Raw genomic sequence first — 57,671 nt, forward strand, 5'->3', positions numbered from 1 at the left:
ATATTAGCTTTAACATTCCATGGTTTTTCTCCTGCAAAGAATTGTACGCCATATTTATCAGCATAATCTTTAATTCTTGCACCTTTATTTATATTTAACATTTCTACTAGGTAATCTATTTTTTCTCCGGTTACTCCTTCTGGATCATAGATATATCCGTCTGGTCCTGAAAGTGTTACAACTCTTCCGCCTAAATCACTAATTTTTTTACATGCTCCCCAAGCAACGTTACCGAAGCCTGATACTGCAACTGTCTTTCCTTTGAAGTCTAAGCCTTCATGTTTAAGCATTTCCTGGCAGTAGTAAGTTACACCGTATCCAGTTGCTTCTGGTCTTATTAAGCTTCCACCGTAAGTTAATCCTTTTCCAGTTAAAACTCCGTTTTGGAAAGCTCCTTTTATTCTTCTATATTGTCCGTAAAGGTATCCTATTTCTCTTCCGCCAACTCCGATATCTCCTGCTGGAACATCAACATCTGGTCCTATGTGTCTGTTTAATTCTGTCATAAAGCTTTGGCAGAATCTCATTATTTCATTGTCTGACTTTCCTCTTGGATCGAAGTCTGAACCGCCTTTACCTCCGCCTATTGGAAGTCCGGTTAATGAATTCTTTAATATTTGTTCAAAGCCCAAGAATTTTATAATTCCTATGTAGACTGATGGATGGAATCTAAGTCCTCCCTTGTAAGGTCCTATAGCTCCATTGAATTGTACTCTGTATCCACGATTAACTTGTAAATTTCCATTGTCATCTACCCATGGAACTCTGAACATAATTTGTCTTTCTGGTTCACAGAATCTTTCTAGTAAGTTTTCATCCATGTATTCAGGATGTTTTTCAAATACTGGTCCTAAAGAGCTTAAAACCTCTTCAACTGTTTGTAAGAATTCTGGTTCATTTCCGTTTCTCTTTTTAACGTTTTCAATTACTCCATTAATGTAAGCTTGTACGTTAGACATTTTCTTTCCTCCCTTTCCACTTTCATGGATTTTATTTCTAAAAATATACAAAATATTATTTAAAAATCACATTTGAATCTATCATTAAATTCCTTTATTAATGACTCTCTAAAATCTGGATGTGCAATATTTATTAAAGCTTTTGCTCTTTCTTTTAAGGTTTTCCCTTTAAGTGATGCAATACCATATTCTGTAACAACATAGTCCACATCGTTTCTTGAAGTTGTAACAGCGGAACCTTCATCTAATAATGGTACTATTCTAGAAACTTTTCCTTTAGCCGCAGTTGATGGTATAGCTATTATGGATTTTCCATCCCTACACATACTTGCACCCCTGACAAAGTCAACTTGTCCTCCAACACCACTGATTTGTTTCATACCTATACTTTCAGAACAAACCTGTCCCATCAAATCTACTTGAACACAAGAATTTATTGAAATCATTTTTGAATTTTTCATAACAACAGTAGGATCATTTACATAATCCACTGGATAAGTTTCAACCATAGGATTATCATTTACGAAATCATATAACCTCTTTGTTCCCATCAAAAAGGTTACGACTATTTTTCCTGGATGTAAAGTCTTCTTACTATTAGTGATAACACCTGCTTCTACTAATTCTACAACTCCATCTGATATCATTTCTGAATGTATACCTAAATCCTTCTTATCCTTTAAAAATAAAAGTACTGCATCTGGAATAGCTCCTATTCCCAACTGAAGAGTTGATCCGTCTTCTATTAATGAAGCACAATTCTTTCCTATTGACTTTTCTACTTCACCGATTTTAGGAGGTTTTAATTCAATTATTGGATGTGATGTTTTAACAATGTAATCAATGTCAGATACATGTATGAAAGAATCTCCCATAGTTCTTGGCATGTTTTCATTTACTTCTGCAATTACAAGCTTAGCACATTCTGCAGCAGGCTTAGTATAATCATTAGATACGCCAAAGCTGCAATACCCATGCTTATCTGGTTTACTTACTTGAATAAGCGCTACATCCACAGGCATGTAGCCGTCTTTAAACAATCTAGGCACCTCATAAAAGAAGCAGGTTGTAAAATCTCCTCTTCCTGCTGCAATTGCTTCTCTTGTACTGGCTCCCACAAAAATTGAATTTACATGAAAATATTTTTCCATGCCTTCCTTTGCATATTCACTTTTGCCCATAGCAACCATATGGACAAGTTCTACATTTTTATAGCTTTCTTTATTTTCCACCATAGCATCTATAAGTTCTGAAGGCTCTCCAACTGCGTGTCCAACTACAACTCTATCATTAGATTTTATTTTAGACACAGCTTCTTCTGCACTTACTAATTTGCTTTTATAGGTGTCTTCCCAATCCATAAAAACCATCCTTTCTATATATTGGAATATTTATTTAACATCTCCACAATCTTAATGTAGTCCTCCTCGGATCTTATTAAAATTTTTTCATATTTAAATTTTAAATTATAATGCTCTGCACAAGCACTTGTACATCCACATAAAACTATAATTATGTCATAAACCTTATCCTCTATAGCAGTTTCAAATGTACACATAAACTTTTCTTCTAATTTCTGTTTAAATTTTCTTCTATCGTATTTTGGATTGCATCCTCCACAATATTTAATCCCTATACTTAACATAAATCACCTATATAAACACAACTCAAAATCAAATTGGATTTTTATTTAATATTTTTCTAGCCATATCTAAAGTCTCTTCACTTATAAAACTAATAAGTTCAACTTTTTTGACTTCTGGTACTTCTTGCTTTAAGGATGCCTCAACTATATTTTCTACAGTATATTTAGCAGAAATACATCCACTGCACTGCCCTAAAAGCTTTATTTTCACAACACCATTTTCCACTCCTAAAAATTCAATATCTCCATTATGCTCTCCTAGATAAGGCTTCACTTTTTCATCAATTACTCTCTGTATTTCTTTCTCAACCATTACCTCCACCCCATTCTTTTCAGGGTGGAGTACCACCCCTTTTTTAAACCAATCTCTCATATAAACTTTATATTAAAAACTCTAAAATTACTCTATTCTAGCAATATCCTTTGCTAGCTGCTTCTTCTGAGCAAGATTTCCCTGTCTAGATATCATTATTCTCTGTGCTTGTGGAGAACCAGCTCCATGCATTGATTCAGTTCTATAGCCTACTGCTGCTGTACCTAAACATAAATTTTCTATTAATCTTAATACTTTCATCCTATCCATTGTAGATACAGCTGCTACACCTTTTAAGTATTTATTTAATAAGCTTCCAGTTTCAGGATTCTTAAAATCTTTTTCTGATGGCATAGTAACCATTAAACCACCAGCTATATCTTCTGCTAATCTTACTATTTCATATGGGAATCTTGTTACATTTTGCTTACATACATTAGCTAATAATAGATCTATTTGATAGTTTCCAGCTTCTGTTGGATAACCTTCAGCTGAACAAGCAATTCCACAAGCATACAAAGTTTCATTTAGATGTGTCATCTCTATTAGCTTGTCTTTTAAATGTGATGCTTTTGCAGCTCCATTATACTCAGCAGCTAATGCCGCAGCACCTATTAAGACATCACCTACTCCAACTTTACATCCGCCATAGCTTTGTCTATGATAGCCTGCAAATCTTTCAACTAGCATTCCTGCAAATTCAGTTTCGCCATTTAAGAAAATTCTATCGTTTGGTACGAATACATCATCAAAAACTACTAAAGCTTCTACTCCACCAAATTCCTTGTTACCAACATCTAAGTCAGCATCTTTTTCAAGTTTTCTTGTATCGCAGGATTGTCTTCCGATTATCATTGTTATACCTTTTGTGTCTGTTGGAATAGCAAAAGCTATTGCATAATCCTTATCTTCTGGTCTCATAGCTATAGTTGGCATTACTAAAACTTCATGTGAATTACATATACCTGTTTGATGTGCTTTTGCTCCTCTTACAACGACTCCATCTGGTCTTCTTTCTACAACTCTTAAATATAAATCCGGATCAGCTTGTTTACTTGGAGATAATCCTCTATCGCCTTTTGGATCTGTCATAGCTCCATCTACAGTTAAATCATTTTCTTCTGAATATTTCGCAAAATTTTTGAAATTTTCATGATACTTTGTGTTGTAATGTTTATCGATTTCATATGTCGTACTAAAGGTTGCATTAAAAGCATCCATACCAACACATCTTTGGAAACATGCAGCAGTTTTTTGTCCTAATAGTCTTTGCATTTTAACCTTTTTTACTAAATCCTCTGAACTCTGATGTAGATGTAAAAATCTATTTATTTTTTGTCCTGATAAACTTGATTTTACTGTCATTAAATCTTCATATTCTGGTATTTGTGCTAAATCATAAGTCATTTTTACTGAATTAAGTGATGGACGGAGTATAGGATTATCTACTGGATTGTCAATCTTTTCTCCTAACATATAAATATTCAATTTTAGTTTACGTAAGCTTTCTACATATTGTTCTCCTGTCATTAAAGCCATTTTCAACCATTCCTTTCATTATATATAATTGTTTGTTTTTTATGTATTAATTATCAGCAATTTCCATGCCAATATAAAAAGGATAGCTTTAATTTCTTTTAACAGGAGTTAAAAATTGAACACGTACTATAAATGAACCTTACACTTAACTTATTATGTTTTCCTTAATCCAATCTATATTTAAAATTCAATATAGTTGCATTCTTGCAACTGAAATTATTTTAATTATTCCAAAGTTATAAGTTATTCAACCGCGTGAAACCTATATAATTATCTTTTGCATTTTTGCAACAAGTTTTATTTTTGCAACATATTTTTATCTTTATATCTCTTTCTCTTCCTTACAAAAGTTGATGCATCTATTCCTAATTCCTTCGCAGCAGCTCTAACATTTCCATGTTTCTTAAAAGCATTTTCTATCAATACAACTTCTAAATTTTCAATAGCTTCTTTTAAAGTTACTTTCTTACTATTAACCTCAAATTCAGTTTTTTCCTCGCTCCATACACTTTTAATTGGCAAATCGCTTCTAAATATTTTGTTATCTGCACTCATAATTACAATTCTCTCAATTATGTTTTTTAATTCTCTAACATTACCTGGCCATTCATATTCTTTTAGAGACTCCATAGCTCCTGAAGAAATATCTTTATTAAAATTATATTTTTTATTAAACATCTGTAAAAAATGCATTATTAATGGCTCAATGTCATCTTTTCTCTCTCTAAGAGGTAAAATTCTAATTGGTATTACATTTAAACGATAATATAAATCTTCTCTGAATGTTTTTTGGCTTACCATATTCTTTAAGTTCCTATTTGTAGCTGCGATAAACCTTACATCTATATTGATTGTCTTTATTCCCCCGACTCTTTTAATTTCACCTTCCTGAAGCACTCTAAGTAGTTTTACTTGCATATCTAATGGAAGCTCTCCTACTTCATCTAAGAAAACAGTTCCTCCATCAGCTAATTCAAAAAGACCTATTTTTCCTTCTCTACTAGCACCAGTAAATGCTCCTTTTTCATATCCAAAAAGTTCAGATTCTATAAGATTTTCAGGTATAGCTCCACAATTTATTTTTATAAAGCTTCTATCACTACGTTTACTATTTCTATGAATGTATTTAGCAATTTCTTCTTTACCTACACCTGTTTCTCCAAGCAAAAGTACTGTGGTATCTACGTCGGCCACTTTTTTTGCTATTTCTAAAATCGTCAGCATTTTTTCGTCTTCAGCAATAATGTCAGAAAAATTTAAAAGCTGCTTTCTCATTGCTTCTACCTGTGAGTAATATTTTTTAGCAAGCTCTTCATTTTTTTCTAATTTTTCTTTTAACTCATATAGTTCCGTAACATCTCTAACATTAGTAACCACCATACTTATCTTACCTTGTTCATCAAAAATAGGACTACTTGATACTAAAACTTTTTTTCCTGTCTTAAATCCCTGATCGATAGTTACGGTTTTCCCATATCTTAATACTGCTAATGTAGCAGATTTGGAAATATATCCTTCTCTTTCGATGGAAGCCATGTTTTTTCCAAGCATCTCTTCCTTTTTCATACCTGTAATTTTTTCATAAGCTTTATTTAAAAATATGGTGTTAGCTTGCCCATCCGTTATGTATATTCCATCATATGAACTTTCAATTACATCATATAGTTGATTTAGTGTACACTTACAAGCTTTATTTTCACTTTGCAAATCACACCCTCCCTTCTTTAAAAACATATATATTGTTAAATTTGTTAATAATTAAGGGTAATTTTTATATCTTATTTACTTAGCATAAAAATACTCTAAGTGTAACAAAAGCTAATTTGTTACATAATATATCCTCTTTTTAACACCTTTTGTAAAATAATTCAACAAAACTTCATTTATTCCTGCTCCTTTTATTTTATTTTTTTAATAATATTATGTTGCACACATGAATATCTTCAAAATATTTGTTAAAAATTATTCACAAATGAATATCTCTAATCATTTGTGAATAACTATAAATCATCTCAATAGCACTCTGCCATACTATATATAATAAAAAACCTGTTCTATTAAAAACTGAATTATGATATAATTTTTACCTTTTAACTAAGCCAAATTCTTATTGGCCCAAATTTTGCTATTATATATAAATATCACAGTTATAAAAAACCTTTAATATCTTATAGCTATGATAAAGTTCTTCCTATAAGGCTCTAGCATATTGATTAAATTTCTATTATTAAAATTAGTCGTATTTTTTAGTAATATGTTAATAAATATGCTAGAGTATTTGCAACTATTTTTAAAGCATATTAAGTTATCTTTTGATAATATACATTAAAAAGTATATTTAATAAAACTAACTTTTGTATTTTTGGTATGAATATTGCTTTAAATTGTATTGATAAAAAGATATAATAAATAAAAGGAGTGTTAAATAATGAAATTACTTGAATTAAAAACCAAAATACATCAATTTAATTCCTGCAGGGATTTTGCAGACTTCTTCAACATAGGTGAAGGAGATTTCATCTTAAGCAATAGTTATATATACACACCGTTCATGGGTTCCTTTAATCTAAAAGCAGACGTTGTATTTCAAGAAAATTATGGGTCTGGTGAGCCATCAGATGAGATGATAAATAACATAATTAAAGATATGAATGATAAAAGCTACAAAAGAATTATCGCCATCGGTGGTGGCACTGTTATAGACATATGTAAATTACTTGCCTTAAAGCAATCAAAAACTGTAGTTGATTTATTTGAAAAAAGAGTTCCTATAATAAAAGAGAAAGAGCTTATAATTGTTCCTACAACTTGTGGAACAGGTTCTGAAGTTACAAATGTATCTATAGCAGAAATAAAGGAAAAACATACTAAGATGGGACTTGCAGTTGATGAATTATATGCTGACTATGCAGTTTTCATTCCAGACCTTGTAAAAGGCCTACCATATAAGTTCTTCGTAACAAGTTCAATAGATGCATTGATTCATGCAATAGAATCTTATGTTTCACCAAAAGCTAATCCTTATACTGAATTATTCAGTCTTAAAGCAATAGAGTTAATTCTAAAAGGCTACATGACAATACTAGATACAAATGAAAATTATCGAACTGAAATAATTGACGACTTTATAATTGGAAGCAATTATGCTGGAATAGCTTTTGGAAATGCTGGAGTTGGAGCTGTACATGCTCTTTCTTATCCATTGGGAGGAACTTATCATGTACCTCACGGTGAGGCAAATTATCAAATGTTTGTTGAAGTCTTTAAAACATATTTTAAAAAGAATCCTAAGGGCAAAATTGAAAAAATTAATAAAGTTTTATCTGACATATTAGGGTGTGATACATCTAATGTTTATGAAAATTTGGCAAATGTTTTAGACAAACTATTGATCAGAAAGCCTTTAAGAGAATACGGAATGAAAAAAGAAGAAATTGAAACCTTTACTGACAGTGTAATAACAGGACAACAGAGATTGTTAGTGAATAACTATGTTCCTCTTTCAAGAGATGAAATACTAGAAATATATAAAAATTTATATTAATATTCTCATTCTAATGCCCATAAATTTTATATCGCTTTATAAAAATTTGAAATGTTACACACTAAAATACCCTTTAAATATAAATCTCAAAATATTACCTTTTCTTTAATTTAGAATGGACTGTTGCACTTAAGTAACAGTCCTTTTTTATATTGCTTTATTTTATTAAGATAAAAAACAGGAAGGGATTGCGGAAACACCTCGCAATCCCTTCCTGTTTTTTAATTATGCTATTTTATATTTAAATTTTTTACAAGAGCTTTTTCAAATATTTCAAGTCCTGCTTCTGTTTGTTCGTCAGTCATGCAAAGTGGTGCTAACAATCTAATTACGTTTCCATAATTACCTGCATTCTCCATTATTAATCCCATTTGAGCTGCATCCTGAATTATTGCTTTAACTATTGCTGGATTTGGAGTCTTAGATTCTTGATCAGTTACGAATTCTATACCAAGCATTGAACCGATACCTCTTACGTCACCAACTACTTTATATTCTTTTTTCCATTCGTTGTATCTTTCTGATATTTTAGCACCGATATGACGTGCTTTCGCTGGGTAATCTTCTCTTTCCATGATTTCAATAACTTTTAATGCTGCTGCACAAGCAAGTGCGTTTCCACCGTAAGTACCACCTATTGTACCCGCTGGTACTTTATCAAATATTTCTTTTCTAGCTGTAACAGCACTCATTGGAACACCTTGTGCTATAGATTTAGCCATTGTTACGATATCAGCTGGACATCCTGCTTCTTTCCAATATTCTGTAGTGAACATTTTTCCTGATCTAGCGAAACCACTTTGAACTTCATCTGCTATAAGTAATATGCCATATTTATCACATATTTGTCTAACTGCTTTAACATACTCAATAGGAGCTGGAACAAATCCGCCTTCACCTTGTACTGGCTCAAAAAGTATAGCAGCACAATGTTCAGCTGGAGTAGATTCCATAAATACATTTTCTAGCTTAGCTATGTAGTAATCGATAGCCTCCCCCTCTGTCATTCCCTTTGGAGCTCTATATAAATATGGAAATTCACATCTGTATATACCATCTGGAAAAGGTCCCATTCCAATAGAATAAGCCTTTTTAGCTGTCATAGCCATTGTAAGATTTGTTCTTCCATGGAAAGCACCTGAGAAAACAATTATATTTGGTCTTCCTGTATAAGCTCTAGCAATTTTTACAGCATTTTCATCGGCCTCTGATCCACTGCAAACAAACATAGTATTTCTAACATCGCCTTTTACTGGAACGATTTTATTTAATTTTTCTGCAAGTTCGACATAACCTTCATGGGAATATATATTGAACATTGCATGACAAAACTTTGCCGACTGATCTTGTATTGCCTTAACGACTTCAGGATTGCTATATCCAAGGTTAGTTACACCTACACCGCCAACCCAATCAAGGAATACGTTTCCATCTGGATCTTCAAACATTGCACCTTCTGCTCTAGACATAACAGATGGATATCCACATCCAATCGCTTTTGCACAAGCAGCTGCTCTTCTATCTACGATGGATTGTCCTTTAGGACCTGGGACAGTTCCAGTAATAATTTTTGGTAATTGATTTCCTAGTGTCATTTTTATATCCTCCTTAAACTTATATATAACTTAATAGATTTTTAAAATCTTGTGAATGCACTCACCATATATATAAGCAAGAAAGATGCCAAAAATAGAAATCCTGCTTTCTAGCTTAGTTCTTTATATAGATGTTCTCGATGGAAAGCTAACTTACACGCAGGGATATGTTACCAATCTGAAGGTACATATCTCTGCATATAAATTAGTTTTCTAGTTCCTTTCTATAAGAAAACAAATGTTTTAATTTAATTCTATTCAATTATGAATAAAATTTTTTCATACTTTCTGGACTAAGAATAAAGTTTAATCTATAGAAAAGTATTCATTTATAAAAACAAATATTCATTTGTGAATACTTGTCTTTCAAATGCACTAGTTATATTTTATATACTTAGCTCTTTAACATACCTTACTCTACAGGTGCCATAAGTATTCTGCCAGTTCCACGATATACATTAACTAACCCTTCACCAGAAACCGCGGAACCAATCAGGCTTTTACTGGACTTTTCAACTCTAAAATCTAGTGATTCAGACCAAGCTATAGCATAATTTCCATCAATTCTAACTTCATCATTTTCAAGTACAAATTCTATAAGTTCATCTCTTGGTACGGGACTCTCAAGTATAGCAATTCCTTCACCTTTAAGACATAAGTTGAATAATCCTTCTTTTCCCAGCATTGCTGAAGAAAGATTAGTTCTAGCTACCACCTTCTGTTGAACTTTTGATTCACAAGCAAGAAAAAGTCCGTCATCTAGTACTATTCCCCCCCATTCTGAAACTTCTTCGAGTAAAATATGTTTATATGTAGGTTCCAGCATTAACAAGCCATTTCCTTGATATTTAGGCTTAATTGCAGATTCTTTTGTCACCTTGGAAGACAAAGCTTTACCAAATAAGTCACCAAGTCCTTTAACATCTGCGGCCATACTAACAGCTCCCGAAGTCCACTGCATTGATCCTGCACTAATTGTATAAGCATTACCCTTAAGCTCGATCAAGACCTGTCTCTTTCTAATATTCATTTCTGAAGCAAAATATGCAGCCATGGCATTGGAAGCATTTACACTTAAATCTTTTTTATACTCAAGAACTTTTACATCTCCTCTTGCTTCTATCACTTCTATATTTCTATTTTCATAAAGATTTTTGCATTTTATCATTTTATTCCCCCCCTAACTCGTATAATATTATTTTCATATAAATTTGACCATAAATCAATTAATATTTTGAACTCACGTTAACTTAATTGATTATATATATTTTTTTAATATATAGTAAGTATAATTTATCGTAATTAGCTTATCAAACTCTAAATTACTTTTGCATAAAAAGAAAATAGCATTAAAAAGCAGGGGCTGTTGCACTATAAAGAAATACACCAGAAAGTTAACTTTCAGCGGTTATTTTCTATAGTTCGACAGTCCCTACTTTTGCTCAAATTTCTCTATGTGAAGTCTACTTACTTATCCATAGCCCTAATTTCACTTACTATCTCAGGCAAAATTTTTCTATAATCTCCAACTAATGCAAGATCAGCCACTTTCATTATTGGTGCGTCTGCATCCTTATTTACAGCTATAATATAATCACTGTCCTGCATTCCAGCTAAATGCTGTATAGCTCCTGAGATACCACAAGCTATATATAAATTTGGTCTAACAGTCTTGCCAGTTTGTCCAACTTGATATGCTTTATCTAGCCAACCATTATCTATAGCTGCTCTTGATCCAGCTATAGTCCCGCCTAATATATCCGCAGCTTCCTTTAAAAGTTCAAAGCCTTCTTTACTTCCTAAGCCTCTTCCACCAGAGACAATAACTTTAGCTTCTCCTATATCCATACAATCTTTACAAGCCTTAACTACGTCTATTGTCCTAGTTCTGATATCTTCGGCCGTTATCTTTGCAGCTATCTTTTGAATTGTTCCAGTTCTTGATTCATCCTTAACTAATTTTTCAAATACCCCAGGCCTTACTGTAGACATCTGTGGTCTGTGATCTCCGCAAACTATTGTTGCCATTAGGTTTCCACCAAAAGCTGGCCTTGTCATAAGTAGGTTTTTGTTTTCTGAATCTATATCAAGAGAAGTGCAGTCTGCTGTAAGTCCTGTTGCAAGTCTTGCTGCTACCCTTGGTCCTAAATCTCTTCCTATGAATGTAGCTCCAACTAACATTGCCTCTGGTTTTACTTCATTTATTAAGTCACATATTACTTTTGTATAACCATCCGTTGTAAAATGCTTTAATAATGGACTTTCAGCATATATTACTTTGTCTGCTCCATAAGCTAACAATTCTTTTGCTATATTATCTATATCATTTCCAAGTAAAAGAGCTGTTAATTCTACTCCTAACTTATCTGCTAAATCTCTGCCTTTTCCGAGTAACTCTAAGGATACCTTTTGAAGATTTCCGTCTCTTTGTTCAGCAAATACCCATACACCTTTATATTCTGATATATTCATCGTAATCCCCTCCTAGATAAAGTGTTTCTCTTTTAATTTTTGAACTGCATGTGCTGCTGCTTCCTTTGCTGGTAAGCATACTAATTCACCTTGACCTTTAGCTTCCTTAGTCATTGACTTCTTAACCTTTGTTGGTGATCCTGAAAGTCCAAGAAGAGACCTATCTACATCTATATCAGCTGCACTCCATATTTTTATTTCTTTTTTATAGGCATCAAAAATATTTGCCATATGCATATATCTTGGTTCATTTAATTCTTTTATAGCCGTTAAAAGTACTGGAGTTTTAACCTCTATCACTTCATATCCATCTTCCCATGCCCTCTGAACTTTCAATAATTCTCCATTAGCTTCTACCTTTTCTACATAAGTAACCTGTGGAATTCCTAAATGCTCAGCTATTTCTGGACCAACTTGAGCTGTATCTCCGTCTATAGCTTGTCTTCCTGCGAAAATTATATCATAATCTAATTTCTTTAATGCTCCTGCTAAAGTATGTGATGTAGCTAATGTATCTGCTCCCCCAAAGGCTCTATCTGAAATTAATATTGCTTCATCGGCTCCCATAGCTATAGCTTCTCTTAAGGCTTTTTCGGCTTGTGGTGGACCCATACTTATTATAGTAACCTTGCCATCAGTTTTTTCCCTTAGCACCAACGCTTCTTCTAAAGCATTCTTATCATCTGGATTTATTATTGATGGAACACCATCCCTTATAAGGGTTCCTGTCTTTGGGTCTATTCTAACTTCTGTTGTATCTGGAACCTGTTTTAAACAAACTACTATATTCATTTCTGTTATCCTCCTTAACTCTTTATCTAAAAATATTGCCAGAGATAACCATCTTTTGAACCTGTGATGTTCCTTCATAGATTTCAGTTATCTTAGCATCTCTCATCATTCTTTCAACTGGATAATCCTTTGTATATCCATAACCCCCAAACAATTGAACTGCTTTTGTTGTTACTTCCATTGCTACATCTGCTGCAAATAATTTAGCTCTAGCTGCTTCTACAGTATATGGAAGTCCTGAATCCTTTTTAAAAGCTGCCTTATACACTAAGTGTCTTGCTGCTTCTATTTTTGTATCCATTTCAGCTACTGCCCATGCGAGTCCCTGGAACTTATCTAAAGATCTTCCAAATTGTTTTCTTTCTTTCATGTAAGTTATGGCCTCATCAAAAGCACCTTCTGCTATTCCTAAGGCTTGAGCTGCTATACCAATTCTTCCTCCATCAAGAGTTCCCATTGCAACTCCAAAGCCTTTTCCTTCTTTACTTAACAAATTTTCCTTTGGCACTATGCAGTCTTCAAATATAAGCTCAGTAGTTGAAGATGCTCTGATACCCATTTTATTTTCTAATTTACCTATTGAAAAACCTTTAAAGCCTTTTTCAACTATAAAAGCTGATATGCCTCTTGTTCCCTTACTTCTATCTGTCATAGCAAATACTATGAAGAGATCCGCTGCTCCACCATTTGTTATAAATATTTTTTGTCCGTTTAATATGTAGTTATCTCCTTCAAGAACAGCTGTGGTTTGTTGTCCTGCTGCATCTGTTCCTGCATTTGGCTCAGTTAATCCAAAGGCTCCTAATTTCTCTCCCTTTGCAAGAGGCACTAGATATTTTCTCTTATGATCTTCAGTACCATACTTATCAATTACTGATGCGCATAGTGATGTATGAGCAGAAAGAATAACTCCTGTACTACCGCAAACTTTTGACAATTCTTCAACTGCTAATACATATGAAAGAGTGTCTCCCCCTGCTCCACCATATTCTTTGGAGAATGGGATTCCCATCATTCCGTACTTAGCCATTTTTTTCACTGTTTCCATAGGAAATCTTTCTGTTTCATCAATTTCTGCAGCTAAAGGTTTAACTTCATTTTCCGCAAACTCTCTTACCATTTGCTTTACTAATTCTTGTTCCTCTGTTAATGTAAAGTTCATAATTTATCCTCCTCTTAGTTTTCAACTGATGTGTTTGTTAATAAACAAACTTTATATAATTTAAACTAAAGTATTTTAGGTCCCCGCCCATTATAGATAACCGGTGCACAGCCTAAAATACTTTTAGTTTTTAAGCAAATAATTTTCCTTTATCTTTCTACTATTATAGCTGTCCTCATTCCACCAGCAACTACTACATCTGCATCCTTCGCTAAATTTATATCTGTTGTAGGCATGATTCTAGCCAAAATATTATTTTAGGCTATGTTAACAGAGCACCATCTTATAAGTTCACTTATTATGAAACATCCATCCCAAGGGAAATCATAGATATTCATCAATCCCAGATTAACTATTCTGTCTACACCTAAAGAGGTTACAATATCTGCAAACTTCAAAATTTTATCTCTATCTTTACTAGCTATACCTATTGTCTGTGTTCTTTTTGTAATTAAATCTTTAACCTCAAATATGCTGTCTATTTCCTTTAAAAATAGGCACCTTCCACCTATAGGTTCTTCTAGAACTATTTCATTATTTACTAATATTGTATAACTAAGCCCTTTACTGCAATACAGGTCTTTATCTATACTAAGAGCATATATACCTCTTCTATTTATAATTTCTGAAGCAGTGCTTTCGTCTAAAATATTTAAATATCTCCTGCCCAATTTTTCGAAAGATGATGCTAATTTTTCTGCAACTTTCTTTAAAGGTACATTACTTCTTTCTATAAATAATAATTGAGGCGATGAACATGCCTTTTGCCCAAACATGGATATATCCATTACCAGTTTATCCATATAACTTTCACATTCATCACTTTCTATAATGTTTTTATCAAAGACTGCAAAGGAATATTTAGGCCCAAAAACAATATCTTTACAGGTAGTTTTTTTAGGCAAAAGATTGATAGCTTTTACTGCTTCTTCTCCACCCCATATAACTCTCGCATCTGCTAATATTGACATAGATTCATTCATTAATTTATCATTACTATCAAAGTATATTAAAGTAATATTTTTCAACATATTCTTTGAAGAATAAACATTAGATTCATAGCTTATCTCTATGTCTTCCATGAGTTTTAGCAGTTCTAATACCAATTCAATACTTTGCTTTGGAACCCTTACAATATTTGAATTTTGGGCTATTAGAGCCTGAAAAATTGAGTACACCGCTAAAGTAGGTATATTACCTGCCACCCAATGACAGGTTATTCCTCTACCTTGGGCCTTGATAAGTTTTCCATTTCCTATTTCAATAAATTCATTTAAAAATTTTTTATCCTTTAAACTGGTTTCTATAAGCTTCTCAATATTGCCCTTTTTTAGAAAAAAGGAGAGAAAAGGAACGCCTTCAATTTTTAGAAGACCTTTGTTTAAAGATAATCTTCTCCCATATTCACTTAACATGAGAATCATAGCTTCTATAGGTATGGAATTTAACAAATTCAAATTACTTTTTAAAGAAAAGCATAGATTGCCTAGATCTTTTACAGATTTTCCTTCATTACATACTTCCCCATCGTGCAAATAACAAGTTATCATTTAATACTCTCCCTTTCTGCAAAAGTATCGCCACAACCTCGAATTTCTGACTTCTCTACTCTAGCTTTAAACTTAAAATATTTACCCTTTCTTCCACACTTACAGTTATCTACTCCAACTAATTCTCCTATGTCCTCTGTCAAAATAGCTTGTGTAGGATAGCTGGAACCAAGAATGCTCATAACCTCTATTAATCCACAGTCTCCTGCTTTTACCTCTTTCAAAGTATTAAAATCTCTTATTATAACCTGTGCAAAATCTGGAACATGTTTATAACCACATTCACAATCTATAAACACTACACCAACCTGTTCCACCATTCCATAGAAATCTATTATATTATTAGGGCTAGTTCCAAAGACTCTAGCTGTTCTTTTTATAAATTCTTCTTTTGAAACCTTTTGTGATACGAGCTTTTTCCATCCACCACTATGTAAAAGCTTCATTTTAGGCAGAGATAACTTTATACCAACTTCTTCCAAAAAATTTACAAACTTAAACCAAATTATATAAGTAAAACCATAAACTAAAATCTCTTTATCCTTATAACTGTTTTCAAACTCTTTTAGTCTATCTAGATTTATTTTTAGGTTGTCCCCTTCTCTATCCATTACATAGGTAATCTTGCTAGCAAAATTGCCCACTCCCCTTATTGCTGCTCCTCTAGCGTTTAAAGTTTCTTTTTTATCATTAGCGTCTCCACTGTCTATTACTAACATAGGTCTTCTTTTAGCTCCCAAAAAATTTCTTAATGTAGTAATCAATGCTTGTGATTGGCGTGTGGCTGTAATTCTGTCTAAATATATTTTGCTCGGTTTTCCTGTGGTAGTTGCACTAGAATTTAATATCCTTACTATTTGTTCTTTCTTGCAAAGTAAAAGATCAAAGTACTTAAACATGTTAACTGGTATAAACGGAACTTCTTCAAGCTTATGAATTTTATCAATATCCACTCCGAGTTTTCTATACATGCTTTTTAAATTTGGATTGATCTCAAATTTTTTTATCTGCATTTTTATAATTTCTAATAATGCTTTTTCTTTTTCCTGTTCAGGCATCTTAAACTGATCACTTAATATAATATTTTCTATTAACTCTCTGCTTTCCATTAAACTTCACCAATTTCATTCATTTTCTCTTTTAAAACTTTTAGCAATACCTTACCCGATGAATTTTTAGGCAAGGTTTTTAAAAATTCTACATACTTTGGAGTTTTATATTTAGGTAATCTATCCCGACAATAATCAATTATATATTTTGAATTTATATTACAATTACTATCTTTCAGCACTACAAAAGCTTTTATTGCTTCTCCTAAAACATCATCGGATATACCTATAACAGCACACTCTACTACTTCTGATATTTGCAAAATTACGTTTTCAATTTCCTTTGGACTTACCCTATTTCCTCCACTTTTTATAATGTTTTTTTCTCTCGAAACTATATATATATATCCATCCTGATCAATAGCAGCTAAGTCTCCTGTATAAAGTAATTCTCCCTTTAAAACTTTTTCTGTTTCTTCTTTATCATTAAAATATCCTTTCATTATATTTCCACCTTTAGCTACCACTTCTCCTATTTCTCCCACTTTTACGTTTTCTCCATCTTTATTTAATACCATAAGCTCTGTTCCTGGAATTCCCCTTCCAATAGAGCCTAGTTTATTTCTTATTTGGGACGGCGGAAGATAAGATAATCTTGCAGTAGCTTCAGTTTGTCCATACATGATATAAATATCTACACCTTTTAATATATTTATAAGCTCAGATATAAAAACCTCTGGAAGTTTTCCTCCTGCTTGTGTTATATATCTTAATGAAGAAAATTTATAATTTTTGATTTCTGTCATTCGTAAAAGTATTTGATAGGTACTTGGTACTCCTGCAAAACCTGTACATTCATACTTGTTTATATGCTCTAGTACAGTTTGTGGAAACATGAATCTATTATTTATTACTACACTTCCACCACATCTAAAGTGCGTATTGATAAGCGATGTACCATAGCAGTAATAAAAAGGAAGTACCACTTCTATCCTATCTTTTTTTGTTAAATTTAAATATTCTATTATTGAATTAGTGTTATACATAAGATTATAATGTGTAAGCATTACACCTTTTGGTTTCGCTGTTGAACCTGAAGTAAACATAATTAATGCAATATCTTTTTTTATATCAATAGTGTTATCCTCAAGTAAATTTCCTTCGTATTCCAGACCTTCTAAATCTTTTTCAGTATAAAATTGAACTTCTCTACTTACTATATTTTCTATTTTATTTTTATATCTTTCTTCCACAAATACTAATTTTATTTTTAAAATTTCTATGATGTATTTTATATCTTCTTCAGAAGTTGCTGGATTTATAGGCACACAAACACTTCCATTTTTAATAACTCCAAAATAAGTTTTAATAAAAAAGGTAGAATTTTCGGACACTATAAGTACACAGTCTTCTTTTGTATAACCTTTTCCTTTCAATAAAATTGTTACATAGTTTATATTTTTAAATATTTCTCTATAACTTACTTCCTTTTTATGTATTATCGCTGTTTTCTCTAGATCCTGTGAGTTTTCAAAAACATAATCTGTAAAAGTCATATCTCAACACCATATTTTTTTAATATTTTCTTTATATCACCAATTGTATACATTCTTGAAATATCAACTACATCAAGGCTTATTTTAAATTTTTCCTCTAGTCCATTAACAAGTTCTACATGAGCTAAAGAATCCCAATCCTCTATTTCATCTGGTCCCATTTCATCCTTTATATTTTCTACCTTTTTTATACCTAAAGTATCACAAATTACTGTATTTAATTTTTCTAAATTAGTCATAGAATTGCCTCCTAAAAATATATTTATATGTAAATATGAGCAGCAAATTTCGTGCCATTAATATATTTGCTTTTAACACCTCTTTCTTAGCATAATAAAATTCATGGTTTCTTATTAATCAAGTTCACTTTTGATTTGAGATTACAGCCTTATTTCTGATGCATTATTGCAACATAATTTTAAATGTTTGCTTATTATAAATATAAATACACCTCGAGTGCATGTTTAAAGTATTGTGTTGCTAATCTGCATCTAGTTTCTATTTTGCAACAAAGTGTTAAAATCTGATTAACAATTTTAGGTATAAATAAAAAAGAGAGCAATTACTCTCTTGAATTTTCTTTATCAGCTTCTATGCCTTTATTTCTCAGTATCTTTTCTGCGGCTGGAACAATACCTAATCCACCTATACTAAAAGCTGTCATGTTATTTAACTGTTTTACTATTTCGTTTTTTTCATTATTAATTTTTTTATTCTTATGTTCCATATTATCACCTCAGTTATTATAATAACCACTAGTACGATTCAATATTCCCCATAAAAGGAATCTATATAGAAATTCTTAAAAATATCTCCTTAATATATAATCTACTAATTTTGATATCTTTCTATTTTTTTAAATAATAAAGGCGCTTAAGCCCTAAAACCTAAACGCCTTTATATATGTTTGTACTTAACACACGATTTATTATATCATTTATTTTTTGATTCGTTATTAGATAAATATTTAATTTGCTTATCTATTTCATTCATATCATTTATTAGCTTATCTATTTTTTCTTGACTTTCACCATATCTCATACTAAACCTTGCAGCAATTTGTTCAATAGTTGCTATTTTATTTTCTATTTCAGCTTTTTTATTTTTAAGTTCTTGTATTTCTCTTTTGACTGCATCTGGATCTTTTTTATTTATATACACTATTATCACTCCTTCCACACATAATAACTTCTATGCTAAAATAAGGTTTCCTTCTAAAATTCGAATTATATTCCTAACCATACTTGAACTATTGCAGATAAAATCATGACAGCTATCAATATATTTTGATTCCATCTAGTATTAAATTCATACTTCACACTCTCACTTGCCTTTATAAAATAAAAAAGAAGCCTATTTCTAAGCTTCTCCTATTGCTAATTACAATCCAATTAACTTGTCATACTCCTTTCTAGTTATTACATTACAGAATTTGTTTTTATTATCTCATGATTATGTTCCTCTGTTATCAAAAAGTAAGCAAAAGCCTTGCACTAATGTCTACTTCCTAATTTTACTAATCAAGGCCCACATTAAAAATTCCTCTAGGATCATGTCTCCTAGGACAACTATTATTATAAATTCCAAATATTACATTTTAATTTCCAAATTGTTACATTTATGTTAAGTTTATAATTGTCTTATTGGTAAATTTTGGATGTAAAATAAGCATTGCGTCAATATTAGATCTCTAAATACTCATAACTATTTACCATCCTATCCTATAGTATTTGATCCAAATAACCATTTGTTTTCATGCCCTCGAATTTTTGCTTTATGAGGCTACATCTATGTTCATTTTCATTACGGCCTGCTAGGTTGCTCACCTGGCTTACCCAGATTTTCGTCGATGGGCTTAAGCATTTCAGTTACCATCCATACTTCCATCCTAGCTAAGTAACTTCTACCTTTTATTACTGCTGGTTCTTCCACAGATAGTTACGAGTGCTTTAGTCTAGGCACACGATTGTTCTTACAATACATAAACAAGTTATGAGCAAGTAGTTCACCTGTCTGTCCAATTAATCCATCCGCATTAATAAATCTTCCCCATTCTGGGTCATAGTATCTAATTAGTGTCAAATAGACCTATTACGTCCCCTTGTGCATTTCTCGTATAAATAAAGGAAGCTCTACAGCAGAGCTCGCACCAAATCACAGATTTGGGCTCTCTGCTTATCCGTTCCATTTAAGTTCATACTTATAAGATTTCCTGAACTATCATAAGTGTAGTGAATTTTGTCTGTTCCGTTGTCTTCGTAAGTTACATTATCACCATTTAAATGGTACTTTGTTACGACTCCATTTATATTTTTCTCTGTTCTTACACCATCATCATTATACTTATAGGATATATTGATTCCTGTCTTTGACATGGAAGCTAGCTGTCTTCCTTCTTCCCAGTTGGAAGTCCATCCATCATAGGTGAGTGGATTTCCTATAGCATCATAAGTTATTGTTTTACCATTATAAGATGTAAGTTTATCCTTCCAGTTACTATCTCCATATACATAGCTATAAGTGTTTATAGGATTTGCTGGATTTGAAACTGTTGTATAGTTATATTCTGTTTTTGTTAGTATATTTCCTCCAGCATCATAGGTATATACTATAGTTTTATTTAGTATCTGGTTATCTTCCCTAATTACCTCGTTAAGCTCATTATAGTAATATTGTATACTCTTATTATTATCGGTTATTGTATTTATATTTCCTTTAGAATCATAAGTGTAATTTATAGTTCTTCCTTTGCCGAAGAAATTAACAGACTTTACTTTGGTTGTAGTAGCTCCTGCAGTTCCATCTGTATAACTATACTCTACATAGTACCCATTACTACCAGACTGAGTTGGTGTTAAATATCCATCTTTTGTTTTTCTTCCTAAGGAATCATAGGTATACATAATATGATTATTTGAATACTGTACATCGTAAGGTCTATTATCTTTATCATAGCCATAGCTTATATCATAGGCTTTCCCATTTATTTTTTCTGTAAGCTTATTCTTATTACTGTTTGCATCATAGTTATAGGTTGTACTATTTCCAAGTGAATCATTAATCTTAGAAAGCCTGTTTGCTAAGTCATATACATATCTGTAACTCACACCATTTACAAGATCTTCTTCATATCCTAAGTTTCCTGCTGCATCATATTGATAATTATATCTTGAAGTTCCATTATATTTACTTGTTATAACTCTGCCTAAATTATCATAATCACTACCTACATTTTGCCCATTTCCATAATTAGATTGAAGCAGATTTCCTGTAGGTAAATCATAACTATTTGTTATAAGTTTTTGTGTTCCAACATAAACTTCATTGTTATTACCAAGAGAATCATAATTAAAACTGTAACTAAAGCCATTATGTGTTATAGTTTTAATTCTATCATTTTCATAAGTGTAACTATTAGATATATTATTACCATCAACATTTTTACTTACACCTGTTAGTCTGTCCATATCGTCATAGGCGTAAGAAGTGGTTTTTGCCGATGGGTCTGTAACACTTTTTAGTGTTCCCTTTGTCTCATCATAATCATAGGTTACGGTATTTCCAGCACTGTCTGTGAGTGTTTTTATATAATTTCCACTTGGTGTATAGGTTGATGTTGACTGCGTAAATAATGTTGAATCTCCAATTTTACCCTTTGTAGGATTTCCACTTGCATCGTATTCAAAAGAGTATACTACGTTTTCTGCTGAAGTAGCCTTATTTATATTATGCTTACTGTCATACTCATATTTAAAGGTGCTTCCTTTTGGATCTACTGCGCTGATTAAATCATTAGTTCCGTTATATCCAAAAGTAGAGGATTGTTTCGCTAAATCTTGTGTAGAAACTACCTTACCATTAGAGTCGTATTTATAGCTTACTCCAAATTCTTCTTTATATAGCTGTATATTTGTAAAATAAACAGTATTAGCATTATTATAGTATAATGCATATGCAGTTATACTGTTATAATCCTTGTTTGCCACAATTCTATCTGAAACATATTGCCAATCTGAACTGTCCTGGTTAAAAGGTATTACTGTCCACTGGGTTGTCCCATCAGTGTTTTGTAAACCAACATCTAGTGCAAAGTACCTGGAATCAGTAAGAGGTACAGAATCTCCTTTTGCCCATCCGCTAGCAGCAAATACATCTCCACTTTTACCTGACATCGGGATATATTGGTTTATATTTTTTAATTTATTAGAGTACCCATTAACTCTAAAAGCAGTTCTACCCTCTATCTGCAGTGGTTTATCATATGCATCAGAGTCACTATTTTTATTCCATAAATAAGGAACCCAATCATTATTAGGATTATAAGTCATATTGGAATTTTCTATTAAGTTGTATCTATTGGCTATAGCTCCATCCTCAAGTTGAAGACTATCAAAGTATGCTGTCCCTTTCTCTCCTGCAATACCTGCTCTTATATTAACTGTAGTACTAGCAGCATTTGAAGGTAATGTGAATTTCACTTCATATCTATCCCAGTTATTCACACCATTTACTGATGCTGACTCTACGGTGCTATAACTGCCATCATTGTTTTGATAGTTTACAAACAATATAGCTCCTTTTCCTGTCTTATTTGTTATATCAGTTGTTTTAATGTACCCAGATAAAGTATAGGTTTTCCCCCTTTCTAAGGTGACAGATTGATTGCAGAAATACCTACCTGCACTATCATCACTTTTAGTAACTTTTAAGCTTTTACTTCCAAAATATTTGTCTTCTGTTGTAAATGTTAGAGTTCCAGTTGCTTCATTACCCCAGCTATCCTTGTTCCAGTAGCTATCAGATGTTTCAGCATCATGATTCATTAGATAATTGGTCACAGTTTTTTGAAGCTTTGATTCTAAAGAAAGCTTGTCCTTCTTCCGCTTGAATCTGTGATTCCCAAAAGATAACCTTCAGGCGTACTGTCCAGAAGAATTACTCTTCCTGCTCCATCGGTTATTTTACTAAGTGTAGTACCACTATATGACAGCGTAGCAGTATTTCCGTTACTATCTTTAATCTGATACAGGTATCCGCCAGGAACAAATATTAGCTGATTATCTTTATTGTCTTTGATAGTATACCCACCGTCTGAGTTTATAGTGAGAATGCTATCCAATCCTGCATCATCTTTATATTTGCCTGTAGAGTCATCTTTCTTAAAATAATGCTTCGTTCCATCTTCATCAATATAAACATAATACTGTATCCCTGAGAATGTCTGAGGAATTACTCTCTGACTAAGATTAAGCCTCCAGCCTAGTCCATAACCAGAACTGCTGCCTTTATCATTACTATTGAATACATGAGTTATACTTATAGGCATTTTGTTGCCATTCATATCTAAGTCATTGTGAGTAAAAACAAGATTTCCGTTATAGTCATTTACATATCCAGTACCAGCTCTTCCTATAGCTGCTGAATGATATGTCCAATAATTTTCAAGGCCTGAGTTATTTACATACCATAAAGTTACCTGTGGTCTATAACCTGCATAAGCTGATGAAGTATCTGATGAAACAAATTCAGTGTAGCCACTTCCTTCATTATTATTCATAAGCATTAATCCGTAGTTATTGCCTGTAGTATACCAATCTTTAACTATACCTGTTATATCCCAAAAAAAGTCCGTTCCTGCTGCCCCCGTCACGGTCTTATATTCTTCAATTTTCCCAGCATAATCTGCTCTGTTATTCCATATAAGTGTGGATGGATCCCAATTACTTAGAACTTTATGAATATCAATTTGAGTACTGCTGGTTTTATCTGAATATAATGAAAGACCTAATTGCGCATTTGTAATTAAATCTCCTGTTTGGAGCGTTGGAAGATCAAATTTGATGTAACTTCTTGTAACGCCGGAAGCACTTCCATTTCCTACTCCTAGAAGTATAGAATTCTGTCTATTTTCGCTTGGTATTGCAGATCCAATAAATGTGTCATGAATACTATTTATGTCTAAGGAAGTTTGAACTGGTGGATCAATGGTTACTGGATAAACTCTATCTGCACTATTAAGCCAACTATTATCAGGCTTCATTGTAAGTACATATCCATTTTTATTTTGATCTAAAGAAATATCGATATTTTCACTATGAGCCTTGTTAGCATCCATCATAACAGGAGCTGCCATAATAAATACCGCTTTTGACGTGTCTTTCTTATCATAGAATATAATGCTTTTATCACTTTGTATTTTAGGTAAGAGATTTTTCGTCTGTATATTAAACTTAAATTCTGGATTATCAATTGCACTTTTTAGAATTATATTTTCCTTTACTTCACTACTTATAACATTATAGTTTAAATCCACATTGAAAAATAAAGGACCTATCTCAAATAAGATAAGCCCTTAATAAACAAATTTTATATTACTGCATACTGTTTTTTATTTTTGTTAATCTGTTACTTAGTTTCATTATATTAACTTCAGCATTTGGAAGCTGTTTAGCATCATTCATATATTTAGTATTATAGCTTTGTAATTCGTTAAGTTCTTGCTGAAGTTTTTCTAAATTATTAGAGTCAATGGCATCTTTCATAGAATTAAAAATAGATACGTAATTATCTAGATAACCCTTAACAGTGTCTAAACTCTGTATTTCAGTATTTATATTATTTATATAATCTAGTTTAAGGGATTCAAGGCCATCCGGACTTTGTAAGTTAGAAACATTATTCTTAAGCTTAATAAGATTCTGTTTGTATGTTTCTAAAGAAGCATTCCCGTTTTTAAATAATTGAGCAAACTCTTCAAAAGCATTAGATATTTGAGCTTGATCTCCTAAGTCATTAAAATTAATACTATTAAATAGTTCCGTCATGGTGTTTGAAGCACTGGTTTCTTCGGTTATATAGTCATTACAGTAATTCGATAAGTTATTTATATAATCCTTTTCCGCAGTACTAATTTGGTCACTTCCTTTTAAGGAATACTCGATTGGTAAGTCTATTGAACCAACTCCTCCAAGCAGAATCAAATTTTTATAATTTTTACTATCAATAAACACTCTTTGATTTGTTAAATCTTGTCCATCTGTTAATATTATAGGTGCATTTAATTTTGAAGCAAGAGCACTTCCAGATAAAGCATCAGGAAAGTTTTCACCACTTGCCAGTACTGCACTATCAGTGTCTATATTAAAGTATTTACATATTTCTAGTGAAGTATCGTATCTAGTTTGTCCAGATATTCTAACTATTTTATCTGTACTTAAGGAAGGTACTAGTTTCTTTACCTCATTGATAATGTCATCTGATACTACACCAGTTCCCCCTACAACATATACCTCATTAGGTTGTATATCTGAAAGAATGCTTTTAGTTTCATCTGGTAGACTTGAAGCTCCTGTCATTAATATTGGATACCCTTTTCCGGCAGCAACACTTGAAACACTAAGAGCATCAGCAAAACCATATCCATTTGTTATAACTACAGGAGTTCCTTTTTGCAAATTCATAGAGTTAACAATGAACTTATTAGTGTCAAATCTGTCTTTTCCTCCAAGTCTTATAATATTGTTGAAGCCCTGGTTTTTCATATAATTAATAAATTCATCACTTATAGAACCAGTTCCACCTAAAACATAGATATTCCCAGATTTATTTAAGTGATTATTTATATAGTCTAGGGTTTCGTTACTTTCACTTAATGTATTATTCAAAAGTAGTATAGGAGCATTATACTTTTTAGAAAGCACGCTTCCTGATAGAGCATCCGGAAAATCTTTACCACTTGCAACTATAACATTTTGAACTGTTCCACTACTAAAGTCATTAGAAATACTAATAGAAGTTTTATATCTGTCCGCACCATACAGTCTACTTACATTATAGTTACTTTTAGCGTATGCTGTAGATGAAATCCCAACTATAATACAAGCAGTAGCAACTAAATTAAATATTTTTTTCAAAATTTCACGTCCCCTTTACGCAATCTTATTTTCACTATGATATTATCATGCAAAGGAGGAATTATACATAGTAGGCGTAAGGAATACGTGGTATATGTTGGAATCTAACCCTTAACTTTCTCCAAATAAACTCTACGCAGAATAAACCTAATTTCAGTCACACTCCTGCCTTAAACTTTACAGCTATGCTAAGTTTACCTTCAAACATCCCTGCTTCAATTTTATATCCCATCTGTTCAACTAATTCTTTTGTTATTGCAAGACCAAGACCAGTACTATCCCCATTTCTTGTTCTATCTCCAATAAAAAAACGCTCAAACAAATGAGAGACATCTTCATCTTTTAAATTTGGTGCGTCATTTTTAAATACTGCAATAACAAAATCATCCTGGCTCTTTAGTGATATAAATACATTTTTCTCTCCATACTTTAGCATGTTTTGTATTAAATTTGAGAACACCCTTCTTATTGCATTCTCATCACCAACAATTAGTGGTAGCTTTTGATCTATATCAATAGCAGGCTCTATTCCCCTGCTTAAAAAATCATTGTAAAAAGATGCTATCATATCACAAATTATATTAGATAAATTCATCGATTTAAATTCAAACTTGTATTCCTTTGCCTCCAGTCTAGATAAGTCATAAAATCCAGATATTAAAACCTGAAGTGACTTTGCCCTCTTTTTTACTATATTTATGTACTCTTTTCTTTCTTCTTCTAGTAAACTGCTATCTTCAATAAGTTGAATATATCCCATTATAGATGTAAGAGGGGTTCTTAAATCATGAGACATATTTGAAATAGCCTGTCTTAGTTCTATATCCATCTTTTTATATTCAATTTCTATTTTCTTTTTTTCCTCTAAAGTCTTATTTATTTCCAGCGCTAGCTTTCCTAGGTTTTTATTTTTAAATGAAAGCAATATCCTAGAATTAGTTTTAACTCCATTAATTTTATTCAATTGACCAGCTATATTTTTAACTTCTTCACTTAATAAAACATAAAGGGTGATAAATATGACCGTTATGCTTATAAGAAAAATAAATATCAATATCTTCATAGATATCACCTCTTTTAATTTTTATTTAATTTCCTTCTTTTTAAAACACAATATGCTAAAAGCTAAAAACACTATAATATATATAAAGCCTATAATAATCGATGTAATAAAATCATGACTTGCTACTACTCTTGCACTCAACTTACCTAGTTGAGTCGTAATTAGAATATTATATACATGCTTAAATTTATCTGATACAAAAATTATAAAAAATTTAGTAACTAAAGGTGTCATTAAAAATACTATAGCATAAACAAAAGCACATACAGTACTATTATTTATAATAATGTTAAGAAAGATTCCTACTGCTATAGCAGCCATCCAAAGCGGAAATGATGCTGCTAATCTTTTAAAGTGATCTAAAAATATTATATTAAAATTATCGCCTAATCCCAATAATAATGCACCGCTTCCATAAAGTACAGCTAATATTATAACCGCAGCTATACAGGCTAAAATTACTGCAGCTATAAATTTTGATAAAATCAGTTTACTTCTATCAATTCCAAGGGCTATCACGTTTTTCATGGTTTTATTTTTATTTTCTTCAGCTATAACAGTATCAATCATTCCTGCAACTAAGAATACAGGGATAATCATCATACTGTTGGTTATTTCTAATACATTGCTTAAACTTAAATTAACCCCATTCCCTGCATGACTTATATTAATTATGATATTAACAGCTAACACTAGTGCAGCTATTATTGCTGTGTAAACCCACAAATATGCTCTGTTAAAATTTCTGTACAATTCAGCTTTTATATAATTAATCATGTTCATACCCTCCAATCAAATCCATAAAGTAATTTTCTAAGTTCGAACCCATCTGATAAATGGAGTATAACATGATACCATTATTAACAATCTCCATTGATATAATTTCAGGTCTATCTACCTTCTCATATAATCTTATTTCATTATCGTTTAATACCTCATATTTACTACACTTCAGTTTATTTTCAATTAATGCTATTGCTTTTTCAGTATTATCTACTTTAATTGATAAATAATTTTTACATTTTTCTTTTAAATCGCTGACACATATTTGTTCTAAAAACTCACCTTTATGAATAAAGCCATAGGTGGTTGCTAGTTGACTTAATTCACTTAATATGTGACTTGATATAATGATAGTAGTATTTCTTTCTCTGTTTAACTTAAGTAAAATATCTCTCACTTCTACAATTCCTGTAGGATCAAGTCCATTTATAGGTTCATCTAAAATTAATAAATCAGGACTTTCCATAATAGCAAGTGCCATTCCTAATCGTTGTTTCATACCAAGGGAAAAGTTTTTAAACTTTTTCTTTCCGGCATCAGAAAGTCCCACAATTTTTAATACCTCTTCAACCGATTCCTTTTCTACAATTCCTTTTTGTATTCTATAGTATTCAAGATTTTTCTTTGCAGATAAATAGGGAAAGAAGCTGGGCGTTTCAATAATACTGCCTGTTCTTCTCCTTGCTCTATTTAATCCCGCCTCAGAAGTTTCTTCAAATATTTGAATTTCCCCGTTTGTTGGCATGGTAAGTCCGCTTATCATTCTAAGTAAAGTAGTTTTTCCTGCACCATTTTTACCGACTAGTCCATAAATATCCCCTTGTTTTATCTCAATATTTACGTTATTTACGGCAGCATAACTGCGATACTTTTTAGTTAAATTTTTAGTTTTAATTACAGTTTCTTTCATCTCCTGTGACCTCCTTCTTCGTATATTTATATATTAGAATAAAATATACAAGAAAGCTTAAAGAAAAGCTTAAGAAAGTATTAAGTTTTATTTTTCACTCATCTTAAAGCCAATCCCCCATACTGTATGTATGTACTCTTCATCTGGGTCAGCCTTAGCTATTTTTGAACGAAGATTGCTTACATGAACATTGACAGTATTATCGTCTCCCAAAAATTCGGCATTCCAAGCATGCTCAAACAAATTTGCTTTTGTAAAAACTTTATTTGGATAAGACATTAAAATCTGAAGTATAGAAAACTCCCTTGCTGTCAAGGAAATAGCTTGCCCTTTAGCCTCAACCATTAAAGTTTCACTATTCAAAGTTAAATTTTTATGTTTTAAAACATTAGCTTTTTCATTATTATTAGAAAATACTATATACCGTCTTAATTGCGCTTCAACTCTGGCAAGAACCTCATAGGCATCAAAGGGTTTAGGCACAAAATCATCTGCACCAAGTTTTAACACATCTATTTTTATATCTTGCCCTGGTTTTGCAGATATAACTATAATTGGCACTGTATTAATTTTTCTTATATGAGTTATAAGTTCCTCTCCAGTTACCCCTGGCAGCATTAAGTCAAGTAAAACCAATTGAAACTCATACTGTTCAAAGCACATCTTAGCTTCAGAGCCTGAATAGGCACACCTAACATTATATCCATTTTTGCTTAATATTTTATACAAAAGATTATTTATATCCGCATCATCTTCTGCTACCAATATATTTATTTTTTCCTTCATAAAGTGATCCTCCTAAACCGTCTATTAAACTTTACCTTTTAAATCAATATTTTCCTATAAATATATTATATTAAAAAAGAAAAGACATGTATATATGCTGATTCTATACATATCTTTTAATGGCCTTTTTCTAAGGAATTTTAATTGATAAACTAAGTATGAACTGGTTGAGTGTAATTATTGAAAAATACTGCTGCTAAACTAAGAGAAGATTTATTTAAACTAACTGAAGATTGTAATTTATAGATTAATTATGGTAAAAAATAGAGCTGTCATACTATAGTACGGCAGCTCCATTTTAATATTTTTATTATATTTTAAACTTTTTAATTACCTCATCAAGTTGCTCTGCCAAAGTCTCCATTTCCTCTGCTGCTTTAACTACATTATTAAGTACTATAGTTTCTTGTTCTGATGATGCACTAACCTGTTGAGCTGCAGACGCCGTATCCTGTGATATACTTGAAACCTGTGTTATATTTTGTACCACTGTTTCCTTGTCCAGGTTTACCTTTTGTAATTCATCACTTACCTTGGACACATTTTCTTCTAATAAGTACGCTGCATTTTGTATCTCTTCAAAAGAACTAGTAGTTTCTTCAACACTTTTACTTGTATCACTACCAATTTGTCCAGTATAATTCATTTTTTCCAAAACAGCTTGTACGCTATTTTTTATTTGGCTTACAATATTATTTATTTCTTCAGCAGATTTTCCTGACTCTTCTGCTAAAGTTCTTACTTCTTCTGCAACTACTACAAATCCCTTTCCAGCCTCTCCTGCACGAGCAGCCTCTATACTAGCATTTAATGCCAATAAATTAGTTTGTTCAGTAATTTGCTTTATGCTTTCCGTTATTTCATTAACTTTCTGAGAATTTTCAGCTAGTATTTTTACCTCTTCTAGAACTTCTTTGTTCGAATTAGAAGTTTTATCAAAATTATCCTTCAATTTATTTATATCTTTTAATCCCTTTTCAGTTAAAGCTCTCACTTTCTTAGATGACCCATTCATGTTTTTAGAATCCTCAATACACCTATTTACCTTTTCTCCAAGTTCACCAAAAACCCTTGAACTGATTTCTGCCAATTCTGCATGCGCTGATGTACCATCTGCTATTGACTGAATAGATTTTGAAACTTTTTCGCCTATATCATTAGATTCTTTACATATTCCTAATAACCTTTCTGCTGAATATCTAATCTTTGTAGAATTTCCCATAGTATCTCTTAATATTACAACTATCTCTTTTATCATTAGATTTAGAGAATTTATTATGGATTCAATTTCATAACTAGATTTTGATTCTTCGTTTAAGGTGTTTGTGAAATCACCTTCACTTAGATTTTTCAATGTATCAACAAGTTTTTCTATAGGCTTTGTAATTGATTTAGAAAACTTACTTCCAATAATTAATGCTAGTACTATTATAGCTAATGCTACTAATAATATTAGAGTTATTCCTGCATTCATTTCCCCTGAAAATTCCGATGCAGGTACAAGTCCAACTATAGTCCATCCAGTTTCAGAATTTTTATGATTGTACACAATATATCTTTGCCCGCTTATTTCTTGTATCGAACCTGATTTCTCTGGTTTTATAACCTCACTAATCCAATTTTCGCTTTTTAAATCTTTTCCTACGAGTTTTGCATCCTTATGGGCAATTATCCTTCCTTCTGCATCAACTATAGCTGCAAAACCGGAATTACCTATTTTTATATTTGAAACATCTTGTGAAAGTTGTGTAAGCTTTATATCTATACCAGCTACACCAACAATACTTCCATTTTCAGTATCCTTTACCGCCTTTACATAGCTTATACAGTATTGTCCTTTATTAAATGCATCTTCATAAGGTTGTACAAGATGTGTTTCTCCATTCTTTGAAACTGCATCTGAATACCATTGTCTTTTTCTTGGATCATATCCTGCCGGTAAATCTTGTTTAGGTTGCACAATCATTCTTCCATCATTTACTCCCAAATATGCACAACTAACAATTTTATGAGTAGTTGTAAAAGCATTTAGAGATGCTAATAACCATTTTTCACAATCAGGATTTTTCAGTACAGATAAAGCATTTGGATCCTTTGATATCATATCAACAGATTCTCTACTGCTTTTATCTAATGATTTAACATTTTCATCGATTTTCCCAAGATTAGTATTTATATAGTAGGTAAACATATTATTAAAATTTTTTCTTATAGTATAATACCCAAAAGAACCTATTATAATTAAAGGAATTAATGCCATAAATAATAGTATTCCTATAATCTGATGATTAAGCTTTATTTTTTTCATTGCAACAACACCCTCACCTTCTTAGCATGTTTCATATACTAAATTTAAGCCTATTTATTACATATAATATCATAAATTTCTATAAAATACTATATTCTCAATTTTTGAATCAGAATATTCTTGCAAAATATTACTTTCTTTAAATTGCAAATGTAAACATAAAGCACCAAAAACTATTTTCTTGGTGCTCACAATTTAATTATGCATTGCAATATTATAGAATATACTTTTTATTAGCTTCCACCTTTAAAATTTTTGTTCCCTTTTACTGCCTTCTTACATAATATGATACTGTGTAAAAAATTTATAGATATGTACTTTTAAAAGAACAAAATTTATTTAAAAATACATCAAAATATTTTATTAAATTTTGTAACACTTTTTTGTCTTCTGCATAATATGATACTGTGTAGAAAATTTTATGGAGGTATGTTAATGTATAGAACTGATGATCAGGAACTTGATCAAACTCTTAGTCAAGATTTAGAGGATACTCGTCACCATCATAAGCATCATAAACATCATGGTCATGAAATGTGCTGTCCTATGATGTACTGTTGTCCTATGATGCCATACCAAATGATGCCATCACAGGTTTCTCCTGCTCAAATGATGCCTACTAAAATGATGCCTGAACAAATGCAACCATATCAGATGGAATTTAAAGAAAAATGCAAATGTGGAGACTATATGAAATATAGAGATGATGATGACAGCGATGACGATGAAGAGTTTAGACAATATTATAATAGACCTAGACCTAGACCTTATTATAATAATTATTTTCCATATCCATTCTATCCATTTTATCCATACTATAATTATTATCCTTATCATCATCATTACTATAACCATTATTAATAAAATATATACCTATTGTGTAAGTGAACTTAATAAGAATAGCTGCAGCTTAGGCTTCAGCTATTCTTATTGTTTTTTCCTTTCAAAAACACTCTTTCCATTTATAATTCTTGTCCTTACCTTGCTATTCACATCCGTTTTTCACAACCTTTAAGCAATTATTACTATTTTAGTACAAACATAAAAATCTATTCGCAGGTTACTCTATATAATGTATGTTATGTCGATAATTTTGCATTTATATATGAACATCAATCATATGTTTAATTAGCATAATATTGATCTAGGAGGTACTATTATGAAGAAAATTGCAAGTATTGTAGCCGCAGCGTTAGTAACTTGTTCTATTTCCGCCTGTGGAAATAGAAATACTACTTATAGAACCCCGGGAACTAATCAAGGTGGAACAAATATTGGTATAAATCAAGGTAATTATAATACTGGGATGAACACTACCACAACGTACAGAGATGGAATTTATCTAGGTGAAGGTAATAAGAGTTCAATGGGAAATCAAGCAGCTATAGTTACAATTAGTAGTGGAAAAATCACCGACGTTGTACTTAAAACAATTGATGCTAAAGGAAAAGAAACTCCTTATACCACCGGTGGTAATGCAGGTACTACCATGGGAGGTACAACAACTGACATTACTAGAGGAACTGTAGGCGGCAATCCTGTAGGTGGCAGTAATACAGGTACTACTGTAAGGACTCCTGCAGACGGAACTATGACTGGAAGTACTACTGGTCCAACTATAACGACCAATCTTGCAAGAGTTAGAAGAGACTTAGCAAACGCCGTAGTTTCACAACAGACTCATAATGTTAATATTGCTAATGCTGGAAATGACGCTAATTCTGTTGCCAACTGGAAGTTAGCTATAAGCAGAGCTTTAGATAGTGCTAGAAGATAATAATTTGAGAGGAACTGTTCGTCCGACACTTAACTTATACGCAAGGATATATTGACATTCAGGAAGGTACATTTAAATGCTTTTTTTATAAGTATTAACAAAAATAAAAGTTACGATTATTTCTGCATAGCTCACATTCTTCACTACAGGAGACGTCTTCGTAGTGAAGAATGTAGTTTGCTATCAATATTTCATTTGCTACTTCTACAATGTGTCCTTAATACTAATATCTCCACTTTCAGTAAACTTGACTACGTTGCTTATAAGCTTATTTAGCACCTGCTGCAATTTGCTTGGATTACCTACCAAATAATTGAGTATATTGTTGGTGTACCTTCTTGATCAAAAATTACTTTATTACAAGCAAACCTGTTGATGTTTTTTTACTTTTCTTTATATGTAATAGCAATCTCCATTCTTTCTTCATCACAAAATTCTAAAGGCACACATACTATTACAGATTTAGCGATACTAAACTGCATATTTTCACCTGTTAGTACCGTTGGCGGAGTAATATCTATATCCATATTATTCTTATAAAAGATATTGGATGTGTTACCTAATATCATATTACAAAGTTCTGCTATTGCACTTTTTGCTATTTCATCTAATTCTGGTACAAGCATCCCTCCCATCATAGCTGATGCTATTTTACATGCCAAAGTTCTTTTTAGAGATATTATAACACTTCCTTGTATCGCACCTGTAATGCCAATCATAACCACTACACTATTGGCCATATAAGGTATATCCTTAATATATATCTTTCCTAAAACTGGATTTAATCCTGTTGTTTCTGCTATAACGTTTCTGCTAGCTTCTATAAATGGATTTATATATTCAACTTTCATATATTAACTTCCCTTCCCATATATTTCGTCCTTGGGTTATTATTTATTTTAATCCAAGCTTTTCCATTGTAGCTACCAATTCATTTAAATCGATAGGTTTAATCAGGTGTGCTTCTAGACCTGTCTGAAAAGAATCACTAATATAGTTAACATTTGCTAAAGCTGTCACAATTATTACTTTAGCACGATTTGAACCTTCAATTCCTCTAATATTTTCAAACTCTCTTATTGATTTTAATGCCTTAATACCATCAACCCTTGGCATCATTACATCAAGACAAACCAGATCATAAGGTTTTTCCATGTCTAGTGCCATTATATATGCTTCTACAGCCTCAATTCCATCAATAGTAACATCACATTCTCCATACGCTGAAAGAAACTTTTGCATAAGTTTTCTACTTGCAAAATCATCCTCTGCTATTAATATCCTCATTCTAATCCTCCCTTTGTATACTTTATTTAATCTCTTATCTGCTATTACAAGTGAAGCATTATTTGTTCATATATACTGGACAGTGGAACTTGAACATCTGCTAATCCAGCCTCAAAAACAACCTTGGGCATTCCATAAACTATGCATGACTCCTCCGCCTCAACAATAACATAACCATTGTTTTCTTTTACACTTTGACATCCTATCAGCCCATCATTACCCATTCCAGTTAAAATTACGGAAATCAATCTATTCCCAAATAATGGTGCTGCAGAGTTTAGTGTTACATTTATGGATGGCTTATACAAGGTTTCTATAGGCGAATAGTCCTTAACCTTAAAAATAATCTTATTTTCTTTATCATGTTCAAAATATGTTTGGAATCCTGAGGGTGCGATATATATATTACCAACCTCTAAAAAATCTCCGTCTTCAATTTCTTTAACCTTAAGATTGCATATTGTGTCGAATCTTTCTGCAAGAGGTTTTGTAAAACCTGGTGGCATGTGCTGCAGTACTACAATGGGCACCTCTAAGTCTCTTGGGAATCTTGGCAAAATTGATTGTAACGCTGACGGACCTCCAGTAGAACATCCAATTATTACAAAATTTCTCTTTTTAACAGGATTGCTCTTATCTATTTCTTGAAGATCAAGCTTCTTTGTTTCCAAAATCCCATTATTAGTTTGGACTTTTCCACTTGCTGCAATTGCCCGCAATCTATCTAAAAACTCACCTATAACTTCCTCATTTGCCTCTTCACCAATAAGTGATTTTTTCAAAAAAAAATCTACTGCTCCCTTTTCTAATGCTTCTAAAGCTAATTGTGCACCTTGCTCCGTATGATTGCTTAACATGACCACAGGAACAGGACTACTTTTCATGATTTCCTTAAGTGCATCTATTCCATTAAGTTCTGGCATCTCGACATCCATAGTTATTATATCTGGTTTTAACCTTTGTGCCTTTTCAATAGCGTCAATGCCATTCCTTGCAATACCGATAATGAAGAACTGAGGGTCCTTTTCTATAATAAGACTAATGCACCTTCTCATAAAGGAGGAATCGTCAACAACTAGAACTCCACACTGTTTCATACTTATATTTCTCCCTTCTTATAATAAAAATTTGAAGGGGTATAAATGGTTTCAAAACCAGGATTTATACTTGTAATAGTTTCTGCATGACCTAAGAATAAATACCCCTGTGGATTTATAATATCATAAAAAGAGCTTGCAACTTTTTTTATGGATTCTAAATCAAAATATATAAGCACATTCCTGCAAAGAATTATATCTACTTTTCCTATTTCTGCTTTCATGTTTTTATCAAACATATTAAGGTGCTTAAACTTAACTAGTTTTCTTATATCCTCTTTAACTTTATACTCCTCATCTAGTTCATCAAAATATTTTTCAATCATCCCTTCAGGCATTTTTCTAAAGGATAGGGATTTCTTATTGTATAGCGCACCTTGAGCTTTGCTTAATACTTTCTTATTTATGTCTGAAGCTATTATCTCAACTGACCCTTCACTAAATAAATTACTCTCCTTTACCATCATAGCTAGAGTATAAGGCTCTTCTCCACTTGAACAGGCAGCACACCAAATTCTTAGTGGATTATAGGAAGTGCGATCTTTAAACTTTGGATATATAGTGTTCTGTAATTCCTTTAGCAAATTTTCTTCCCTAAAGAAATAAGTTTCATTTACTGTAACTAATTCTATAAGTATATCTTTCTCTTTATTGTCGCTCTTAACATAGCCACAATATTCCCATAAGCTCAAATTAAGTTCTTTAAGTCTGCTTGATATTTTTGATTCCAGTGAAGGCAGGTTTTTTAAGTAGTCAATACAACAAAATTCATAAATGTATTCTGCCAACTGCTGTAGTACAATGTTATCCATGATATGATTTTACCCTCCACTTATATAGAATTTTATACTAGAGAGAAGCTCTCTCTAGTATAGCCAAACTTACTTACCTTTCATTTACTAGCTCTTCTAAAATTCCTTTAATTTCTATAGAGTAACTTGAAAGTTCCTTTGTTACATTTCCAGTTCTTTCTACATCCTTAATGTTTGAGTTTACTACTCTATTAATATCTCTAATATGACTTGCAAGCTGTTCTACTTCCTTTGCTTGAACCTTAGTTGCAGAAGTTACTTCCCCTGCCTGTTCTGTCACATTCTTTACATTTTTTATAAGTTTTTCTGATCCTTTAGACTGCTCTTTCATTGCCCAGGTTATCTTCTTAATCTCGTCTCTTGAACTGCTTACTCCCTTTATTATGTCTTCTACTCCTACAGCTTGTTCCTTTGCAGCCTGTGTTACTTGAGCTGCTTGTTTTGTGACATTTTCAATAGAAATTATTATGTTTTGTCCTTGTCTTGCTTGTTCTTTGACAGCTATAGCAACTTGTCTTGCTTGCTCCCTGGAATTCTCTACTCCTTTAATAACCTCGTCCACTCCCTTGGCTTGTTCCTTTACTGCTAAAGTCACTTGTTCTGCTTGCTTCGTCACATTCTCAACAGAAACAACAATATCTTTACCTTGTTTAGCCTGCTCTTTCACTGCTGCTGTTATTTGTCTTACCTGCTCCCTTGCATTTTCTACTCCTTTAATAACTTCGTCTACTCCCTCCGCCTGCTCTTTTACGGCCCAAGTAACTTCTGCTGTTTGCTTTGTTACATCTTTAATTAACCTTGCAATGGATCTTCCTTGTTCTGCTTGGATGACCATAGCTTCTGTGATTTGTTTTACCTGCTCTCTAGAATTTACTACTCCCTTAATAACCTCTTCTACTCCACTCGCTTGCTCTTTTACTGCTTGTGTTACTTGTGTAGTTTGTTCCGCTACATTCTCTACTGCTATAACTATATTCTGTCCTTGCTTAGCCTGCTCTTTTACTGCTTGTGTTACTTGCCTTACTTGTTCTCTTGCGTTTACAACTCCTTTTATTACTTCTTCTACTCCAATAGCTTGCTCTTTTACTGTCTGTGTTACTTGAACAGTTTGATCTGTTACATTTTCTACTGCTGCAACAATGTTTTTTCCTTGGCTCGCCTGTTCTTTTACTGCTACTGTTATTTGTCTTACCTGCTCTTTAGCGTTTACTACTCCTTTTATTATTTCTTGAACTCCAGCAGCTTGCTCTTTCGTTGCTTGAGTCACCTGCGCAGCTTGATTGGTTACATTTTCTACAGACCTTACTATTTCCTGACCCTGCTTAGCTTGCTCTTTAACAGCTACAGTTATCTGCCTTACCTGTTCTCTTGCATTTGCAATTCCCTTTATTACTTCATCTGCTCCTGCTCCCTGTTCCTTTACAGCTAAAGCAACTTCAGCTGCCTGCTTAGTCACATTCTCAACGGCTATGACGATATTTTGTCCTTGATTCGTCTGTTCTTGCATAGCTATATTTATTTGTCTAACCTGTTCTTTAGCATTTGCTACACCTTTTATTACATTTTCTACACTTACTGCCTGTTCTTTAGTAGCTGATGTAACCATAGTTGCCTGATTTGTTACATTTTTCATAGCTTCAAGTATTTCTATACTGCCTCTATTTTGACTTTCTGTAGCTACTGTAATCTCTTTAATTTCGCCACTTACTTTTTCTATACCACCAACTATTTTGTCTATTACTGTTCCTACTTCATTACTTAGCTTTGTTCCATATTCAACCTTTTCTGTTCCTACTTCAATTGCTTTAATTGCATTTGTAGTTTCACCTTGAATACCTTTTATAAGATCTGATATTTCTTTAGTAGCAGAAGCACTTCTTTCTGCTAATTTCCTCACCTCATCTGCAACTACAGCAAAGCCCTTACCATGTTCTCCAGCTCTTGCAGCTTCGATTGCTGCATTAAGTGCCAGTAAATTCGTTTGATCCGCTATATCATCTATAACATCAATAATACTTCCTATCTTATCTGAGCTTTTGCCTAGGTTAATAATAACATCTTCTGCTTTATGTATTACATCTGAAATTTCTTTTATAGCAACTAGTGTACTTGATACAGCAGTTTGTCCATTTTTCGCATCCTCTTGCACCATTTCACTCAGCTTATTTACGTTTTGTGCATTTTGTGCAACTTGACTTATAGAAGCAGCCATATTTTCTACTGTTTTATAAGTATCAGCTGAAGATTTCTGTAGCTCCACCGCATTTCCTGCAACCCCTTGTATAGAATGCCCCATTTCTTCGATAGAAGCTGATATCTCTTCAACAGACTTTGCTGTGCTTTCACTATTTCCTGCAACTTGCTCTATAGATGCAACTATCTCCTGAACAGCTGCAGCTGACTCATCTGCAGAACCCTTTAAGCTTTCAGCATTGCCTGCCACACCTTTTATGGATTTTCCCATCTGTTCTATAGATGAAGAAATTTGCTCTACTGAGCTTGCTGTACTTTCACTATTTCCTGCTACCTGCTGAATAGATGCAACCATTTCCTGTACTGCTGCAGCTGACTCATCTGCAGAACCCTTTAAGCTTTCAGCATTACCTGCTACACCTTGAATTGTCTTTCCCATTTGTTCAATAGCGGCTGATATTTGCTCTACTGAACTTGCTGTACTCTCACTGTTTCCTGCAACTTGTTCTATAGAAGCTACTATTTCCTGTACTGCTGACGAAGTTTCTTCAGCTGAGCCTTTTAAGCTTTCAGCATTACCTGCTACTCCTTTTATGGACTTTCCCATCTGCTCTATAGAAGTTGATATCTCTTCAACAGACTTTGCTGTGCTTTCACTATTTCCTGCAACTTGTTCTATAGAAGCTACTATCTCTTGTACTGCTGACGAAGTTTCCTCAACAGAACCTTTTAGACTTTCTGCATTGACTGCCACACCTTTTATAGATTTTCCCATTTGCTCTATGGATACTGATATCTGTTCTACGGAGCTTGCTGTACTTTCACTGTTTTTTGCCACTTGCTCTATAGAGGTAACCACTGAATTCATTGTGTTTGATGCTTCTTCAGCTGTGCTCTTAAGCCCCTCTGCATTAACTGCCACACCCTTTATGGACTTTCCCATTTCTTCAATGGAGGCCGATATTTGTTCTACAGAACTTGCTGTACTTTCGCTATTCCCTGCAACTTGCTCTATGGAAGCTACTACTTCCTGTATTGCTGCTGTACTTTCCTTAGCTGATGAAGTTAGACTTTCTGCATTACCTGCTACTCCTTTTATAGACTTGCCCATTTGTTGTATGGATACAGAAATCTCTTCTACTGATTTAGAAGTACTCTCACTATTTCCTGATACCTGCTCTATGGAAACAACTATCTCTTGAACCGCAGCAGAAGACTCTTCAGCAGAGGCTGCTAGACTCTCTGCATTTCCAGCTACTCCTTTTATGGATTTCCCCATTTGTTCGATGGAAGCAGATATTTGTTCTACAGAACTTGCCACACTTTCGCTGTTACCAGCCACCTCATTAATTGAAATTGCCACTTCTTCTAAGGAATTTTTTGATTCCTTAGCAAGATTATTTAACTGTTCAGCATTTCTTACTACTCCAGCTATAGAACTTGCAAGTTCTTCTGTCATGGAATTTGTGGATTCAACAGAGGAAGCCTGCTCACTTGTTCCTTTAGTTACTTGGTCCGTTATTCCAGATAAATCCTTTAATTTTTCGTCTAATCTTTTTGCAGTAGTGAATACACTATGTACTTTATTTGTAACTCCTGAAGATTTCATAAATTTTATCGCCATATTTTTATTAAAATTCCCCACTAAATCGCCTCCGTTATTTCATTATTTTTAATTATAGTATCATTATTATTTGATTCGGTTTTTAATCCTATGTTTTCTCTTATAACTTTACTATTAATTATTCTTGACAGACCTAGAACATCTAAGATACAGGCTACACTGCCGTCTCCAAGTATTGTTGCTCCTGAAATACCTTCAACCTTTCCTATATAAGCTCCCAAAGGTTTTACTACTATTTCTTGATTCCCAATTAATTTGTCAACTACGACTCCAAATCTTTTTTCAGCGGTTCCTAAAATTACAATAAATATATTCTTCTTACTTTTCATTCTTGGAAGTTTAAAATAGTCGTGAAGCCATATTAGTGGTAGTACTTTATCTCTTATTATAACGATGGACTGCTTCTTTACAGATTCTATTTCGCTTACAGGCTTCCTTACTATCTCAACTATGTTGCTCATTGGAAGTGCATAGGTTTCATTATGTATTTTGACTAATAGACCTGTGAGTATTGCTAGAGTTAAAGGAAGCTTTATAGTAAACTTTGTACCTTCTCCCTCTTTTGTTTCAACATAAATCATTCCGTTTAGCTTATCAATATGATTTCTCACTATATCCATACCTACGCCTCTTCCTGAGACGTCACTAACATTTTCTGCTGTTGATAGTCCTGTTTCAAATATCAAATTGACTACTTCACTTTGAGATAAAGTTTCTGCCATTTGCGCAGAAACTACATTCTTTTTTATTGCAGATTTTTTTATTTTCTCTAAATCCAGACCTGCACCATCATCTTCTATAGTGATAATGACGTGATTCTCTTGATGAAAAGCTCTTATTTTAAGGAAACCCTTAGATGGTTTCCCTTTACCTTCACGAATTTCAGTTGTCTCTATACCATGGTCTAAGGAGTTTCTTACAAGATGTATAAGTGGATCTGTAATATCTTCTATTATAGTTCTGTCCATCTCAGTATCTCCACCTTCAAGGATTAACTCCACCTCTTTGCCAAGAGACTGACTTAAATCCCTAACTACTCTTGGAAAACGATTGAATAACTGCTGTACTGGAAGCATTCTCGCTTTCATTACACTCTCCTGAAGCTCGCTGACTACTCTTGATACATGGTTAGAGATTCCCATTAAGTCGTCTACTGTACTATCCTTTATGTATCTATTATGAAGAATACTTCCAACCTGAGCTATTCTAGTCTGCTCAATAACCATTTCTCCAACTAAATTCATCATCTGTTCTAGTCTTTCAATATCAACTCTAACAGTCTGGGAGATTCTCTTCTCATTATGTTCTACCTTACTTCTTGAGAGTCCATCCTCTGCATTATCTACTTCAACTTTCCTATCTTTTTCAGATACATCAAGCTTGAAAGGTGTTGCCCTTACTTCTTCTACATCCATTAATTCATCTTTCGCTTTTGACTCAAGCTCCTTTATATCTAAATCTGTAGTAATTAAATAATTTATTAATGTAACCTCTGAATCATCGGGCAATTCAAAAACATTGGGCCTCGAAGCAATAACGCTTCCCATTTCATTTAGAGTATTTAGTATAAGGCATGCTCTAGTTGCCTTCATAAGGCTCTCTTCAGCTATTTTAACCTTACAAACAATACAATTGTCTCCTTCTAAAATGGCTCTTTCCAGAATGTTTTTATCTTTATCAACTAAGTTAAACATTCCCTGTACCAAAATATCTTCACCTGAGGTTTTTTTAATTTCAGTTTCTTCCGATTTACTTTCTGCTGTTTTTTTACTTGGCTTAATTCCTAATACTCCCTTTAATTCTTCCACTAAATTCGAGATATCTATTTTTGTACTGTTTTTATTCTGAGCAAAGTCATCCTTAAGAAGTCTTAAACAATCTAGACATTTAAAAAGCGAATTAATAATAGTCCTATCTACAGTCAGTAAATTGTTCCTGATTTTATCCAAAACATTTTCCATCTCATGAGTAAGATCTTTCATCTTATCATATCCCATTGTAGATGAAGATCCCTTTAAAGTATGTGCAACTCGAAATATTTCTTGTACAACTTCTTGGCTTTCCCCTGTCTCTTCTAATTCTAGGATGCCTTCCTCAAGAAACTGAAGTTGTTCTTCTACTTCATCTAAAAATGCTCTAATCATTTCAGAACTCTCGTATACCGAAGACATGTTGCACCCTCCTATTCATACAATACTACATCTATCTTTAATAGACTTACCACACCTTCATCCGTAATCCCTAAACCCTCAAAATATTCTCCCTCAATTCCTGTTACCATTTCAGGTGGTGGTTGAATATCCTTAAATTTTATAACCTGATTAACCTTGTCTACAATTACACCAATCATTTCTTCTCTACTTTTCACAACAACTATTCTTGTGGACTTGGTGCTAGTATAATTAGGTAATCCAAATCTTTTATGAAGATTAACCACCGGAATGACTTTTCCTCGTAGATTAATCACACCATCTAAAAAGCTTTTACTGTTATGTACTGGAGTGATTTGCTGCATTCTTATAATTTCATAAACATCACTGATTTTTAAGGCATACTTTTCATTAGCTAGCTCATATGCAATAAACTGAATATCCAGTAAATCATTCATAATTCTCCTCCGTATAATAAATTCAAGTTGAGTTCTATAACTTACTTAAAGTTTGAATTACATAGTCCTCCTTGTAGGGTTTTACTACAAAACCTTTTGCCCCAATCATAACTGCCTTTTTAACCCATGATTCTTGCCCTAAAGCTGAAATCATGACAACCTTAGCATTGGGATCTTTACTTTTAATTGCTCCAAGGGCCTCAACACCGTCCATTTTGGGCATTGTAATATCCATAGTTACAATATCCGGTTTTAAAACAAAATATTTTTCAATCGCTTCTAATCCATCTGAAGCTTCACCAACAACTTCAAACCCATTTTTCTCCAGCATTGCCCTAAGTGAAATTCTCATAAATACAGCATCATCTACTATAAGAATCCTTTTCATGTTTACACCATCCTACTCATATTATTCCTGTACATTACCGATATAATTTTAAAATTATCTCTAAAGTATTCATAGCTCTTTCTTTCAAAGGAAAATTAAATTTACTCATTCTCCACTTTAGTATTATTTCTCTAATTGAACCTAGTATTATATCTGTAAGAACTTCACTATCGATATCAGTTCTTAACTCTCCAGCTTTCTTTCCTTTTTCAATATAATGCATAATAAGATTTGACCTGTCATTAAATATTCGTTTACTCTTTTCGCCTATATTTCTCTCATGTTCTAAAGTTTCCTGTATAACAACTAAAGCAGTAATCGCTGGGTAGTTTTCATAGTATTCAATCATCATTTTAAAAAAAAATTTGATACTATCCTCAGACGACAACCTGCTTATCTCTATAGACTCTTTGATACTATCATCAAACTTTGCGTAATAATCCAACGCCCCTAAAATAATATCCTCTTTACTTTTAAAATGCTTGTATAATGTACCATCAGAAATTTCTTGCCGCCTTGTTATTTCTTTTGTCGACAGTCCTTGAAATCCCAAATCACTTATAATTTCAATGGCTGTAAGTATAATTCTTTCCTTTCTGCTTATGAAGAACTTCATACAAAACCTCCTACGTAGGCTATCTAGTAACCACTCGCTTTCCTTCATTATAAAAATAATATATAATTTTGTCAATATTTCTAAAAATTTATCAATTGACATCAAAATATGCCTTGATAAGATGTCTTGTCACAGACCATTGTAAATCTTAGCTTTAATTTTATCAAAAGCATAAGCAACCGAAGGCTGCGGAATTCTCTGAAACAGACTTCGGTTGCTTACTTTAAATTTTTCAATCTATATTCTAACGCTAGGTAATCTCTGAACTAAACTTTTTTATTCTACTATTTTTCTTATTGTCTCCTTCCATCTCTCAAGTTTTTTAATAGAGAGTTTAACAGTTTCAACTAAAACTTCTATGCTTTTAAATGGTTCAAGTATATAATCATTTGCTCCAAGCTCTAGAGCTTGTATTACGTTATCCATTGTAGAGTGCTCAGATACCATTATAACTTGTGTAAGTGCATCGTAGAATTTAACTTCTCTCAGCAAATCTATGCCGTTCATATGCGGCATTCCAACATCTATAATTACAACATGGTATTTTTCACTTTTAAATTTATCTAATGCTTTTAAAGAATCAGTACAGGTTTCTACACTATACCCTTCTGTAATTAAATTTTCTGTTATAGAATTAATGGTTTCTTCTTCATAATCTACTATTAGTATTTTGTAGCCTTTTCCCATATTTTTTATTGCCCCCCTATTACTTTAATATAAAGTCATTACCTGTCACAGCCTCAAGTTCTTTAATATATTGCTTTATGTCCTCAATAACTGCTATTGATTCAATAATGTTATACAATCTTTTTCTGTAATGACCACCATTTATTATATATAATTTAATACCTTCCTCGGCAAAACTTTTATGAAGTTGTATTAATTTTTTCAATTCATCAGTTTCCAATATTTTTACTTTACTAATATCAATGGCTACATATTTAAAGATAGTTCTATTAAGCTTATCAGATAACTCACTTAATCTCTCAACCTTTACTCCTTCTGAATTTAACTTAATATACTTAAAAATTAATTTATTTTTAAAGGTTTCATATATCCTTTCTGTAAGACATATGTGTAAATTATATAAGTCTTCTAATATACTTAAAGAATCTTTACTATCTATTGTAATAGCTGAGAGTAACAGTTTTAAAAATGCTCTTATTTCCTTTATTAATGTCTGAATTTCTACATTTAAATTCTTTATTTCCAGCAACTTTTTATTTTTTTCACTAAGTTTAACTATTCTTAATTTTTCTTCATAACTGTAACGTATTTCTGTAAAACCAGTCCTAAGTTCTAAAAAACAGCTTAATACCTCTAGTAATGATTTTACTTCCTCCTGAGATAAATTCATTTCAAACTTACTCAAATATTCATCAGTTATATTTGTTACACTTATTTTTTTCACATTTACAAAGTCAATACTGTTATATAACATTTCAATATCTACTTCAGTATTGAATATACATTCATATTTATCAATTAATTTACTGCTTTCTGAAGTTGTCATAAATTCTAATGAAGGATTAGAATACATAATTTTACCTATTTCACTCATCGCATTTATTATCATAAATCTTGTGACACTTTGCATTATATCACTAGTATTCAGTGTCACTCTTACAAAATATGTATTTGAATATTCTTTTGGAATATTATTTTCTATTTCTAGCTTGTAAATATGCTCTTTTTCAAGTTTTAGAGCTTTTTCATTTGTATATCCGTTAATTCTACTTCCAATATTATCCATAAGTATTAGAACATCCTGCGATCTTTGGATTGCCGTTTGATTGATTTCCTCTCCATAACTCTCTCTACGTAAATTAAATAAAGTCACAATTTCATCTACAGCTGCAAAACAACAAGCTAACACTTCACTGTCCAATTCTATCTTTCCTTCACGGGCATAGTTTAGTATATCCTCAAGTTTATGAGACAAAGTTGAAATTTCTCTAAAATCTAAAGTAGCTGAACTACCTTTTATTGAGTGTATGCATCTAAAAAGTCCATTAAGCTCTTCTGCAGAATATAATTTTTCAAGTCCTATCAAATGTATTTCTGCTTGTTCCAAAAGTTCCTTCGTCTCTTCAAAAAAAACATCTAATAAGGTATCCACCTTTATCACCTGCCTTATGTTATGAACCTTATTGATTTAGCCTAGAGCCATTTTCATAATATCACTTGGATTTAGTATTATTACCACCTGCCCATTTCCAAGCAAGGTTGAACCTAAAATCCCTTCTATAGCTGATAAATAGTCTGTTAGTGGCTTTACTATAAATTCCTGTTCGTTTAGAAGTTTGTCTACAATGATCCCTACTTTATCTATGCCATTAGAAATTATAACAGCATTTAATTCTTCTAAATCCTCATTAACTCCTTTTAACATAAGAATTTTCTTAAGCCACTCTATTCCAATTACTCCTCCACGCAAATAAGCGAAGTGTTTTCCAGCGAATTCATATATATTTTCTTTTGATATTTTTACAGTCTCAACTACATTTTCAATAGGTAAAATATATTTTTCTTTCTCAATTTCTACTAGAAGCCCCCTAGATACTACAAGGGTAAGTGGTAACTTTATTGTGATTTTAGTACCATTACCAATTTCACTATCAATGGATACCACACCATTAATCTTGGTTATATTGCTTTTAACTACATCCATCCCTACCCCTCTTCCAGATATTTCAGTTACTTTTTTTGCTGTACTAAACCCTGGCAAAAATATTAAATTTAAAAGTTGATTTTTACTCATTTTTTCTGCCTCATCAGCTTTTATAAATCCTTTATCTACAGCCTTCTGTCTAATTTCCTCATGATTTATACCTTTACCATCATCCTCAACTTCTATATATACATATTTATTTTTATTGTAAGCTCTAAGATAAATATTCCCTTCTTGATTTTTACCTTTTTTTACTCTTTCTTCAATACTTTCAATTCCATGATCTGCGGCGTTCCTTATAATATGAACCAGCGGGTCACTCATTTGTTCTATTATGCTTTTATCAATTTCTGTTGTTTCTCCTTCTGTTATTAAATTTATCTTTTTATTAGCAGCCTGCGATATCTCTCTTATTATTCTTGGCATCTTCTGAAACACAGATTTAATTTCTATCATTCTTATAGACATAATATTACTCTGTAATTCATTTGATATTCTATTAACCGAAGCTCCTATTTCCTTAACTTCCTTTGCAAGCTCTGGTATGTTATAATCCATGCTTATTTTCTTTGAAATGTGCATAAAGGCATTCTTTGTTATCATGAGTTCTGCGATCATATCCATCATTGTATCAAGCTTTTTCTGGTTAACTCTTATACTTTGTAATTGGAGGTTTTTCTTAGAGTCTTCTTTTGAATTTTTATTTTTAACTATTTTTTCTTTCTGGGTATTATTTGGATCCATCATAATGGTTTTTTCAAATGCTTTATTAACTTTACTATTCTTTAAATCTACATCTCTTAAATTGTCTTCATCTCTTGTATCACAATTCTTTTTCATCATATCTTTATTTTGTGATTTTTCTTCTATTATTTCCTTGAGCCTTATAATTAAATCCTTTGAACTTTCTTCATCATTTAAATTGATTTCAAATTTATCTCTATAATCTTCAAGCAAAGCTTCTTTTACTTTTTCCTTCATATGATAGATAAAGTCCCCTAACAAGTCTATACCCTTCATTAAATGATCCATAATATTAGAGTTCATTACTATGTCCTTATTTTTAATCTTATAGATTACCTGCTCAATGGCATGACTTAATTTTGTAATAATTGAAACCCCCAAGAAAGAAGCCCCTCCTTTAATACTATGAATCCTTCTTAATATATTATTGATTAGCTCCATATTATTTGAAGCTGTTTCTAACTTTAAAAGCTCCTTTTCAAGAGCACCTAAATCTTCTACAGCCTCTTTTGTAAATGAATCTAATATTTTCAAATCTCTATTCTCGAATACATAAATCAAACTTTCCACCCCCTTTTCATATCACTATATATTCTTTAAGGTTTCGAATATACTATAATGCTGCCTATCTTTTGTGCCTTATAGGCAGCAGATATCCTACCTATAGATTCAGAGTGTCCTAGAAATATAAAGCCTCCGCTATTTAAACTATTATAAAAACTATCCACAACCATTTTTCTAGATCTATTATTAAAATAAATTAGAACATTTCTGCAAAATATAAAATCGTAGTTTGTCATTAATTCCATCTCTTCAAAATCAAATAAGTTTAATTTTTTAAATTTCACTGATTTCCTTAGTTTTAGATTTATTAAATACTTGTCTTCTATTTTGGTAAAATATTTGTAAAGATATTCCGGAGGTACTTCCCTTACAGCCCTTTCATCATATATTCCAACTTTCGCTGCCTCTATAACCAGTTCATTTATGTCAGATGCAACAATTTCTATATTCCACTTCTCTGGTTCCTCAAGCATTTCTAGCAGTATTATAGCCAATGTATACGGTTCTTCTCCAGTAGAACAAGCTGCACTCCATATTCTTAAATTATAGTCTCCTCTTTTTTGCTTATCTTTTATAATTATTGGCAAAATCTCTTCTGCAAAATTTTGGAACTGTGGGAAATCTCTAAAGAAATAAGTCTCATTCACAGTTAAATCATTAACTAATTTATAAAATTCACTTTCATCCTCAGAAAATCTTATTAAATTATAATACTCCTTAAAATCCTCTATATTCAGATCTGCCATTCTATTTTTTATTCTCTTCTCAACAAAATATTTTTTATTTACTCCATAATTCAAACCTGTTTTCTTAAACACATACTTTACATAATCTTCATACAGCTCATCTAGTAGTATCATTTCACCACTTCCAATCTATGATAGAGCTTTCTTTAGAAATCTTATTATCACCTATTTACGGCCTTTATTATTTCCTCAGGAATTTTATAATAGGGCACAACTATTTCCGCTCCACCTCTCTCAATAGCTTCTCTAGGCATCCCAAATACTACTGAAGTAGCTTCATCCTGTGCAATAGTTATTCCTCCTGCCTTTCTAATTTTAACCATAGAATCTGCTCCGTCATCTCCCATGCCTGTCATAAGTATTCCGATTGTATTTTCTCCACCAAAGCATTCAAGTACTGAATTCATAGTAACATTAACAGAAGGCATAAAAAGAGTTTCTGGATATTCTGTAAGTCTTATCATATATTCATCCTTATACCTACTTTTCCTTACTACAAGTTGAAAGCCTCCGGGCGCTAGAAAGCCTTTTCTATTCAGAATAATATCTCCGCCTTCAGCCTCTTTAAATCCAAAAGGACTTATTGAATCTATTCTTTTAGCAAAGGTACTTGTAAATCTTGGAGGCATATGTTGGACAATTATAATAGCAGCATTTAAGTCTTCTGGTATATCGGGAAGTATTTCCATTAAAGTATTGGGTCCTCCTGTAGATATGCCTATAACTACGACCTTTGATACCGTAGTTGAAATTACTTTTTTGCTTTTGGTAATAACTCTATTATTACTTTTTTTCTGAATCACTTTTTTTATTACATTGTTCTTTTTTGAATATTTATAAGCAGTTATTATCTTTTCTATTATAGTTCTTCCCACATTGTGTAAATCTGCCGAAACAGTGCCTGATGGTTTTGCTATAAAGTCAAAAGCCCCTAGCTCTAAAGCTTCAAAAGTTGTAATTGTTCCCTCTTGAGTGAGGGAACTCAGTACGATAACGGGTATCTCTGGAAACTCGTTTAAAATATACTGCATCGAAGTAAGTCCGTCCATAATTGGCATATTGATGTCCATAGTAATTACATCTGGTTTAAGCTCTCGACTCTTTTCTATGGCATCTACACCATCTCTAGCTGTGCCTATAACCTCTATACTTCTTTCTGTAAGTAGTATTTCTTTTATTAATCTTCTCATTAAAGCTGAATCATCCACCACTAAAACTTTAATCTTTTCTAACAACATAATCACCTTATAATCACCTTTTTTCATGATAATAAACCTAGAAACGGGTAGTTTACTCATAATTTTTTCTGCTTCCATTTCTATATTTTATTATTTTAAATCTCTAATGAAATTGAATTAATTCAATTAAATTCAAAATGATTATCATTCTATTTCCATCATTCAGTTTTCCTATTCCTTCTATATATCTACCATCAATGTTATTTCCTAATATATCTTGAGTGGGTTCGATTTGTTTCTTTTCAAATCTTAATACCTCTGTAACTGAATCAACTATAATACCAGTTTTTTTGTTATCTATATCAACTATAATTATCCTAGTAGAATCTGTTATTTTTTTTTCAGGTAATTTAAATAACTTTCTCAGGTTAAATGCTGGTACTATATTACCTCTTAAATTTACAATACCATCTATAAAATATGGTGCTCTTGGAATTTTAGTTATTGCTGTCATTCTATTTATTTCTTGAATATGATCTATATTCACTGCAAATTCCTCATTTGCTATCTTAAATGTTACAAGCTGCTCCTCATCTATCAATTGCCTTTCTGTAAATTGTAATTGCTCTTCATAATTATTATCTTTTTGCAGCTCCTCTATGTTCTTTAACTTATCTACTTCTATCAGCTTTGTTGGATCTAATAGTATAATTAATCTCTCTCCCTTATTCAATTTTGCCACTCCCTTAAACTGTTCCTCACCATCACTTGAAAATACATTTGGGGGAGGCTGCACGGCACTTTCAGGAATTCGAACAACTTCAGTCACTTTATCAACCATTAATCCGCAAGCCACATTTCCGACATCTACAACGAGTATTCTAGTACTATCTGTAATTTCTTTTTGTTCCATACTAAAATATTTTCTTAAATTTAAAATTGGTAACAAGTTGTTTCTTAAATATACTACTCCTTCTACATATTCCTCTGAACTCGGAACCTTCATAATTTCAGATACTCTTATAATCTCCTTTACCTGCATTATACTTATGGCATATTCTTCTCTGCCTATATTAAAGGAAACTAATTGTTCTTCCTTCACCTTTTCTATTCTAGAATATATATCTATTTCATTTGATGCAAATTCACTATTGTTTAAGTTTAAACTCTGTATCTCCTCTATATTTAAAACCTTTATCAAATCAAGAAGCATAATTAGCCTTCTGCCATTGTTAAGTTTTGCTACTCCATTCAAATAATCCATATTTACGTTTTTCATTAGGCTAGGTGTCTCTTCAATTTCAGAAGAATTTATTCTTATTACCTCCGAAACCTTATCTACAATAACTCCTGTTACCTTTCCATTTATATCAACTACAAGTACTCTGCTATTTTTATCTGTTTCTTTTTTTTCCATGTTAAACCTGGCTCTGCCATCAATAACAGGAAGTACTTTTCCTCTTAAATTGCATACTCCTTCTACATAATAAGGTGCATTAGGCACTTTTGTTATAGCTTCAACTCTGACTATTGCCTTTATATTCATTATGTCAGCTCCAAATTCGTCCCTTCCAATATGAAAAGTAACCAACTGTCTCTCCATATTCTCCATTCCTTTCACTACATATTTTGCAGCTCATCTGCAAGTCCAGATATTTCCTCTATAGCTGCTGCTAGCTGCTGCATTCCAGATGACTGCTCCACAGCTACATTGCTGGCTTCTTCAGTGGCACTAGCTGCCTCTTGTGCTGCAGTTGCAATTTGTTCTACTCCCTTTTTAGCCTGCTCTAGAGCAACCATGTATTCTTCTGCTCCTTTTCCTATTTCATTAACTCTACCTAAAATCACTGTCATTCCTTTTTCGATAATGTTAAGATTTTCAGTAATCTTTTTAGCTTTTTCTACTTCTGAAAAGGATGTTCTGCTAGCAAGTTCTATATCCGCAGCAACTGCTAATATCTGACTTTGTATTGACCTTACTAAATCTTTTATTTTATCTGTATTTTCAGCAGACTCATTTGCTAAAGTCCTTATGTCTTCTGCTACTACAGAGAATCCTCTTCCAAACTCACCTGCTCTAGCTGCTTCTATAGATCCGTTAACCGCTAGCATATTTGTTTGTATAGTTACATTTACTATAGCATCTACAATTTTATCTATCTTCCTGGTAGTTTCCTCTAAATTTTTAATATTCTTAGCAGAAGTTATACTTTCATCCGCAGCTTCAGTAATACCTACTATTAATTTATCTACACCAACTTTATTATTATTTAGCAAACTCTGCAGCTCAGTAACCTTTTCGCCGGATTGGTAGGTTCTCTCATTCATTTTAGTTGCCGCTGCAGCTAACGTATCTGAAAGTGAAGAGGCCCTATCTGTAAGTTGTGCCTGTAAATCAGCGCCTTCTGCCACCTGCTGTATAGCTTGCATTATCTGAGAAGACACCGAATTTGCTTCCTCTACATTAGCTGAAAGTTCTTCAGCAGAGGCTGCAAGTACTTCTGAAGACTTTTGTGTATCTGTAGATATTTTTAGTTCCTCAGACATCTGTGAAAGCTCTGAAGAGGCAAAATTTAATTCTTCAAAAGCTCTATTCTGTTCCTCCATTGACTTATCCACTTCTTCAGCTGCACCAGATTGCTGCTCCGCTGCAGTTGCAATCTGTTCAGCAATCGTTAGAAATTCTGCTGCACCTTTACTAGAATCTATGGAACTTTGAAAAATTTCTTCTACACCTTGTTGTACTATAAGCATATCCTCTTCAATCTTAATTAAATCTTCTGTAATTTTTTTTGCTTTTTCCACCTCTTCATTAGCCGCATTACCAGAATTTTGTATGTCTACTACTACTACCTTAACATTCTTCTGTATTTCGTTAACTAATTCTGTGATATTTCGAGCAGATTTTTCTGATGTTTCCGCAAGATTTCTTACCTCATCTGCTACCACTGCAAAGCCTCTTCCATGCTCTCCAGCTCTGGCAGCTTCAATAGCAGCATTTAAAGCCAATAGATTTGTCTGATCTGCTATTCCCACTACAGCTTGGACAATTTCTCCAATCTCACTGGACTGTTTTTCTAGTTCTGCTATTAGTTTAACGGATTCAAGATTTGTATTTGCAGCTTCCTTTATTCCGTTTATTAGGTTCTCTATATCCGAAGAAGTACTTCTAACAAGTAGTTGAGACTCATCTACCCTCTTAAGAGATTCCTTAGATTTCTCTTCTGCTGCAACTGCATTTTTATCTATTTGATTAATGGCTGCCCTTGATTGCTCTGCTGCAGAAGAAGCTTGATTTGCTCCTGTAGCTACTTGTGTCATAGTAGCTCCAAGTTCTCTAGAAGCTGCACTGGCTTGTTCAATGCCTGATGCTAATTGCTCAGTAGCGGTAGAAATTTTCTCCGCTATTTGCTGCTGTTTAGCTAAAGTTCTAGCTTTCATTTTTTCCTGTGCCTGTTTTCTAGCTATCTCTCTCTTTCTATCAATATCTTCTGCTCCATATACTACATTAGCTTTAGAACTATGCACCTCTGATTTTAATGTGCTTCTTTTGCCTGTAGCCGGCTTTGCAAGTTTTTTATCCATTGAATAACCCTCCTAAGCATTTTATTTATTTTCATAAATCATTATCAACTAAATTGCATTGTTGTCATGACATCACTTTCATCACACTGCTACTAATAATATTATTATTAATTTATTATATTTTTAATAATATTATTATTAGTAATTATATTATTAATTTGTATATTTTTCAATATAAATTATTAAATTTCAACATATTTTTTATTTCATGCCATAAAGAATCGAATTTGTACAAGAAAAAACACTACGATTTTATCATCATAGTGTTTTTTTCTTGTTATCTAAAATTATTGACAGTCTTTCCAACTCTCCACAAAGTTTTTTGCATATTTCAGGTGTTTCCTTAAGATCCGAAGATATTGACAGTTTTTCCAACTCACAAACTAAATTATAACATTCTGTCGCTCTAAGCAACTGAAGACTTCCTTTCATTTTATGACAGTGCTTCTTTAGAAGTACTGCATCCTTGTTTTTTACGGCCTTCTCTATGTTACCCTGCTGAATTGGGTATTCTTCAAGAAAACATTGAAGCAATTCTTTTAGATCTTCCTTATCTCCACCAATGGTTCTTAAAAGTTGTGTAAAATCTACAATTGGTAACTCTTCTTTTTGTAGGTTATCTTTCACCACTTACCTCCTATGTATGTAAATTCCTTAAATATTCTATAGCTTCTGTTTCACTATCAAAGATCTTAATTATCTTATCTATTCTTGTTATCTCTAAAAGATTTTTAATATCTTCGCATAAACTGCTTATAACCAATTCTCCTTTTAAACGCATAAGTTCTTTATAAAATCTTAATATTTCCCCTAGTATGCTACTATTTATAAATTCAACATTTTTCAAATTCAAAACTACCTTTTTGTATTTTCCCTCAATACTTTTATTTATAATTATCTCAAAGTGCTCAGTACTATCTAAATAAAATTCCTTATCTAAACATATTATTTTAACATCGAAATCTTCTTCTATTTTCCACATATTAACTGTATTCTCCTTCCTCTTATAGCAGAGTTTGATTAGAACCTATAAAAACTTTAAGTTGATACCTATAGTTTTTGTATGTTATATTACTATTAATAATAGCATTGTTGTATATAATCATCAACAGATGAAATATCCTAGCAACTACCAAAATACATTCTAACCTGGAGGGCTTGAATATGAAAAAGGGTGAAAAATTACGATTATTAAGGGAAAATAAAAATCTTACTAGAGAAGCTTTAGGAAGCGAAATCGGTTACTCTCCACAGATGATATATAAAATTGAAGCTGGAGAAAAGGAACCTTCAATGAAATTTTTAAATTCAGTAATTAAATATTTTGAAGTTCCCGTTTCTTTCTTTATTGATGAGGTATTTGATGAGCTATTTAATGATATTAAAACAAAAGATTTAGAGGATATTATCATAAACAAAGCGGATTTGGAATACAAAGGCAAGATATTAAGTGCTAAAGAAAGGGAGTTCATTTTAGACTCCATAAATAAAGCTCTTGAATTATATTATAAACATATGAATGGCAATAAATGATTGTTATTCATATGTCTATAATTCAAGTATATATACATGCGCTTATTATGTTTCCCCTATCATTAAAAGTCAGCTCATTACAGTAATATTTCACAATTTTAAGTCCGCGTCCTCTATATTCATCACTTTCTTCAAAATTATAATTATAGCTTTTCCAATCAAAGCCTTTTCCTTCATCCTCAACTCTAAAGGTAATTTTATCTTTTGAAAAGTCAATATTAATACGAACTGATTTAGCAATACCATTTTTATTGCCATGTTCTACTGCGTTAGCAACCAACTCATATAAGCAAGTTGAAAATTTATTGGAAACGCTCTTGCTTTCATACTTAGCTTTTACTTCAACATGACAAATTTTTATTATACTTCCTATGGATTTAATATCAACTATTCCTTTTATTCTAATCTCATAATTTAATAGTTCTATGTCTAACCCCTTATTTAATACATTCATAATACAGGTACAGCCTTTCAATTATATTAGGACCTCAGCTAATATGTAGGATATGTCATCTATTATTTGACCCTTGGATTTTACCATACTTATAAAATCTTCCAATGAATCTTCAAATAATCCTTCCTTGAAAATATACTGCTTAAATCTCTCTATGCCATAGATGCACTCCCCATCTTTCCATTCATATATCCCATCAGTATAAAAGAGCAGCTTATCTCCAGATCTCATATAAAACTCTTTTGATGTATATTTTTCTTCTGTTAAACCATCTGTAATAAGACATTCTCCGTGGTCAAGACATTCGACACTCCCATCTCTCAGTAACAATGGCCTGCAATGTCCAGCATTAGAATATTTTATTCTTAAAGTATTCAGATCGATACTACAGATAGCCGCCGTAAGAAACTTATTCTCAAATAAGCTTTCTTCTATCACAATTTTTTTCAGTCGATTTAATATTTTTTCTGGTTCTAATAACTTATCCACCATTATAGAATGTTTAAGATGTGCTTTTATATAAGCAGACATCATAGCCGCAGCTATTCCATGACCACAGATATCTGCAATGAAGAGAATTAATTTATTATTTAATCGATAGATGTCATATAAATCTCCTCCTACTTTTTTTGCAGGAATATATTTTGCTGAAATGCTTAAATTGTCAATTTTAGGTATTTCTTTTGGAAATAACTTTTGTTGAAAAATCCTAGCTTCTTCTAGGCTTTTTTCCATTTCTTTTTGCAACTCGTATTTTTCTGTAAGAGCTTGAAGATTCTTTATCAGTTTTTTATCTATTTCATATCTATATAGTGCCATTTCTATTACAGTATGCAGTTCCCTCATTTCGAAAGGCTTAATTATATACCCAAAAGGTTCTGTTATCTTTGCTCTTTCTAAGGTTCCGATATCAGAATCAGAAGTAAGATATATAATGGGACTGTCAGACTCAAGTTTAATGATTCTAGCAGCATCTATCCCATCTATGTCGCCTTCTAGCATAATATCCATCAATATCAAATTAGGACAAAACTCCTTTGATTTAATAATAGCTTCAGTTCCCGAAACTGCAGTATCATAATTATGACATCCAATTTTTTTTAAGCTTATCTGTATATATTTAGATACCAGAAGATCATCCTCTACTATTAATATTTTTGCTTTCTTCATTTTGTTCCCCTTCTTTTTACTGTATATGTAAGTAATTATTAGAACATCGGTTTTTCGCTCTCTACTATTATCTTGAGTCTATTAAGAAATTCATTAATATTCTCATACTTTACATCTTCGCCAACTAATACGCCTTTTGAAAAAAAATCTAATGCCCCTAACCCTAATGCCTCTAAAGCGACACTTGTATTTTCTTCAGTATGATTACTAAGCATAACCACAGGAACAGAGCTGATTTTCATAATCTCTTTAAGTATATCTATTCCATTCATCCCTGGCATTTCTACATCCATAGTCACTATATCCGGTTTTAAGTTCTTTACTTTTTCAATGGCATCTTTGCCATTTCCTGCAGTTCCAATTGTAAAAAATTGAGGATTCCTTTCTATAATAAGACTAATACATTTTCTCATAAAGGAGGAATCATCCACAACTAAAACACCATATCTCTTCATATTTGATTTACTCCTTTCCTATAGTAAAAAATTGAGGCTTTACAAATAGTCTCAATTATAAAATCAATATTCATAAAGAAAGTTATAATTGACGGAACGCCTCCTAAATAGGCGAGTAACCACTTGCTAGCTTTATATTCCAATTATACATACCACTAATATTCTTGTCAAATAATAGAACATTTTGCTGCTATTTTTAAAAAGCTGTTTTGTAAGCTCAACTTCAAACA

General features: G+C 32.2%; 51 protein-coding genes and 1 pseudogene. 4 read left to right on the forward strand and 48 right to left on the reverse strand.

All coding sequences use genetic code 11. The features are described 5' to 3' along the window. The 6 genes from I6U48_RS10460 to I6U48_RS10485 form a co-directional block, all read right to left on the reverse strand. On the reverse strand, positions 1–959 hold a 959-nt coding region (locus I6U48_RS10460), incomplete at its 3' end, for a Glu/Leu/Phe/Val dehydrogenase dimerization domain-containing protein (protein WP_218320364.1). Positions 960–1,018: 59 nt separating this feature from the next. Then, positions 1,019–2,320 carry an acetyl-CoA hydrolase/transferase family protein gene (locus I6U48_RS10465; RefSeq protein ID WP_218320365.1) on the reverse strand — a complete coding sequence of 434 codons (1,302 nt, stop codon included), beginning with the start codon at positions 2,318–2,320 and terminating at the stop codon, positions 1,019–1,021. Between the two features lie 14 nt (positions 2,321–2,334). Further along, entirely contained in the window at positions 2,335–2,604 is a 270-nt protein-coding gene (locus I6U48_RS10470) for a hypothetical protein (RefSeq protein WP_218320366.1), read from the reverse strand. Positions 2,605–2,632: 28 nt separating this feature from the next. After that, a complete protein-coding gene (locus tag I6U48_RS10475) occupies positions 2,633–2,917 on the reverse strand; it encodes a NifU family protein (protein WP_218320367.1) in 285 nt (94 codons plus the stop codon). Positions 2,918–3,004: 87 nt separating this feature from the next. Continuing rightward, positions 3,005–4,456 carry a 4-hydroxyphenylacetate 3-hydroxylase family protein gene (locus tag I6U48_RS10480; RefSeq protein ID WP_218320368.1) on the reverse strand — a complete coding sequence of 484 codons (1,452 nt, stop codon included), beginning with the start codon at positions 4,454–4,456 and terminating at the stop codon, positions 3,005–3,007. A gap of 297 nt (positions 4,457–4,753) precedes the next feature. Beyond that, positions 4,754–6,190: a sigma-54 interaction domain-containing protein gene (locus tag I6U48_RS10485; RefSeq protein WP_218320369.1), complete on the reverse strand. Its 1,437-nt coding sequence runs from the start codon at positions 6,188–6,190 to the stop codon at positions 4,754–4,756. Positions 6,191–6,884: 694 nt separating this feature from the next. Here I6U48_RS10485 and I6U48_RS10490 point away from each other — a divergent pair. Next, a complete protein-coding gene (locus tag I6U48_RS10490; RefSeq protein WP_218320370.1) occupies positions 6,885–8,000 on the forward strand; it encodes a 4-hydroxybutyrate dehydrogenase in 1,116 nt (371 codons plus the stop codon). Between the two features lie 230 nt (positions 8,001–8,230). Here I6U48_RS10490 and I6U48_RS10495 read toward each other — a convergent pair whose 3' ends face one another. From I6U48_RS10495 to I6U48_RS10590, 20 genes are all read right to left on the reverse strand, one after another. Further along, positions 8,231–9,595: an aspartate aminotransferase family protein gene (locus tag I6U48_RS10495; protein WP_218320371.1), complete on the reverse strand. Its 1,365-nt coding sequence runs from the start codon at positions 9,593–9,595 to the stop codon at positions 8,231–8,233. Positions 9,596–10,007: 412 nt separating this feature from the next. Next, the gene (locus I6U48_RS10500; RefSeq protein ID WP_218320372.1) at positions 10,008–10,763 is read right to left on the reverse strand and encodes an AIM24 family protein; all 756 of its coding nucleotides are present in this window, start codon (positions 10,761–10,763) and stop codon (positions 10,008–10,010) included. Between the two features lie 299 nt (positions 10,764–11,062). After that, positions 11,063–12,067 carry an electron transfer flavoprotein subunit alpha/FixB family protein gene (locus I6U48_RS10505; protein WP_218320373.1) on the reverse strand — a complete coding sequence of 335 codons (1,005 nt, stop codon included), beginning with the start codon at positions 12,065–12,067 and terminating at the stop codon, positions 11,063–11,065. A gap of 12 nt (positions 12,068–12,079) precedes the next feature. Beyond that, the gene (locus I6U48_RS10510; protein ID WP_218320374.1) at positions 12,080–12,859 is read right to left on the reverse strand and encodes an electron transfer flavoprotein subunit beta/FixA family protein; all 780 of its coding nucleotides are present in this window, start codon (positions 12,857–12,859) and stop codon (positions 12,080–12,082) included. A gap of 22 nt (positions 12,860–12,881) precedes the next feature. Continuing rightward, positions 12,882–14,021, reverse strand: a complete 1,140-nt coding sequence (locus I6U48_RS10515) for an acyl-CoA dehydrogenase (RefSeq protein WP_218320375.1) — start codon at positions 14,019–14,021, stop codon at positions 12,882–12,884. A 257-nt stretch (positions 14,022–14,278) separates the two neighbouring features. After that, entirely contained in the window at positions 14,279–15,571 is a 1,293-nt protein-coding gene (locus I6U48_RS10520; protein ID WP_218320376.1) for an acyl-CoA reductase, read from the reverse strand. Then, positions 15,568–16,680 (reverse strand): LuxE/PaaK family acyltransferase, encoded by a 1,113-nt coding sequence (locus I6U48_RS10525; protein WP_218320377.1) that lies wholly within the window; start codon positions 16,678–16,680, stop codon positions 15,568–15,570. Before I6U48_RS10525 ends, I6U48_RS10520 begins: the two co-directional genes overlap by 4 nt. Further along, positions 16,680–18,176, reverse strand: a complete 1,497-nt coding sequence (locus I6U48_RS10530; protein WP_218320378.1) for an AMP-binding protein — start codon at positions 18,174–18,176, stop codon at positions 16,680–16,682. Before I6U48_RS10530 ends, I6U48_RS10525 begins: the two co-directional genes overlap by 1 nt. Further along, the gene (locus tag I6U48_RS10535) at positions 18,173–18,415 is read right to left on the reverse strand and encodes an acyl carrier protein (RefSeq protein WP_218320379.1); all 243 of its coding nucleotides are present in this window, start codon (positions 18,413–18,415) and stop codon (positions 18,173–18,175) included. Before I6U48_RS10535 ends, I6U48_RS10530 begins: the two co-directional genes overlap by 4 nt. Before the next feature lie 323 nt (positions 18,416–18,738). Further along, positions 18,739–18,903, reverse strand: a complete 165-nt coding sequence (locus tag I6U48_RS10540) for a hypothetical protein (RefSeq protein ID WP_218320380.1) — start codon at positions 18,901–18,903, stop codon at positions 18,739–18,741. 206 nt (positions 18,904–19,109) lie between these two features. Then, positions 19,110–19,337 (reverse strand): hypothetical protein, encoded by a 228-nt coding sequence (locus tag I6U48_RS10545; protein WP_218320381.1) that lies wholly within the window; start codon positions 19,335–19,337, stop codon positions 19,110–19,112. 777 nt (positions 19,338–20,114) lie between these two features. Continuing rightward, entirely contained in the window at positions 20,115–20,258 is a 144-nt protein-coding gene (locus tag I6U48_RS10550) for an RHS repeat-associated core domain-containing protein (RefSeq protein WP_218320382.1), read from the reverse strand. Positions 20,259–20,308: 50 nt separating this feature from the next. Next, positions 20,309–22,999 carry a carbohydrate binding domain-containing protein gene (locus I6U48_RS10555; protein WP_218320383.1) on the reverse strand — a complete coding sequence of 897 codons (2,691 nt, stop codon included), beginning with the start codon at positions 22,997–22,999 and terminating at the stop codon, positions 20,309–20,311. 35 nt (positions 23,000–23,034) lie between these two features. Continuing rightward, positions 23,035–24,489 (reverse strand): DNRLRE domain-containing protein, encoded by a 1,455-nt coding sequence (locus tag I6U48_RS10560; protein WP_218320384.1) that lies wholly within the window; start codon positions 24,487–24,489, stop codon positions 23,035–23,037. A 58-nt stretch (positions 24,490–24,547) separates the two neighbouring features. Beyond that, complete coding sequence (locus I6U48_RS10565) at positions 24,548–26,089, reverse strand: cell wall-binding repeat-containing protein (protein WP_218320385.1); 1,542 nt, start codon at positions 26,087–26,089, stop codon at positions 24,548–24,550. 157 nt (positions 26,090–26,246) lie between these two features. Next, on the reverse strand, positions 26,247–27,152 hold the full coding sequence (locus I6U48_RS10570; protein ID WP_218320386.1) for a sensor histidine kinase: 906 nt from the start codon (positions 27,150–27,152) through the stop codon (positions 26,247–26,249). Positions 27,153–27,173: 21 nt separating this feature from the next. Beyond that, positions 27,174–27,929 carry an ABC transporter permease subunit gene (locus I6U48_RS10575; protein ID WP_218320387.1) on the reverse strand — a complete coding sequence of 252 codons (756 nt, stop codon included), beginning with the start codon at positions 27,927–27,929 and terminating at the stop codon, positions 27,174–27,176. Next, on the reverse strand, positions 27,922–28,845 hold the full coding sequence (locus I6U48_RS10580) for an ATP-binding cassette domain-containing protein (RefSeq protein ID WP_218320388.1): 924 nt from the start codon (positions 28,843–28,845) through the stop codon (positions 27,922–27,924). Before I6U48_RS10580 ends, I6U48_RS10575 begins: the two co-directional genes overlap by 8 nt. Positions 28,846–28,932: 87 nt before the next feature. Next, positions 28,933–29,631, reverse strand: a complete 699-nt coding sequence (locus I6U48_RS10585) for a response regulator transcription factor (RefSeq protein ID WP_218320389.1) — start codon at positions 29,629–29,631, stop codon at positions 28,933–28,935. A 310-nt stretch (positions 29,632–29,941) separates the two neighbouring features. After that, the gene (locus tag I6U48_RS10590; protein ID WP_218320390.1) at positions 29,942–31,939 is read right to left on the reverse strand and encodes a methyl-accepting chemotaxis protein; all 1,998 of its coding nucleotides are present in this window, start codon (positions 31,937–31,939) and stop codon (positions 29,942–29,944) included. Between the two features lie 435 nt (positions 31,940–32,374). Between I6U48_RS10590 and I6U48_RS10595 the strand changes: the two genes are divergently transcribed. Next, positions 32,375–32,800, forward strand: coding sequence for a hypothetical protein (locus I6U48_RS10595; RefSeq protein ID WP_218320391.1), 426 nt, complete (start codon positions 32,375–32,377; stop codon positions 32,798–32,800). A 298-nt stretch (positions 32,801–33,098) separates the two neighbouring features. Beyond that, the gene (locus I6U48_RS10600; protein WP_218320392.1) at positions 33,099–33,716 is read left to right on the forward strand and encodes a hypothetical protein; all 618 of its coding nucleotides are present in this window, start codon (positions 33,099–33,101) and stop codon (positions 33,714–33,716) included. A 383-nt stretch (positions 33,717–34,099) separates the two neighbouring features. Here the strand turns inward: I6U48_RS10600 and I6U48_RS10605 are convergent, their stop codons facing one another. The 19 genes and pseudogenes from I6U48_RS10605 to I6U48_RS10690 form a co-directional block, all read right to left on the reverse strand. Next, the gene (locus I6U48_RS10605) at positions 34,100–34,567 is read right to left on the reverse strand and encodes a chemotaxis protein CheX (RefSeq protein ID WP_218320393.1); all 468 of its coding nucleotides are present in this window, start codon (positions 34,565–34,567) and stop codon (positions 34,100–34,102) included. A gap of 43 nt (positions 34,568–34,610) precedes the next feature. Next, complete coding sequence (locus tag I6U48_RS10610; RefSeq protein ID WP_218320394.1) at positions 34,611–35,003, reverse strand: response regulator; 393 nt, start codon at positions 35,001–35,003, stop codon at positions 34,611–34,613. Between the two features lie 44 nt (positions 35,004–35,047). Then, on the reverse strand, positions 35,048–36,100 hold the full coding sequence (locus I6U48_RS10615; protein WP_218320395.1) for a protein-glutamate methylesterase/protein-glutamine glutaminase: 1,053 nt from the start codon (positions 36,098–36,100) through the stop codon (positions 35,048–35,050). A gap of 2 nt (positions 36,101–36,102) precedes the next feature. Beyond that, a complete protein-coding gene (locus I6U48_RS10620; protein WP_218320396.1) occupies positions 36,103–36,912 on the reverse strand; it encodes a CheR family methyltransferase in 810 nt (269 codons plus the stop codon). A 73-nt stretch (positions 36,913–36,985) separates the two neighbouring features. Continuing rightward, the gene (locus I6U48_RS10625; RefSeq protein ID WP_512699245.1) at positions 36,986–40,750 is read right to left on the reverse strand and encodes a methyl-accepting chemotaxis protein; all 3,765 of its coding nucleotides are present in this window, start codon (positions 40,748–40,750) and stop codon (positions 36,986–36,988) included. Continuing rightward, positions 40,750–42,900: a chemotaxis protein CheA gene (locus tag I6U48_RS10630; RefSeq protein WP_218320397.1), complete on the reverse strand. Its 2,151-nt coding sequence runs from the start codon at positions 42,898–42,900 to the stop codon at positions 40,750–40,752. Before I6U48_RS10630 ends, I6U48_RS10625 begins: the two co-directional genes overlap by 1 nt. Positions 42,901–42,911: 11 nt before the next feature. Next, positions 42,912–43,337, reverse strand: a complete 426-nt coding sequence (locus I6U48_RS10635) for a chemotaxis protein CheW (protein WP_218320398.1) — start codon at positions 43,335–43,337, stop codon at positions 42,912–42,914. A 34-nt stretch (positions 43,338–43,371) separates the two neighbouring features. Beyond that, positions 43,372–43,725: a response regulator gene (locus tag I6U48_RS10640; protein WP_218320399.1), complete on the reverse strand. Its 354-nt coding sequence runs from the start codon at positions 43,723–43,725 to the stop codon at positions 43,372–43,374. A gap of 34 nt (positions 43,726–43,759) precedes the next feature. Beyond that, positions 43,760–44,341 (reverse strand): TetR/AcrR family transcriptional regulator, encoded by a 582-nt coding sequence (locus I6U48_RS10645; RefSeq protein WP_218320400.1) that lies wholly within the window; start codon positions 44,339–44,341, stop codon positions 43,760–43,762. A 276-nt stretch (positions 44,342–44,617) separates the two neighbouring features. Beyond that, entirely contained in the window at positions 44,618–45,028 is a 411-nt protein-coding gene (locus tag I6U48_RS10650; protein ID WP_218320401.1) for a response regulator transcription factor, read from the reverse strand. Between the two features lie 19 nt (positions 45,029–45,047). Next, on the reverse strand, positions 45,048–46,460 hold the full coding sequence (locus tag I6U48_RS10655) for an Hpt domain-containing protein (protein WP_218320402.1): 1,413 nt from the start codon (positions 46,458–46,460) through the stop codon (positions 45,048–45,050). A 36-nt stretch (positions 46,461–46,496) separates the two neighbouring features. Beyond that, the gene (locus I6U48_RS10660; RefSeq protein ID WP_218320403.1) at positions 46,497–48,317 is read right to left on the reverse strand and encodes a chemotaxis protein CheA; all 1,821 of its coding nucleotides are present in this window, start codon (positions 48,315–48,317) and stop codon (positions 46,497–46,499) included. Between the two features lie 35 nt (positions 48,318–48,352). Next, positions 48,353–49,180: a CheR family methyltransferase gene (locus tag I6U48_RS10665; RefSeq protein ID WP_218320404.1), complete on the reverse strand. Its 828-nt coding sequence runs from the start codon at positions 49,178–49,180 to the stop codon at positions 48,353–48,355. Positions 49,181–49,227: 47 nt separating this feature from the next. After that, entirely contained in the window at positions 49,228–50,364 is a 1,137-nt protein-coding gene (locus tag I6U48_RS10670) for a protein-glutamate methylesterase/protein-glutamine glutaminase (RefSeq protein WP_246615286.1), read from the reverse strand. Positions 50,365–50,407: 43 nt separating this feature from the next. Next, a complete protein-coding gene (locus I6U48_RS10675) occupies positions 50,408–51,847 on the reverse strand; it encodes a chemotaxis protein CheW (RefSeq protein ID WP_218320407.1) in 1,440 nt (479 codons plus the stop codon). 17 nt (positions 51,848–51,864) lie between these two features. Then, the gene (locus tag I6U48_RS30625) at positions 51,865–52,998 is read right to left on the reverse strand and encodes a methyl-accepting chemotaxis protein (RefSeq protein WP_446681753.1); all 1,134 of its coding nucleotides are present in this window, start codon (positions 52,996–52,998) and stop codon (positions 51,865–51,867) included. Beyond that, positions 52,987–53,829 (reverse strand): annotated as a pseudogene (locus tag I6U48_RS30630) (methyl-accepting chemotaxis protein); the annotation flags it as partial. The pseudogene I6U48_RS30630 and the gene I6U48_RS30625, both read right to left, overlap by 12 nt. 258 nt (positions 53,830–54,087) lie before the next feature. After that, complete coding sequence (locus tag I6U48_RS10685; RefSeq protein WP_218320409.1) at positions 54,088–54,456, reverse strand: Hpt domain-containing protein; 369 nt, start codon at positions 54,454–54,456, stop codon at positions 54,088–54,090. A 10-nt stretch (positions 54,457–54,466) separates the two neighbouring features. After that, positions 54,467–54,811, reverse strand: a complete 345-nt coding sequence (locus I6U48_RS10690; RefSeq protein ID WP_218320410.1) for an STAS domain-containing protein — start codon at positions 54,809–54,811, stop codon at positions 54,467–54,469. Between the two features lie 182 nt (positions 54,812–54,993). Between I6U48_RS10690 and I6U48_RS10695 the strand changes: the two genes are divergently transcribed. Further along, positions 54,994–55,362 carry a helix-turn-helix domain-containing protein gene (locus tag I6U48_RS10695; RefSeq protein ID WP_218320411.1) on the forward strand — a complete coding sequence of 123 codons (369 nt, stop codon included), beginning with the start codon at positions 54,994–54,996 and terminating at the stop codon, positions 55,360–55,362. A 22-nt stretch (positions 55,363–55,384) separates the two neighbouring features. Here the strand turns inward: I6U48_RS10695 and I6U48_RS10700 are convergent, their stop codons facing one another. Genes I6U48_RS10700 through I6U48_RS10710 form a run of 3 tightly spaced genes read right to left on the reverse strand, consistent with a single transcriptional unit; the run spans position 55,385 to position 57,441 of the window. Next, complete coding sequence (locus I6U48_RS10700) at positions 55,385–55,816, reverse strand: ATP-binding protein (RefSeq protein ID WP_218320412.1); 432 nt, start codon at positions 55,814–55,816, stop codon at positions 55,385–55,387. A 21-nt stretch (positions 55,817–55,837) separates the two neighbouring features. Further along, complete coding sequence (locus tag I6U48_RS10705; RefSeq protein WP_218320413.1) at positions 55,838–56,986, reverse strand: SpoIIE family protein phosphatase; 1,149 nt, start codon at positions 56,984–56,986, stop codon at positions 55,838–55,840. Positions 56,987–57,024: 38 nt separating this feature from the next. After that, positions 57,025–57,441, reverse strand: coding sequence for a response regulator (locus I6U48_RS10710; protein ID WP_218320414.1), 417 nt, complete (start codon positions 57,439–57,441; stop codon positions 57,025–57,027). Positions 57,442–57,671 lie beyond the last annotated feature (230 nt).

Source organism: Clostridium thailandense, assembly GCF_019207025.1.
Taxonomy (GTDB): Bacteria; Bacillota; Clostridia; order Clostridiales; family Clostridiaceae; genus Clostridium_AM; species Clostridium_AM thailandense.

Excerpts from the sequence above, each read along its gene's own strand:
- I6U48_RS10475 (WP_218320367.1), bottom strand. The coding sequence starts at position 2,917 with ATGGTTGAGAAAGAAATACAGAGAGTAATTGATGAAAAAGTGAAGCCT.
- I6U48_RS10630 (WP_218320397.1), bottom strand. The coding sequence starts at position 42,900 with ATGTCTTCGGTATACGAGAGTTCTGAAATGATTAGAGCATTTTTAGAT.
- I6U48_RS10700 (WP_218320412.1), bottom strand. The coding sequence starts at position 55,816 with ATGAATGTATTAAATAAGGGGTTAGACATAGAACTATTAAATTATGAG.
- I6U48_RS10570 (WP_218320386.1), bottom strand. The coding sequence starts at position 27,152 with ATGAAGATATTGATATTTATTTTTCTTATAAGCATAACGGTCATATTT.
- I6U48_RS10665 (WP_218320404.1), bottom strand. The coding sequence starts at position 49,180 with ATGATACTACTAGATGAGCTGTATGAAGATTATGTAAAGTATGTGTTT.
- I6U48_RS10590 (WP_218320390.1), bottom strand. The coding sequence starts at position 31,939 with ATGAAAAAAATAAAGCTTAATCATCAGATTATAGGAATACTATTATTT.
- I6U48_RS10555 (WP_218320383.1), bottom strand. The coding sequence starts at position 22,999 with ATGAATCATGATGCTGAAACATCTGATAGCTACTGGAACAAGGATAGC.
- I6U48_RS10605 (WP_218320393.1), bottom strand. The coding sequence starts at position 34,567 with ATGAAAGTTGAATATATAAATCCATTTATAGAAGCTAGCAGAAACGTT.
- I6U48_RS10580 (WP_218320388.1), bottom strand. The coding sequence starts at position 28,845 with ATGAAAGAAACTGTAATTAAAACTAAAAATTTAACTAAAAAGTATCGC.
- I6U48_RS10640 (WP_218320399.1), bottom strand. The coding sequence starts at position 43,725 with ATGAAAAGGATTCTTATAGTAGATGATGCTGTATTTATGAGAATTTCA.
- I6U48_RS10540 (WP_218320380.1), bottom strand. The coding sequence starts at position 18,903 with ATGGAACATAAGAATAAAAAAATTAATAATGAAAAAAACGAAATAGTA.
- I6U48_RS10535 (WP_218320379.1), bottom strand. The coding sequence starts at position 18,415 with ATGACTAATTTAGAAAAATTAAATACAGTAATTTGTGATACTTTAGGT.
- I6U48_RS10675 (WP_218320407.1), bottom strand. The coding sequence starts at position 51,847 with ATGGAGAGACAGTTGGTTACTTTTCATATTGGAAGGGACGAATTTGGA.
- I6U48_RS10485 (WP_218320369.1), bottom strand. The coding sequence starts at position 6,190 with ATGTTTTTAAAGAAGGGAGGGTGTGATTTGCAAAGTGAAAATAAAGCT.
- I6U48_RS10595 (WP_218320391.1), top strand. The coding sequence starts at position 32,375 with ATGTATAGAACTGATGATCAGGAACTTGATCAAACTCTTAGTCAAGAT.
- I6U48_RS10480 (WP_218320368.1), bottom strand. The coding sequence starts at position 4,456 with ATGGCTTTAATGACAGGAGAACAATATGTAGAAAGCTTACGTAAACTA.
- I6U48_RS30625 (WP_446681753.1), bottom strand. The coding sequence starts at position 52,998 with ATGCTTATAGTACAACAAGGTGTAGAAGAAATTTTTCAAAGTTCCATA.
- I6U48_RS10575 (WP_218320387.1), bottom strand. The coding sequence starts at position 27,929 with ATGATTAATTATATAAAAGCTGAATTGTACAGAAATTTTAACAGAGCA.
- I6U48_RS10670 (WP_246615286.1), bottom strand. The coding sequence starts at position 50,364 with ATGAGTAAACTACCCGTTTCTAGGTTTATTATCATGAAAAAAGGTGAT.
- I6U48_RS10705 (WP_218320413.1), bottom strand. The coding sequence starts at position 56,986 with ATGAAGAAAGCAAAAATATTAATAGTAGAGGATGATCTTCTGGTATCT.
- I6U48_RS10470 (WP_218320366.1), bottom strand. The coding sequence starts at position 2,604 with ATGTTAAGTATAGGGATTAAATATTGTGGAGGATGCAATCCAAAATAC.
- I6U48_RS10650 (WP_218320401.1), bottom strand. The coding sequence starts at position 45,028 with ATGGGAAAAGGCTACAAAATACTAATAGTAGATTATGAAGAAGAAACC.
- I6U48_RS10615 (WP_218320395.1), bottom strand. The coding sequence starts at position 36,100 with ATGAAACAGTGTGGAGTTCTAGTTGTTGACGATTCCTCCTTTATGAGA.
- I6U48_RS10610 (WP_218320394.1), bottom strand. The coding sequence starts at position 35,003 with ATGAGGATATTAATAGCAGAGGATGATTTTGCAAGTAGAAAACTTATG.
- I6U48_RS10505 (WP_218320373.1), bottom strand. The coding sequence starts at position 12,067 with ATGAATATATCAGAATATAAAGGTGTATGGGTATTTGCTGAACAAAGA.
- I6U48_RS10620 (WP_218320396.1), bottom strand. The coding sequence starts at position 36,912 with ATGGATAACATTGTACTACAGCAGTTGGCAGAATACATTTATGAATTT.
- I6U48_RS10520 (WP_218320376.1), bottom strand. The coding sequence starts at position 15,571 with ATGATAACTTGTTATTTGCACGATGGGGAAGTATGTAATGAAGGAAAA.
- I6U48_RS10585 (WP_218320389.1), bottom strand. The coding sequence starts at position 29,631 with ATGAAGGAAAAAATAAATATATTGGTAGCAGAAGATGATGCGGATATA.
- I6U48_RS10645 (WP_218320400.1), bottom strand. The coding sequence starts at position 44,341 with ATGAAGTTCTTCATAAGCAGAAAGGAAAGAATTATACTTACAGCCATT.
- I6U48_RS10500 (WP_218320372.1), bottom strand. The coding sequence starts at position 10,763 with ATGATAAAATGCAAAAATCTTTATGAAAATAGAAATATAGAAGTGATA.
- I6U48_RS10510 (WP_218320374.1), bottom strand. The coding sequence starts at position 12,859 with ATGAATATAGTAGTTTGTTTAAAACAGGTTCCAGATACAACAGAAGTT.
- I6U48_RS10465 (WP_218320365.1), bottom strand. The coding sequence starts at position 2,320 with ATGGATTGGGAAGACACCTATAAAAGCAAATTAGTAAGTGCAGAAGAA.
- I6U48_RS10600 (WP_218320392.1), top strand. The coding sequence starts at position 33,099 with ATGAAGAAAATTGCAAGTATTGTAGCCGCAGCGTTAGTAACTTGTTCT.
- I6U48_RS10635 (WP_218320398.1), bottom strand. The coding sequence starts at position 43,337 with ATGAATGATTTACTGGATATTCAGTTTATTGCATATGAGCTAGCTAAT.
- I6U48_RS10710 (WP_218320414.1), bottom strand. The coding sequence starts at position 57,441 with ATGAAGAGATATGGTGTTTTAGTTGTGGATGATTCCTCCTTTATGAGA.
- I6U48_RS10695 (WP_218320411.1), top strand. The coding sequence starts at position 54,994 with ATGAAAAAGGGTGAAAAATTACGATTATTAAGGGAAAATAAAAATCTT.
- I6U48_RS10495 (WP_218320371.1), bottom strand. The coding sequence starts at position 9,595 with ATGACACTAGGAAATCAATTACCAAAAATTATTACTGGAACTGTCCCA.
- I6U48_RS10490 (WP_218320370.1), top strand. The coding sequence starts at position 6,885 with ATGAAATTACTTGAATTAAAAACCAAAATACATCAATTTAATTCCTGC.
- I6U48_RS10515 (WP_218320375.1), bottom strand. The coding sequence starts at position 14,021 with ATGAACTTTACATTAACAGAGGAACAAGAATTAGTAAAGCAAATGGTA.
- I6U48_RS10690 (WP_218320410.1), bottom strand. The coding sequence starts at position 54,811 with ATGTGGAAAATAGAAGAAGATTTCGATGTTAAAATAATATGTTTAGAT.
- I6U48_RS10525 (WP_218320377.1), bottom strand. The coding sequence starts at position 16,680 with ATGGAAAGCAGAGAGTTAATAGAAAATATTATATTAAGTGATCAGTTT.
- I6U48_RS10530 (WP_218320378.1), bottom strand. The coding sequence starts at position 18,176 with ATGACTTTTACAGATTATGTTTTTGAAAACTCACAGGATCTAGAGAAA.